The 52,159-nt window shown below is 35.0% G+C and carries 43 protein-coding genes, 1 tRNA gene and 1 pseudogene (1 of these 45 running past the window's edge); 35 read left to right on the forward strand and 10 right to left on the reverse strand.

Features of this window, described 5'->3' with window-relative positions; genetic code table 11:
• A protein-coding gene (locus BSF41_RS16825; RefSeq protein WP_095930704.1) for a GntR family transcriptional regulator crosses the window boundary here: on the forward strand, nucleotides 1–108 show its 3' end. The gene continues 891 nt to the left of window position 1, outside the view; the window shows 108 of its 999 coding nt (coding positions 892–999); the start codon falls outside the window, past its left edge; it ends in the stop codon at nucleotides 106–108.
• An 84-nt stretch (nucleotides 109–192) separates the two neighbouring features.
• Here the strand turns inward: BSF41_RS16825 and BSF41_RS16830 are convergent, their stop codons facing one another.
• Complete coding sequence (locus BSF41_RS16830; protein WP_095930664.1) at nucleotides 193–882, reverse strand: NUDIX domain-containing protein; 690 nt, start codon at nucleotides 880–882, stop codon at nucleotides 193–195.
• A gap of 573 nt (nucleotides 883–1,455) precedes the next feature.
• Here BSF41_RS16830 and BSF41_RS16835 point away from each other — a divergent pair.
• The 15 genes from BSF41_RS16835 (at nucleotide 1,456) to BSF41_RS16905 (ending at nucleotide 23,224) form a co-directional block, all read left to right on the forward strand.
• Entirely contained in the window at nucleotides 1,456–4,512 is a 3,057-nt protein-coding gene (locus tag BSF41_RS16835; RefSeq protein WP_095930665.1) for a TonB-dependent receptor, read from the forward strand.
• Between the two features lie 28 nt (nucleotides 4,513–4,540).
• Nucleotides 4,541–6,103, forward strand: coding sequence for a RagB/SusD family nutrient uptake outer membrane protein (locus BSF41_RS16840; RefSeq protein ID WP_095930666.1), 1,563 nt, complete (start codon nucleotides 4,541–4,543; stop codon nucleotides 6,101–6,103).
• 127 nt (nucleotides 6,104–6,230) lie between these two features.
• Complete coding sequence (locus BSF41_RS16845; protein WP_095930667.1) at nucleotides 6,231–7,238, forward strand: arabinan endo-1,5-alpha-L-arabinosidase; 1,008 nt, start codon at nucleotides 6,231–6,233, stop codon at nucleotides 7,236–7,238.
• A gap of 54 nt (nucleotides 7,239–7,292) precedes the next feature.
• Nucleotides 7,293–8,831, forward strand: coding sequence for an alpha-N-arabinofuranosidase (locus BSF41_RS16850; protein ID WP_095930668.1), 1,539 nt, complete (start codon nucleotides 7,293–7,295; stop codon nucleotides 8,829–8,831).
• A gap of 11 nt (nucleotides 8,832–8,842) precedes the next feature.
• Nucleotides 8,843–10,465, forward strand: a complete 1,623-nt coding sequence (locus BSF41_RS16855; RefSeq protein WP_095930669.1) for an arabinan endo-1,5-alpha-L-arabinosidase — start codon at nucleotides 8,843–8,845, stop codon at nucleotides 10,463–10,465.
• Between the two features lie 182 nt (nucleotides 10,466–10,647).
• A complete protein-coding gene (locus BSF41_RS16860; RefSeq protein WP_095930670.1) occupies nucleotides 10,648–11,592 on the forward strand; it encodes a glycoside hydrolase family 43 protein in 945 nt (314 codons plus the stop codon).
• Between the two features lie 130 nt (nucleotides 11,593–11,722).
• Nucleotides 11,723–12,703 carry an arabinan endo-1,5-alpha-L-arabinosidase gene (locus BSF41_RS16865; RefSeq protein ID WP_095930671.1) on the forward strand — a complete coding sequence of 327 codons (981 nt, stop codon included), beginning with the start codon at nucleotides 11,723–11,725 and terminating at the stop codon, nucleotides 12,701–12,703.
• 12 nt (nucleotides 12,704–12,715) lie between these two features.
• Nucleotides 12,716–14,695, forward strand: a complete 1,980-nt coding sequence (locus tag BSF41_RS16870; RefSeq protein ID WP_095930672.1) for a glycoside hydrolase family 127 protein — start codon at nucleotides 12,716–12,718, stop codon at nucleotides 14,693–14,695.
• A gap of 41 nt (nucleotides 14,696–14,736) precedes the next feature.
• Entirely contained in the window at nucleotides 14,737–15,849 is a 1,113-nt protein-coding gene (locus tag BSF41_RS16875) for a family 43 glycosylhydrolase (RefSeq protein ID WP_095930705.1), read from the forward strand.
• 315 nt (nucleotides 15,850–16,164) lie between these two features.
• Nucleotides 16,165–17,856, forward strand: coding sequence for a ribulokinase (locus tag BSF41_RS16880; protein WP_095930673.1), 1,692 nt, complete (start codon nucleotides 16,165–16,167; stop codon nucleotides 17,854–17,856).
• Nucleotides 17,840–18,541 carry an L-ribulose-5-phosphate 4-epimerase gene (locus tag BSF41_RS16885; protein ID WP_095930674.1) on the forward strand — a complete coding sequence of 234 codons (702 nt, stop codon included), beginning with the start codon at nucleotides 17,840–17,842 and terminating at the stop codon, nucleotides 18,539–18,541. Before BSF41_RS16880 ends, BSF41_RS16885 begins: the two co-directional genes overlap by 17 nt.
• A gap of 259 nt (nucleotides 18,542–18,800) precedes the next feature.
• On the forward strand, nucleotides 18,801–20,309 hold the full coding sequence (gene araA / locus BSF41_RS16890; RefSeq protein ID WP_095930675.1) for an L-arabinose isomerase: 1,509 nt from the start codon (nucleotides 18,801–18,803) through the stop codon (nucleotides 20,307–20,309).
• Between the two features lie 140 nt (nucleotides 20,310–20,449).
• Complete coding sequence (locus tag BSF41_RS16895; RefSeq protein WP_095930676.1) at nucleotides 20,450–21,634, forward strand: aldose epimerase family protein; 1,185 nt, start codon at nucleotides 20,450–20,452, stop codon at nucleotides 21,632–21,634.
• A 170-nt stretch (nucleotides 21,635–21,804) separates the two neighbouring features.
• Nucleotides 21,805–22,683, forward strand: coding sequence for an alpha/beta fold hydrolase (locus BSF41_RS16900; protein WP_095930677.1), 879 nt, complete (start codon nucleotides 21,805–21,807; stop codon nucleotides 22,681–22,683).
• 70 nt (nucleotides 22,684–22,753) lie between these two features.
• Nucleotides 22,754–23,224, forward strand: a complete 471-nt coding sequence (locus BSF41_RS16905) for an OsmC family protein (protein WP_095930678.1) — start codon at nucleotides 22,754–22,756, stop codon at nucleotides 23,222–23,224.
• 36 nt (nucleotides 23,225–23,260) lie between these two features.
• Here BSF41_RS16905 and BSF41_RS16910 read toward each other — a convergent pair.
• Nucleotides 23,261–23,340: transfer RNA gene (locus BSF41_RS16910), tRNA-Leu, on the reverse strand.
• Nucleotides 23,341–23,626: 286 nt separating this feature from the next.
• Here BSF41_RS16910 and BSF41_RS16915 point away from each other — a divergent pair.
• The 4 genes from BSF41_RS16915 (at nucleotide 23,627) to BSF41_RS16930 (ending at nucleotide 27,317) form a co-directional block, all read left to right on the forward strand.
• The gene (locus BSF41_RS16915; protein ID WP_095930679.1) at nucleotides 23,627–24,568 is read left to right on the forward strand and encodes a ribose-phosphate pyrophosphokinase; all 942 of its coding nucleotides are present in this window, start codon (nucleotides 23,627–23,629) and stop codon (nucleotides 24,566–24,568) included.
• Between the two features lie 119 nt (nucleotides 24,569–24,687).
• Nucleotides 24,688–25,299: a 50S ribosomal protein L25/general stress protein Ctc gene (locus tag BSF41_RS16920; protein ID WP_026727205.1), complete on the forward strand. Its 612-nt coding sequence runs from the start codon at nucleotides 24,688–24,690 to the stop codon at nucleotides 25,297–25,299.
• Nucleotides 25,300–25,887: 588 nt separating this feature from the next.
• Complete coding sequence (gene pth, locus BSF41_RS16925) at nucleotides 25,888–26,565, forward strand: aminoacyl-tRNA hydrolase (RefSeq protein ID WP_095930680.1); 678 nt, start codon at nucleotides 25,888–25,890, stop codon at nucleotides 26,563–26,565.
• Nucleotides 26,566–26,705: 140 nt separating this feature from the next.
• Complete coding sequence (locus tag BSF41_RS16930; RefSeq protein WP_095930681.1) at nucleotides 26,706–27,317, forward strand: superoxide dismutase; 612 nt, start codon at nucleotides 26,706–26,708, stop codon at nucleotides 27,315–27,317.
• A gap of 859 nt (nucleotides 27,318–28,176) precedes the next feature.
• Here BSF41_RS16930 and BSF41_RS16935 read toward each other — a convergent pair.
• From BSF41_RS16935 to BSF41_RS16955, 5 genes are all read right to left on the reverse strand, one after another.
• A complete protein-coding gene (locus tag BSF41_RS16935; RefSeq protein ID WP_095930682.1) occupies nucleotides 28,177–30,075 on the reverse strand; it encodes a hypothetical protein in 1,899 nt (632 codons plus the stop codon).
• Between the two features lie 86 nt (nucleotides 30,076–30,161).
• Nucleotides 30,162–31,085 carry a PfkB family carbohydrate kinase gene (locus BSF41_RS16940; RefSeq protein ID WP_095930683.1) on the reverse strand — a complete coding sequence of 308 codons (924 nt, stop codon included), beginning with the start codon at nucleotides 31,083–31,085 and terminating at the stop codon, nucleotides 30,162–30,164.
• 293 nt (nucleotides 31,086–31,378) lie between these two features.
• Nucleotides 31,379–32,287: a S9 family peptidase gene (locus BSF41_RS16945; RefSeq protein ID WP_095930684.1), complete on the reverse strand. Its 909-nt coding sequence runs from the start codon at nucleotides 32,285–32,287 to the stop codon at nucleotides 31,379–31,381.
• An 8-nt stretch (nucleotides 32,288–32,295) separates the two neighbouring features.
• The gene (locus BSF41_RS16950; protein WP_095930685.1) at nucleotides 32,296–32,700 is read right to left on the reverse strand and encodes a hypothetical protein; all 405 of its coding nucleotides are present in this window, start codon (nucleotides 32,698–32,700) and stop codon (nucleotides 32,296–32,298) included.
• Nucleotides 32,684–33,271: an RNA polymerase sigma factor gene (locus BSF41_RS16955; protein WP_095930686.1), complete on the reverse strand. Its 588-nt coding sequence runs from the start codon at nucleotides 33,269–33,271 to the stop codon at nucleotides 32,684–32,686. Before BSF41_RS16955 ends, BSF41_RS16950 begins: the two co-directional genes overlap by 17 nt.
• A gap of 318 nt (nucleotides 33,272–33,589) precedes the next feature.
• Here BSF41_RS16955 and BSF41_RS16960 point away from each other — a divergent pair, with 318 nt between their 5' ends.
• The gene (locus tag BSF41_RS16960) at nucleotides 33,590–33,937 is read left to right on the forward strand and encodes a DUF6249 domain-containing protein (RefSeq protein WP_095930687.1); all 348 of its coding nucleotides are present in this window, start codon (nucleotides 33,590–33,592) and stop codon (nucleotides 33,935–33,937) included.
• 51 nt (nucleotides 33,938–33,988) lie between these two features.
• Here BSF41_RS16960 and rnhA read toward each other — a convergent pair whose 3' ends face one another.
• Nucleotides 33,989–34,465, reverse strand: coding sequence for a ribonuclease HI (rnhA, locus tag BSF41_RS16965; RefSeq protein WP_095930688.1), 477 nt, complete (start codon nucleotides 34,463–34,465; stop codon nucleotides 33,989–33,991).
• Nucleotides 34,466–34,525: 60 nt separating this feature from the next.
• Nucleotides 34,526–35,089: a phosphoribosylglycinamide formyltransferase gene (purN, locus tag BSF41_RS16970; RefSeq protein WP_095930689.1), complete on the reverse strand. Its 564-nt coding sequence runs from the start codon at nucleotides 35,087–35,089 to the stop codon at nucleotides 34,526–34,528.
• A 175-nt stretch (nucleotides 35,090–35,264) separates the two neighbouring features.
• Here purN and BSF41_RS16975 point away from each other — a divergent pair, with 175 nt between their 5' ends.
• The 14 genes from BSF41_RS16975 (at nucleotide 35,265) to BSF41_RS17040 (ending at nucleotide 51,313) form a co-directional block, all read left to right on the forward strand.
• A complete protein-coding gene (locus tag BSF41_RS16975) occupies nucleotides 35,265–35,501 on the forward strand; it encodes an acyl carrier protein (protein ID WP_007137004.1) in 237 nt (78 codons plus the stop codon).
• A gap of 237 nt (nucleotides 35,502–35,738) precedes the next feature.
• Nucleotides 35,739–36,992 (forward strand): beta-ketoacyl-ACP synthase II, encoded by a 1,254-nt coding sequence (gene fabF, locus BSF41_RS16980; protein WP_095930690.1) that lies wholly within the window; start codon nucleotides 35,739–35,741, stop codon nucleotides 36,990–36,992.
• Nucleotides 36,993–37,002: 10 nt separating this feature from the next.
• Nucleotides 37,003–37,743: a ribonuclease III gene (rnc, locus tag BSF41_RS16985; RefSeq protein ID WP_095930691.1), complete on the forward strand. Its 741-nt coding sequence runs from the start codon at nucleotides 37,003–37,005 to the stop codon at nucleotides 37,741–37,743.
• 125 nt (nucleotides 37,744–37,868) lie between these two features.
• On the forward strand, nucleotides 37,869–38,357 hold the full coding sequence (locus tag BSF41_RS16990) for an IPExxxVDY family protein (RefSeq protein WP_095930692.1): 489 nt from the start codon (nucleotides 37,869–37,871) through the stop codon (nucleotides 38,355–38,357).
• A 5-nt stretch (nucleotides 38,358–38,362) separates the two neighbouring features.
• Nucleotides 38,363–39,796 carry a pyruvate kinase gene (gene pyk, locus BSF41_RS16995; RefSeq protein ID WP_095930693.1) on the forward strand — a complete coding sequence of 478 codons (1,434 nt, stop codon included), beginning with the start codon at nucleotides 38,363–38,365 and terminating at the stop codon, nucleotides 39,794–39,796.
• Nucleotides 39,797–40,388: 592 nt separating this feature from the next.
• Nucleotides 40,389–42,068 carry an arylsulfatase gene (locus BSF41_RS17000; RefSeq protein ID WP_095930694.1) on the forward strand — a complete coding sequence of 560 codons (1,680 nt, stop codon included), beginning with the start codon at nucleotides 40,389–40,391 and terminating at the stop codon, nucleotides 42,066–42,068.
• Nucleotides 42,069–42,129: 61 nt separating this feature from the next.
• Nucleotides 42,130–43,152 (forward strand): HAD family phosphatase, encoded by a 1,023-nt coding sequence (locus BSF41_RS17005; protein ID WP_095930695.1) that lies wholly within the window; start codon nucleotides 42,130–42,132, stop codon nucleotides 43,150–43,152.
• 39 nt (nucleotides 43,153–43,191) lie between these two features.
• Complete coding sequence (locus BSF41_RS17010) at nucleotides 43,192–44,016, forward strand: hypothetical protein (RefSeq protein WP_095930696.1); 825 nt, start codon at nucleotides 43,192–43,194, stop codon at nucleotides 44,014–44,016.
• Between the two features lie 46 nt (nucleotides 44,017–44,062).
• Entirely contained in the window at nucleotides 44,063–45,463 is a 1,401-nt protein-coding gene (locus tag BSF41_RS17015; protein WP_095930697.1) for a DUF2252 domain-containing protein, read from the forward strand.
• Between the two features lie 289 nt (nucleotides 45,464–45,752).
• Nucleotides 45,753–46,331, forward strand: a complete 579-nt coding sequence (locus BSF41_RS17020; RefSeq protein WP_095930698.1) for a DUF4136 domain-containing protein — start codon at nucleotides 45,753–45,755, stop codon at nucleotides 46,329–46,331.
• Nucleotides 46,332–46,461: 130 nt separating this feature from the next.
• On the forward strand, nucleotides 46,462–47,637 hold the full coding sequence (locus tag BSF41_RS17025; RefSeq protein WP_095930699.1) for an AraC family transcriptional regulator: 1,176 nt from the start codon (nucleotides 46,462–46,464) through the stop codon (nucleotides 47,635–47,637).
• 71 nt (nucleotides 47,638–47,708) lie between these two features.
• The gene (locus tag BSF41_RS17030) at nucleotides 47,709–48,677 is read left to right on the forward strand and encodes a transporter (RefSeq protein WP_095930700.1); all 969 of its coding nucleotides are present in this window, start codon (nucleotides 47,709–47,711) and stop codon (nucleotides 48,675–48,677) included.
• 57 nt (nucleotides 48,678–48,734) lie between these two features.
• Complete coding sequence (locus BSF41_RS17035; RefSeq protein ID WP_095930701.1) at nucleotides 48,735–49,895, forward strand: BamA/TamA family outer membrane protein; 1,161 nt, start codon at nucleotides 48,735–48,737, stop codon at nucleotides 49,893–49,895.
• 221 nt (nucleotides 49,896–50,116) lie between these two features.
• Nucleotides 50,117–51,313: an aminopeptidase C gene (locus tag BSF41_RS17040; RefSeq protein WP_095930702.1), complete on the forward strand. Its 1,197-nt coding sequence runs from the start codon at nucleotides 50,117–50,119 to the stop codon at nucleotides 51,311–51,313.
• A gap of 106 nt (nucleotides 51,314–51,419) precedes the next feature.
• Here BSF41_RS17040 and BSF41_RS17045 read toward each other — a convergent pair.
• Nucleotides 51,420–52,159: pseudogene (locus BSF41_RS17045) on the reverse strand (type I restriction endonuclease subunit M); the annotation flags it as partial.

Genomic DNA, 52,159 nt, shown 5'->3' on the forward strand with positions numbered 1-52,159 from the left:
TCAACCAATTTTGAATTGATGGGAAAAATTCTGGCCGATATGGTTTTAAAAGGAACAAAAGAGCAGATCGAAAATAGATCTGCTCTTATATTGCGTAATTCGTTATAAATTTCTCCCGCAGATTTAGCAGATGCAGGGGATTTCTTTTATAAAATCAGCCAAATCTTCTAAATCTGCGAGAATAAATACAGTTTATAAATTCAATACAAAATTATTGAGTAGTTTTTCTTCATATTTTTCTTTGTTGAAGGTATATAAATAAGAACCTTTTCGAGAAGACTGCATATCTTTTTCTTCTAGTTTATTTAGAATTTCCAGAGAGTTTATTTTACTGATGAAATTTCTTTTGTCCAATTCTTTGCTCAAAATAGCTTCGTACAGTTCTAAAAGCTGACGCATGGTGAATTTCTCCGGAAGCAATTCAAAACCAATTGGTTTTACAGAAGTTTTATATCGAAGCCTCTTAATCGCATTTTGAACCATTTCGTTATGGTCAAAAATTAAGTTTGGAGCGTCGTTAATCGGGAACCATTCAGCGTGGTAATTCTGGATCAATTCTGCATTGTGGTTTTCGATGTTAATTAACGCGAAATAAGAAACCGAGATGGTTCTTTCTACAGGGTCACGATCAATTTCACTGTAAGCATGAAGTTGCTCCATATAAATATCGTTAAGACCTGTATAGGTATTTAAGATTCTGGTTGCGGCAGCATCTAAGACTTCATCGCGTTTTAGAAAACCTCCAATTAAGGACCATTTTCCTTTTTCTGGCTCAAAATCTCTTTGAATTAAAAGGATTTTTAGACCGTCATTGTCGAATCCGAAAATGATGCAGTCTACTGCCAGTAAAACTTTATCAGCAGAGCTATAACTATTTAGCATATATTATTAATTTGGATGGGTAAATATATGAACTTCTTAAAACGTATCATAATTTATTAATGTAGATTTCACACTTACATAATTAACTACTCAAATGTATAGTTAAAAAAGCTACTTTTTACATAAAAATAACATACAAATTGTCTTTTTAAGATTTTTTTAAGAAAAAAACAGGACAGTCAAGGATAGTTTTTTATAAAAATAGGTTCTGTTTAGTCAAAAACACTCAAAAATAAACAATCTTTTACCTACAAAACAATCTTTTTTTTGAATTCAAAACATTAAAAAACAGATTATTTATACTTTTTTTTATTCCCCTCTTTTTTTGATTATAAAACGACTTTTTCAGTAAAAGTGTATTTTTTACACAATTAAAATCATTAAAACAGCAGTTTTTTTGAAAAAACCTTGAATTTTTAAATGTTAATTTGACACTTAATTTGCGATATGTGTTTTTTTCGAGCTCTTTTTTTGTGATATTAATTTGTTTACATGATTTTTTTTTAGTTAAATTTACAAATGTAAGATTAACACTTATTAACTAAACCACTAACCAATCTTAACTAAACCATTATGATTACAAAACAAAAATTACTTTTGTATTGCAATTTTCTATTGCCAAAAACAAATTGGATTTTAGCAGTATTAATGCTATTATTTTCTGTTAATCAGATGTCTGCTCAAGGCAAAACGATAACAGGGGTTGTTACATCGGCGCAAGACAATCTTCCTTTGCCGGGTGTAAACATTATAATAAAAGGAACCAAAACAGTTGCTACAACTGGATTTGATGGAGAGTATTCGATTAAAGCATCCACAAATGATGTTTTAGTTTTTTCATTTATAGGATTTCAGAACAAAGAGATAGTCGTAGGAAGCCAGTCTAAAATTGATGTGGCGTTGGGCGAAGACACTAATAAACTTAATGAGGTAGTTGTTATTGGTTACGGAACTCAAAAGAAATCAGATTTAACAGGTTCTGTAAGTGTTGTTAACTTAGAATCGGCTAAAAAAGTAGTTACGTATGATGCCGCAAAAATGCTTCAAGGACAAGTGCCAGGTGTTACTGTACAATCTTCAGGAGAACCGGGAGGCTTTGTTAATGTGAAGATTAGAGGTATAACTTCATTTAGCAACAATAATCCACTTTTTGTAATCGACGGAATTATGGTCGATTCACCTTATGATTTTGCCCCAGGAGAAATAGAATCTATGCAGGTTTTAAAAGATGCATCATCGGCTGCTATTTATGGTGTTCGCGGTGCAAATGGTGTTGTAATTATTACGACTAAAAAAGGTAAGCAAGGCAAAATGGACATTAAATTCAAGTCTATTGTAGGTCTTCAAAATGTTGCTAAAAAGTGGGATGTTACAGATCGCGTTGGTTACCAGAAAATTACTAGCGAGGCCGAAAGAAACAGAGATATTAGAGCAGGCGTTCCAGTAAGCATTGCTCCAGGAAATGACCCAAATAGTGCATCGTACATATCAAATGTTGATACAGATTGGCAGAAAGAATCTTTTCAGACTGGTGTTGTACAAAATCAAGCCTTGACATTTACAGGAGGTGCAGAAAGTATTGCTTACAGCTTTAATGTTGACTATTTTAAAAATACAAGTTACATTAAAACACCTCAGGACTATGAGAGATTGTCTACCAATTTAAATTTAAATGGTAAAAAAGGAAAATTTAAATACGGTGCAAAAATAGCTTATACACAATCTGATAAGGAAATTTTTAATGAATACAATGCAGGTCAAACGGTTGTAAGTGATATTTTAGGAGCTATTCCGACTATGCCCGTTTATGATGCAAACAGACTTGGTGGTTATGGAGGTACAGACAATCTGACTCAGAGAGCAATTTCTATGAATCCTATTGGATACAACAATCTGATTGATAATAATGGAAAAAGAAACCGTTTTATTGGAGATGTTTGGGGAGAAGTAGAAATCGTTAAAGGTCTTAAATACAAACTGGATGTAAGTTACGATAGAACTGATTGGGAAAATAGAAAATTTATTCCACCAAGTGATTTAGGATGGTATTATATTACTACAAATGACGAAGCATCTCTAGATGTTGAAACAGGAAATGAGCTAAGAACGTTTTTGAATAATTTGTTAACTTATGAAGTGACTCTTGGGAAGCATAAAATTGACGCTCTTGCAGGTTGGATTCAGGAAAAAAGAGATTATCACAGATATAATTCAAGAGGTGTAGGTTACACTCCAAACGACATTCCGATGCTTCAATATGCTGATGCTAGAAATGCATCTGAATATAAATTTACGATTACAGGAATATCATACATCAGTAGATTAAATTATTCTTATGATGATAGATATTTAGTGCAGGCTAACTTTAGACAAGATAAAACGTCTCTTTTTAGTGAAAAAAATAATTCGGCAAACTTTTACTCTTTTTCAGGAGGATGGAAACTTAGTAACGAAAAATTCTGGACATTGCCAGAATGGATAAGCAATATTAAACTTAGAGGAGGTTACGGGACATTAGGAAATAATACTATTTCGCAATATTTCTTTGCTTCAACGGTAAACAGTTTTGCAGGTTATGATTTTAATAATGAGCTCGCTCCAGGAACAACTGTAGTTGCGGCACTGGACCCTAATGTAAAATGGGAAAAATCTACAAACTCAAACGTAGGTATCGAATTAGGTTTTTTAAACAATGATTTACAGTTTACAGCAGAATACTTTGTAAAAAAATCAGATGATTTATTGTTAGGCGTTCCGCTTCCGTTTTCTACAGGGGCATTTCCAGCAAGTGTTACCACAAATGCAGGATCAATGAAAAACTCAGGGGTTGAGTTTACAGCAGCTTACAGCAATCATCATCATAAATTTAAATATGATATTTCTGCAAACTTTGGAACACTGAAAAATGAAGTTACTAAAATCGGTGTAAACGGAAATCCGATCTACGGAGCAGTTTCTAAAACTGAAGTAGGAAGATCTGTTGGAGAAATGTTTGCTTGGGAAGCAGTTGGAATTTTCCAAAATGCAGCTGAAGTTGCGGCTTCTCCAACTCAAACGGGTGCAGCTCCTGGAGACGTGAAATTTAGAGATGTAAATGGCGACGGAATAATTACAGATGCAGATAGAACTTTCCAGGGAGTAACAATTCCTAAATATGGCTTCGGATTCAATTTCAGTGCTTCTTATTCTAACTTTGATTTCTCTATGTTTTGGCAAGGAGCGGGAGGTAACAAAGTATTTAATGCAATGTACCGCAATTTGATGATCGGACAATATACAAACCATCATACAGATGAGTTAAATTATTGGACACCAACGAATACCAATACCAATATTCCGGCTCCAGTTATTGGAGATCCAAATGGAAACAGCAGAGATTCAAACAGATTTATTGAAAGCGGTGATTATGTGAAACTGCAAACAATGGAAATCGGGTATAACATCCCGATAAAAGATAAATTTATTGAAAAAGCTAAGGTTTACCTAAATGGTCAAAATCTGTTGATTATCTCTAAATATAAAGGATATGATCCTGACTTTAACAGTGACGGATTACTTTCAAGAGGATATGATGCAGGATCTTTTCCAAATCCAAGAACAATTTCTTTAGGAGTAGAAGTAAGCTTCTAACCAGGTCTAACCATTAAAACGTATTAAAATGAAATCTAAATTTTTTAGCTATATAACCGTTTTCCTTTCACTAGCCTTGGTAACCACAAGCTGTGTGGATAACGAAGATTTGACTCAACTAGATCCAAATAATGATTCAGTCGATAACTTTTGGAAAACAGATGAAGATGCATTGCAAGGTGTAAATGCTGCTTACGGAAGTTTATTAACAGATGGAACTTACATGAGAAGTACACCATTATTGTTAGATGCAAAAGCAGATGATTCTCGTACAAACAGCCCTTGGGCATCAATGTATAATGTGGGGCACTTTAATTCAAATGTTGCAGATGCAGCGATTTATGGATGGGCTTACGAAACTTATTATCAAGGTATTTACCGTGCCAATCAAGTATTGACAAATGTACCCGGAATTGAATTTGAAGACGAAGCTTTAAAAAACAGAATTATAGGACAAGCTTATTTCTTAAGAGGATTGTACTTTTTTCATGCAGTAAACATGTTTAAGAATGTGCCTCTTCCAACAGAATTAGCGGTTTATTATCCTCAAAAAACACAAGACGAAGGCTGGGCACAAGTTATTGCAGACTTTAAAGCAGCAGCAGAATTACTTCCAAATTCTTATGTTGGCCTTTCAGGATTAGATGGAGGACAAAAAGGACGTGCAACTAAAGGGGCAGCGTTAGGATATTTAGGAAAAGCCTATTTGTTTACAAAAGATTTTACAAATGCTAAAACAACGTTTAAGCAAGTAATAGATTTAGGAGTTTATTCTTTGGTCGCAAATTACCGTGATAACTTCACAACAGCAAACGAAAACAATTCAGAATCTCTTTTTGAAGTGCAATTTAGCCGTGATGCCGGAGGTGTCGATTTAGGTTGGGGAGGTGCTCCTGCTTCTGGATGGGGAAAAACATCTGCAAGAGCCATTACCTATGCACCACGTGCTTTTGGATGGACAGACGTTCAGCCAACTTGGGCATTGTTTAATGAATTTAAAGAAGAAAAAACAAAAACAGGACAAGATGATCCTCGTCTAGATGCTACTATTTTTTACAATAAACCAGGCGGAATGCAATTGTACGGAAAAGATTTTGCCACATTCTATGCTTCAAGTCCAGCCGATTTAAATGATTTATTCTGCAGAAAATACCAAAACTCTGACGGACAATTTGCAGACGAATACGATTGGCGTTCCGGAATCAATGAGCGTTTATTAAGATATGCCGATGTTCTTTTAATGTATGCTGAATGTTTAAATGAAACAGGCGATACTCAAGGAGCTTATACTTACATTCAAATGGTAAGAGACAGAGTAAATCTTCCTGATTTAGCCACTGCAAAACCAGGATTGTCTCAAGCGCAAATGAGAGAGCAGATTGGTCACGAAAGATTTTTAGAATTTCCTCTAGAAGGACACCGTTTTGACGATATCCGCCGTTGGGGATGGCTTCAAGACCCTGCTAAATTAGCTTGGTTAAAAGCAAGAGATGCAGAGTTTAATTCTTATACAGCAGGAAGAGAATATTTCCCAATTCCACAATTAGAAATGGATAACAACCCGGGAACTGTTCAAAACGACAGTTATTAAGTTTTCACTCTCGGTTTTCACTCACAGTCTCACTGTATACTGTAACTGAAAACTGAGACTATAATATTATGCCTTAGAATTTGGAATACAAGAGAAGTAATTTTTAACAGTAACTAAAATTAGAATAATGAAAACAATTACAAGTTTGATTTTATTAGCGATATTATTTGGGAGTTGTCAAAATGAAGATATTGTCCCAACACAAGAAGGAACAACAGCAGTTGTAAATGCAGAGGATTCAAAGGTTACCAATTTAACAGCAAAAACAGTCAGCGGAAATGTGCCATCACATGATCCAAGTACGATTGTAAAAAGTGGTGTTAATTATTATGTTTTTACTACAGGAGATAATATTCCAGTTACCTATTCAACAAATCTAACAAGCTGGGCTTGGGGAACATCGGTGTTTTCATCAACGCCAAGTTGGATTACAGGATATGTTCCAGGGTTCGTTAAGACCTTTTGGGCGCCAGATGTTGCTTGGTTTAATAACAGATGGAATATGTACTATTCCTGTTCTACATTTGGTTCAGCCACTTCTGCAATCGGACTGGTTACAACACCAGCCATTTCGCAAAGCGCGGGAACAACATGGACAGACAGAGGAGTTGTTGTTTCTTCTTCATCAGCATCAGATGTTAATGCAATCGATCCGTCAATTTTAGTAGATGGAAGCAATGTCTATATGGCTTACGGTTCATGGCATGCTGGTATTGGTGTAATTCAAATTAATCCTTCGACAGGAAAAACAACAGGAAGCAGAACCATTGTTGCTGGCGGAAACAGTGCATCTTGGGAGGCTCCTTGTTTAATTAAAGAAGGAAGCTATTATTACTTATTTGTAAACCGAGGAACTTGCTGTAATGGAGTTAACAGCACCTATTATATTGTAGTTGGGCGTTCTACAAGTCCGTTTGGGCCTTTTGTGGATAAAAACGGAGTATCTCTAAAAAGCGGCGGCGGAACAACCGTTCTGGCTTCACAAGGAAATTATATCGGTCCAGGGCATTTGTCAAGAATTACAGGAACGCAAAAGGGAGCGGTTCATTATTATGACGGAGCCGACAGCGGAAATCCAAAACTCGAAATTGTATACTTTACTTGGTCATCAGGATGGCCGACACTTTCTTATTAAAAAATTAAAATTCAGAGGAAAGTTTTCGGGCTTTCCTCTACAATAAAAACCACTATGAAAAAAGCACTTTTAATCACATTTCTTATTTCGTTTTGCAGTCAGCTGAATTTTGCGCAAACCACAATCACCATTAAAAATACGGCCGATGCGCCAACAATTGACAAAAATATTTACGGTCATTTTGCAGAGCATTTAGGGCGTTGTATTTACGGAGGATTTTTTGTGGGAGATACTTCGAAAATTCCAAATACAAAAGGAGTAAGAAATGATATTATTGCGGCTTTAAAAGATTTAAAAATCCCAAATTTAAGATGGCCAGGAGGCTGTTTCGCTGATACTTACCATTGGAAAGATGGAATCGGGCCACAAGAACAAAGACCAAATATTGTAAACAAATGGTGGGGCGGAGTTACTGAAGATAACAGTTTTGGAACACACGATTTCTTGAACATGTGTGAACTTCTTGGAGCAGAACCTTATTTATCTGGAAATGTAGGAAGCGGAACGGTTCAAGAATTAGCAGACTGGGTTCAGTATACGAACTTCAGCGGTAAAAGTCCGATGAGTGATTTACGTGCTAAAAATGGAAGAAAAGAACCTTGGAAAGTAAAGTATTGGGGAATTGGAAATGAAGCTTGGGGATGTGGAGGAAATATGACGGCAGAATATTATGCAGGAGAATACCGTAAATATGCGACTTTCATGTCTGACTGGGAAAATACGGGAGGAATCACAAGAATTGCTTCTGGATCAAACAGTGCAGATTACAATTGGACAGAAGTTTTAATGAAAGGAATTCCGCTAAATATGTTAGGCGGAGTTGGAGTTCATCATTATGCTGTAATTGACTGGGGTAAAAAAGGAGATGATAGAAATTTTACAGAAGAAGGCTATTTTAAAACGATGCAGTCGGCTCTAAAAATGGAAGAATTAGTTACGAAACATTCTGCTATTATGGATAAGTACGATCCTGAGAAAAAAGTAGCCATGATTGTTGACGAATGGGGAGGCTGGTACGAAGTAGAAAAAGGAACAAATCCAGGATTTTTGTATCAGCAAAATACCATGCGTGATGCGGTTTTAGCTGGAGCAACTCTTAACATTTTCAATAACCATGCAGATCGTGTTCGTATGGCAAACCTAGCACAATGTGTTAACGTTTTACAAGCTGTAATCCTTACAGACAAAGCTAAAATGATTGTAACGCCAACGTATCATGTAATAAAAATGTACAGCGTGCATCAAGATGCGAAGCTATTGCCAGTAAATTTCGAATCACCATCATACACTTTTAATGGAGAAAAACTTCCTGCGGTTTCGGTTTCAGCATCAAAAGATAAAAATGGCGCAGTTCATATTTCATTAGTGAATGTGGATGCAAAAAACAAAAACAAAATCGAAATTGATATAAAAGATTTAGGTGTGAAAAACTTCACAGGAACGGTTATAACATCGGCTAAATTACAAGATTACAATTCATTTGAAAACCCAAGTAAAATTGTTCCAGCAGCTTTTAAAGGTTTCGAAAACAAAAAAGGAAAATTGGAAATTACTATTCCTCCTTTTTCAGTTGTGGTTTTAGAAGGAAAATAAAATAGAAGCAGATGAAAAAGAAAAACTTCATTTTGAAAACCATTTCTCCCATCGGATTTTTTGTAGCCGCAATTCTAATGGCAAGCTGTTCCAAAGATGATCCAGCGGTAGAAACCCCAGATCCAGATCCTGTGGTGACACCTCCAGTGGTAACGCCAACATTTGCAGGGCCAACTTATGCAGATAATTATACTGCATTTGCAAGTTGGAACACTAGATCACAATGGAATCTGGCAAATGTACATGATCCGTCAGTCGAAAAATCGGGAGAATACTATTATATGTACCAAACCGATGCTTCGTACGGAAACGCACATGAGGGTAACGGACATTTTTTTTACAGAAGATCAAAAGATTTAATCAATTGGGAATTTATGGGATCTTCAATGGCTCAGGCTCCAGCTTGGGTAAAAGATTCTTTAAATAATAAAAGAGCCAGAATGAGTCCAGCTCTTCCTCCGATAGAAAATCCAAATTACGGATTTTGGGCACCGTGCGTTCGAAAAGTAGGTAATGTTTTCAGAATGTATTACAGCATCGTCGTAACCAATCCCATTACTGGAACAGACACCAATACTTCTTGGACAGAACGTGCTTTTATTGGTTTGGCTGAAACAACAGATTTGGCTTCTAATAATTGGGTTGATAAAGGAATGGTAGTCTGCTCAGAACCTGACGGCGTAAAAAGTTATGTTAGAAATGGAGGAAACGATTGGGATGCTTATTTTAAATTCAATGCCATTGATCCGAGTTTTATTGAAACCCCAGAAGGTGAACAATATTTAATTTACGGTTCTTGGCATTCTGGAATTGCAGCTTTAAAACTAAATCCGACAACAGGAAAACCAGATAAATTAAAAACAATCGACGATTACGGAGTTCGAATCGCGGGTCGTGGAAATGTAAATACAAATCGTTGGCAAGCACTTGAAGGACCAGAAATTATCTACAATCCAGACACGCAATATTATTATTTGTTTCTGGCTTATGACGAATTATCGGTTGCTTATAACACACGAGTTGCGCGTTCTAAAAACATTCTTGGTCCTTATGTAACCAACACTGGAATGAGTATTACAAACGGTGCAGAATGTTTTCCGTTGGTAACGCATCCCTATCAGTTTAAAAATCATACAGGTTGGGTTGGATTTGCGCACTGCGCTGTTTTTCAAAATCCAGAAACAAAACAATGGTTTTATGCTTCGCAGGCACGTTTGCCAGAAGGAGTTTCGGGAATTGCGGTTTCAAATGCAGTCATGATGGGACATGTGCATGGAATTCAATGGACAGAAGACGGCTGGCCTGTAATAGAACCAGAACGTTATGCTGGAGTTCCAACAACGACTTTTGCAGAAGGAAATCTGGTTGGAACATGGGAACAAATTACGATGAATTATCAGTACAAAACCATGCAGAAAGCGGTTACGATTTTTTTAACTGCCGACAAAAAAGTAAGTGGTGATATAACAGGCACTTGGTCTTACGATCCTGCAAAAAAAATTGCTACCATAAACGGAGTGAAATGCAACGTAATTGATGCCTGGGATTGGGAATCGGCAACCAGAAAAGTGACTTTAAGTTACACCGGAATTAATAGTGCTGGAATAGCGGTTTGGGGTAAAAAAATAAACTAGAAAATTCCAATTTTTAAAGAATAGCCACAGATTAAAGAATTAAAAAAATTAAAAAAATCTGCTCAATCTGCATAATCTGCGAGAGAAAATAAGTCACGACCCGAGCGATAGCGAATAGGCGAAGCAATTCGCAAATGTAATTCGAGAAAATTGGTACAATTCGTGGCAAAAAATAACAACAAATGAAAAACCTATTTATAAACCTTTCTGTTTTGCTTTTATCAATTGTGGGAACAGCACAATCTGTAAAATTCAACAACCCCATTATTACAGATAAATATACAGGAGATCCTGCAGCATTGGTTTACCAAGACAAAGTGTATTTGTATGCAGGTCATGATGAAGCGCCAAACGATTTTAACTTTTATAAAATGAATGAATGGCTGGTGTATTCTTCTTCTGATATGAAAAAATGGGAATCTCACCCTGTGCCATTGAAAGTAACCGATTTTAAATGGGCAAAAAGTGACGCATGGGCTTCGCAGGTAATAGAAAGAAATGGAAAATTTTATTGGTACGTAACGGTTGAACATGGAACTGTTCCAGGAAAATCGATTGGAGTTGCGGTTGCAGATAATCCGCTTGGACCTTTTAAAGATGCATTGGGAAAAGCATTAATCACCAACGATATGACCAAGTTTAGTGATATAAGCTGGGACGATATCGATCCGACTGTTTTTATTGATACTGACGGACAAGCGTATTTATTTTGGGGGAACACAGCCTGTCATTACGCCAAATTAAAAGAAAATATGACTGAAATAGACGGAGAAATTTATCACATAAAATTACCAAATTTCACTGAAGCACCATGGATTCATAAGCATAACGGCTGGTACTATTTGTCATACGCTTATGAGTTTCCTGAAAAAATTGCCTACGCCATGAGCAAATCCATTACTGGACCTTGGGAGTTTAAAGGAATTCTGAATGAATTAGCAGGAAACAGTAACACCAATCATCAATCTATAATTGATTTTAAAGGACAATCGTATTTCATTTATCATAACGGAGCATCAAAACCACATGGAGGAAGTTTTAGAAGATCTGTTTGTGTAGATAAATTATTTTATAACAAAGACGGAACAATGAAACGTGTCGTAATGACATCTGAAGGAATACAGTAAATTTTAGTGTTCAGTGTTCAGTTTTTTTAGTGTTCAGTCTTGAGGTTTTTAGTGCTCCGTTACAGTTTGATTTATATTATCTAAAGCAGTTCTCATTTAGCCAAAACTTAAACTTACTTAAATCACTTATATGGTTTACAAAAACATAAAATATACAATTTCAATTTTTTTGATGCTGACAACTTCGGTGATTATGGCGCAGGAAATTGTCGTACACGATCCTGTTGTTATTAAGCAAAAAGACACTTATTATTTGTATTGTACAGGGAACGGAATCAGTGTTTTTAGCTCGAAAGATTTAAAAAAATGGAACAAAGAACCACAAGTTTTCAAAGAAAAACCAGTTTGGGCAGATGGCGTTGCGGCCGATTTTAAAAATCATATTTGGGCGCCAGATATTTCATTTCACAACAATACCTATTATCTGTATTATTCAGTTTCGGCTTTCGCCAAAAACACATCGGCGATTGGCGTTGCGACTAATACAACTTTAGATCCAAAAGATAAAAATTACAAATGGGTTGATCACGGAATTGTCATTCAATCACAACCAAACAGAGATCTGTGGAACGCTATTGATCCGAATCTAATTTTTGATGAAAACAACACGCCTTGGCTTTCTTTCGGTTCTTTTTGGGAAGGATTGAAATTGGTAAAATTAAATCCCGATTTAAAATCGATTGCAGAACCTCAGGAATGGCATACGATTGCAAAACGCAAAAGATCTTTTGAATTAGCAGACTCAGATCCGGGAGATGGCGCGCTGGAAGCTCCTTTCATTTTTAAGAAAAACGGATACTATTATCAATTTCTTTCTTGGGATTTATGCTGTCGCGGAGAAAAAAGCACTTACAAAGTGGTTGTTGGAAGATCAAAAAATGTAGCAGGACCTTATTTGGATAAAGAAGGGAAACAACTCGATCAAGGTGGAGGAAGTTTAGTAGTTGAAGGGGATGAAAATTACTTTGGCGTAGGCCATAACAGTGCTTATACTTTTGACGGAAAAGATTATATGTTTTATCATGCTTATGAAAAAAAGTCCAATGGAACGCCAAGATTAGTGGTTAGAGAAATTAAATGGGATGCCGATTTCTGGCCTGTTTTAAAATAGAATACAAATACAATGAAGAAATATAACTTACCAATTTTAACGATTTTGATGTTATTACTTGTTTTGGCTTCTTGTAAGGAAACCAAAAATAAAGTGGTGCAAAATAAAACATCGGCCTTAAAAGCAGGTTATGAAATCGAACCGGTTAACATTCAAAATGTAAAACTGACAGATTCTTTTTGGCTTCCAATTATCAAAAGAGTGCAGGAAGTAACAATCGAATATGCGATTAAGAAATGTGATGAAGAAGGTCGTTTTGAGAACTTTTTAATCGCTGGAAAACAGAAAACTGGAAAAGTGCGAGGCGATATGCCTTTTGATGATACCGATGTTTACAAAATCATAGAAGGAGCATCCAACACTTTAATCAGTGCTCCGAATCCGAAATTGGAAAGAGTTTTAGATTCGATGATTGCCATTGTAAAAATTGGTCAGGAACCAGACGGATATATTACCACTTGGAGAACGATAAATCCCGCAAAACCACCAGCACCTTGGGTTCCTGTAATTGAAGGAAAACGTTGGGAATCTTTGCAGATTAGCCACGAATTGTATAATCCAGGACATTTAATTGAAGCGGCAATCGTGCATTATGAAGCCACAGGAAAAACCAATTTTCTTGACATTGCGATAAAAGCTGCCGATATGCTGGTGCGAACTTTTGGAGATAATCCAGGACAGGTAAAAGGAGTTCCGGGGCATCAGATTGTAGAAACGGGCTTGATAAAATTATACCAGATTACAGGAAAAGAAGATTATCTGAAATTGGCAAAATACTATTTGGACAATCGCGGAAATCCGAACAATCATAAATTATACGGAGAATATGCACAGGATCATATTCCTGTAATTCAGCAAAATGAAGCTGTGGGGCATGCGGTTCGTGCCGTTTATATGTACGCAGGAATGACCGATATTGTTGCCATGACCAAAGATAAAGCCTATGAAAATGCCGTAAATAATTTATGGGATAATATGGTCAATAAAAAAATGTACATCACAGGCGGAATCGGTTCAAGACACGACGGTGAAGCTTTTGGAGCCAATTATGAATTACCAAATCTAACGGCTTACAACGAAACCTGTGCGGCAATTGGCGATGTATATTGGAATCATAGACTGCATAATTTATACGGGAAATCACAATATTTTGATGTCATAGAAAGAACGATGTATAATGGATTAATTTCGGGTATTTCGCTTGACGGAAAACAATTTTTCTATCCAAATGCCTTAGAAGCCGATGGTGTTTACAAATCAAACAGAGGCTCTTGCACGCGTCAGGCTTGGTTTGACTGCTCTTGCTGTCCAACTAATTTAATTCGTTTTATTCCGTCAATTCCAGGATTGATTTATTCGAAAACAAAGAACGATTTGTATGTGAATTTATATGCTTCAAACGATGCTTCTTTCACCTTAGGAAAAACCGATTTACAGATTTCGCAACAGACTTCTTATCCTTGGAACGGAAAAGTTAGAATCTCGGTTAATCCTAAAAAAGAAAGCCAATTCACGATTAAACTTAGAGTTCCAGGCTGGGCAAGAAATGAAGTTTTGCCAGGAGATTTGTATACGTATAAGAAGGCTTCAACTCAAAAACCAACCATTACTGTAAACGGAGAAATAGTAGCAATTCAGCCTGAAAATGGCTATTTCAATGTGACTAGAAGCTGGAAAAAAGGAGACAAAATAGCGCTTAATTTCCCGATGGAAGTTCAAGAAGTAGAGACTAATTCTAAAGTTGAAACAAACAAAAACAAAGTGTCTTTAGAATATGGTCCGATAGTATATGCTGTTGAAGAAATCGACAATAAAAACAACTTTGATAAAATCGACATTTCTTCTTCAGATACTTTCAAAGTGAGAAAAGAAGCCAATTTATTGCAAGGTGTAAATGTCATCGAAAATTCAAAATTCAAAGCCATTCCATATTATTCTTGGTCAAATCGTGGAGTTGGGAAAATGAAAGTGTGGATTGATTTTAAAGACTGAATTCCTCACAAATAAATTAAATGCAAACAAACCAGTATAACATGCAAACAAACCTATTAAAAAATTGGGCACTTTCAGCAATTGTTTTTGTAAGTGTTTCTTCCTGTACAGATAAAAAAGCAGAAAAAGAACTGTCTAAAGAAGTGACTACTACAAAAACAACTTTAACTAATAAACCTATAGTCTTGCAAAGAGCAGATCCTTTTATTTACAAGCATACAGATGGGTACTACTATTTTACAGGATCGGTACCAACCTACGACGCTATAGAGTTAAGACGTGCAAAATCTATTGCTGAGCTTCAAAATGCTGAAACCTTTAGAGTATGGGAAAAACATAAAAGCGGACCAATGAGTCGTCATGTGTGGGCTCCTGAAATTCATTATTTAGATGGAAAATGGTACGTGTATTTTGCAGCAAGTGAAGAAGAGGATATTTGGAAATTAAGACCGTATGTTTTGCAATGTACAGGTCAGGATCCTTTACGTGACAAGTGGATTGAACTTGGGCAAATGCAGGCAGCTGATGCAGATCCGAAAAGCTTTACCGATTTTTCTCTGGACGGAACTGTATTTGAGCATAAAAATAAACGCTATTTCTGTTGGGCAGAAAAAACAGGCGGACAGTTCGCTGCTTCCAATTTGTATTTAGCCGAAATGGAATCGCCAGTAAAACTAAAAACAGTTCAATTCATGCTAACAACTCCGGATTATGATTGGGAACGCGTTGGTTTTTGGGTAAATGAAGGTCCGGCAGTTATTAAAAACAAAGGAAAAATTTACATTACTTTTTCGGCAAGTGCTACTGGTTCTTGTTACAGTATGGGAATGATGGAAGCAGATGAAAACGCTGATTTACTAGATAGAAATTCTTGGAAAAAATCCAGATATCCAGTATTAAAAACCAATGAAGCAAAGAAAATTTATGGACCAGGGCATAACTCATTCACGGTGGATGAAAACGGAGAACCATTAGTAATTTATCATGCGAGGGATTACGAAAAAGCTGTTGGTGATCCAAAAGTAGTTCCTGCAACAGATAAAAGACCGTTGAAAGAAATTATTGCAGATCCGTTATATGATCCTAATCGTCATGCGAGAATGATGAAATTAAAATTTGATGAAAGTGGTAGACCAACATTCGAATTTAACTAAAAACTCCAAATGGTAATGACGAAAATTCATTCACAGCACTAACCAAAATTAGTCCAAAAGAAAGTCAGTTTTAGATAAGTGGAAGTAAAGTTCAGTATGATTTTCCAGCTTATTCTTTGACTGTTTTGAAAATTAAGATGAAATAATCGCAAGATTATAAATGTAACATTGACATTTATTTTTTGTTTTGAGCTTAAATCTTTGTTTTGATGCATTTTTTGTAAAAATTAAAGAACAGAATTTTATTAAGTGTTTTTTATACACTTATAAATTATTTATAATTATATTTGTCAATATTTTAAAAATAAAATACGAATGAAAAATTATGTAATAGGATTGGACTACGGAACAGATTCTGTTCGCGCGGTGCTAATTGATACAGAAAATGGGCAGGAGCTGGCATCGAATGTTTCTCATTACAAAAGATGGAAAAACAAACAATATTGTGACGCTTCTATAAACCAATTTCGTCAGCATCCTTTGGATCATATCGAAGGATTAGAAATTACGATTCAAAACGTTGTAAAAGAAAGTAAAGTAGATCCTTCGTTAGTAAAAGGAATTTGTATTGATACAACTGGATCGTCTCCGGTTCCGGTTACAAAAGACGGAACGCCCTTGGCCTTGACAAAAGGTTTTGAAGAAAACCCAAATGCAATGATGGTTTTATGGAAAGACCATACTTCTATAAATGAAGCAAACGAAATCAACGAATTGGCAGTAAGCTGGGGTGGAGAAGATGTTACAAAATATGTGGGCGGAATTTATTCTTCTGAATGGTTTTGGGCAAAAATCCTTCATATTGCAAGACAAGACGAAGCGGTTAGAAATGCAGCGCACACCTGGATGGAGCATTGCGATTTAATGACGTATTTGTTAATTGAAGATAAAGATTTAAAAACCTTCAAAAGAAGCCGTTGCGCCGCAGGTCACAAAGCAATGTGGCACGCAGACTGGAACGGATTACCGCCAGTTGAATTCTTAGAAAAATTACATCCGTATTTAGCGCAGCTTCGCGGTAATTTATACGATGAAACTTATACCTCTGATTTAGTTGCCGGAAATTTAAGCAAAGAATGGGCAGATCGTTTAGGGCTTTCGACAGAAACTGTTGTGGCTGTTGGAACTTTTGATGCACATTCTGGAGCGGTTGGAGCTAAAATCGAAGAGAATACTTTAGTTCGTGTTATGGGAACTTCAACTTGTGATATCCTTGTTGGTTCTTATGATGAGGTGGGAACAAAAACGGTTCGCGGAATCTGCGGACAAGTTGACGGTTCTGTTATTCCGGGCTTTATTGGTTTAGAAGCAGGACAATCTGCTTTTGGAGATTTATTGGCTTGGTACAAAGAATTATTAATGTGGCCAACTGAACATTTATTAGGAACATCTTCTGTTTTAAATGAGGCTCAAAAAGAGCAGTTAAGAGAGGAATTCAGCGATAAATTAATTGTAGAATTAACGAAAGAAGCAGAGAAAATCCCCGTTTCAGAAAGTCTTCCAATTGCTTTGGACTGGATTAACGGACGCAGAACTCCAGATGCCAATCAGGAATTAAAAAGTGCGATTTCGAATCTTTCTTTAGGAACAAAAGCACCTCATATTTTTAAAGCTTTAGTAAACGCAATCTGTTTTGGAGCGAAGAAAATTGTAGATCGTTTTGAAGAAGAAGGTGTAAAAATCGACAGCGTAATCGGAATTGGCGGTGTTGCGCGTAAATCTCCTTTTATTATGCAGACTTTGGCGAATGTTTTAAACAAGCCAATTAAAGTTGCAGCTTCAGACCAAACACCAGCTTTAGGAGCGGCAATTTATGCAGCCGTTGCAGCTGGAATTTATCCAAATGTAATTGAAGCAAGTCAGAGAATCGGAAGTGATTTTGATGGTGAATATTTCCCTCAGACAGACCAAGTTGAAGCGTATCATAAACTGCTTTTGGGATACGAAAAATTAAGTGCTTTTGCAGATCCAAACCTTAAAATATCGCAACATGAGCTCTCAATATAAAGATTTAAAACAAGAATGTTACGAAGCCAATATGCAGTTAAATGCATTGAATTTGGTGGTGTATACTTTTGGAAATGTAAGTGCCGTGGATAGAAAAAATGGTGTTTTTGCCATTAAGCCAAGCGGTGTTCCTTACGAAGATTTAAAACCTGAAGATATCGTAATTGTCGATTTTGATAATAATGTTATTGAAGGCACAATGCGTCCGTCATCTGACACAAAAACGCATGCTTATTTGTACAAACATTGGCCAAATATTGGCGGAGTGGCTCATACGCACGCTACTTATTCTGTGGCTTGGGCACAATCGCAACAAGATATTCCAATTTTCGGAACAACGCATGCCGATCATTTAACGGCAGATATTCCGTGTGCGCCACCGATGGCAGATCATTTAATTGAAGGAAACTACGAACACAATACTGGAATTCAGATTCTAGATTGCTTCAAAGAAAAGAATCTTTCTTATGAAGAAGTAGAAATGATTCTGATTGGAAATCACGGTCCGTTTGCATGGGGGAAAAATGCGGCAAAAGCGGTTTACAACAGTAAAGTTCTAGAAGTTGTGGCAGAAATGGCTTACTTGACTTTACAAATAAATCCAAACGCACCAAGATTAAAAGATTCATTAATAAAGAAACATTACAACCGTAAACACGGAAAAGATTCGTATTACGGACAATAAAAGTTTTGTTTCAGGTTTTTTTTGTTTCAAGTTGTTGGAACGTGAAAATTGGAACGTGAAACAAACATGAACAAAACAATAAAATAACAATTTAAGTTTTTTCAGATTCTAACAACGTGAAACCTGAAACTTGAAACAAAATAAACAAAAACAATAATATAACAATAAGATTTTCGCCATTTCAAGAACTTGACTCGAGAGCTCTGCTCGAACAGGTGAAGCAAACTTGAAACAAAGAAAACTTGAAACAAAATAAAAAATGATTGATATATCTCAAAAACAAGTATGGTTTGTAGTAGGAAGCCAGGAATTATACGGTGAAGAAACACTTAGAAAAGTAGCGGAACACTCTCAGATAATTGCAAAAGGATTAGACGCTTCGTCTTCAATTCCAGTAAAAGTGGTTTACAAAGATGTGGTGAAATCTCCATCGCAGATTTTAGATGTATGTTTGGCGGCGAATTCTACTAAAAACTGTATCGGAATTATCGCTTGGATGCATACTTTCTCTCCAGCAAAAATGTGGATTGGCGGTTTAAATATCCTTAAAAAACCATTATGCCATTTACACACACAATATAATGCTGAAATTCCGTGGGGAAGCATCGACATGGATTTCATGAACTTGAACCAATCGGCTCACGGAGATCGTGAATTCGGTTTTATCATGTCTAGATTACGTAAAAAACGTAAAGTTGTTGTTGGACATTGGGAAGATCAAAGAGTGCAGAAACAATTAGGAATCTGGTCAAGAGTTGTCTTAGGATGGGACGAACTTCAAAACTTAAAAGTTGCTCGTATTGGAGACAATATGCGTGAAGTTGCCGTAACAGAAGGTGATAAAGTGGAGGCTCAAATTCGTTTCGGAATGTCTGTAAACGGTTACGATTCTTCAGATGTTACCAAACATATCGAAAAAGTAACTGACAAAGAATTAAATGATTTATTAGCCGTTTACGAGCAATCATACAACTTAACAGATTCATTAAAAGAAGGCGGTGCACAAAGAAGTTCTTTGGTTGAAGCAGCAAAAATCGAATTAGGATTAAGAGCTTTCCTTGAAGAAGGAGGATTCGGTGCTTTTACAGATACATTTGAAAACCTTGGAGCTTGGAAACAACTTCCAGGAATTGCCACACAAAGATTAATGGCCGATGGTTATGGTTTTGGTGGAGAAGGAGACTGGAAAACAGCTGCAATGGTTAGAGCTTTAAAAGTAATGTGTATTGGTTTAGAAGGCGGAACTTCCTTCATGGAAGATTATACATACCATTTCACACCACAAAAATCATATGTTTTAGGATCTCATATGTTAGAGATTTGTCCATCTATTGCTGACGGAAAACCTTCATGTGAAGTTCATCCATTAGGAATTGGAGGAAAAGAAGACCCTGCTCGTTTGGTGTTTAATTCGCCTGCAGGAGATGCAATCAATGTTTCTTTGGTTGATATGGGAACTCGTTTCCGTTTAATCGTGAACGAAGTTGAAGCTATAAAACCAATGGCAGAATTACCAAAACTTCCAGTTGCTAGAGTTTTATGGGATTGTAAACCAAATTTAGAAGTTGCAGCAACAGCTTGGATTTTAGCTGGAGGAGCGCACCACACGGTTTACAGCCAGTCAATCACAACAGAATATATGGAAGATTTTGCAGACATCGCTGGAATCGAATTATTGGTAATCGATGAAAAAACGACTGTAAGAGAGTTTAAAGATAAAATCAATGCTAACGAAGCGTATTTCCATTTGTTTCAACACGGCCTGTAAGGCGGTAAAATGTAATTTGTAAGATGTAAAATGTGAAAAAACTTAAAAAGGTAATTTTTACATTTTTAAAATGATTAAATTTCACATCTAACAATTTACATCTAACATTTAACTTTTTTACAAACCCAAAATTATCATTTATGAATGTATTAAAACGCTCTCTTTTCATATTAAGCATGCTTGGTATTGCTATAGTTTCAGTTCAGTGTAAAGGCGATAAAAAAGCTGATACAGAAAAAACGGAAGCCGATGCAAAAGCTTTAGTTACAATTGACAAATCGGAATATGGAACTACTGCTAAAGGAGAAAAAGTAGAAAGCTATAAATTGAAAAACCAAAACGGGATGGAAGTGGACATCATCACTTTTGGTGGAAGAATTACGGATTTGAAAGTGCCTAATAAAGCTGGTGTTTCTGAAAATGTAGTAATAGGATTCAGTTCTTTGGCTCAATATGAAAAAGAAAATCCATTTTTTGGAGCTTTGATCGGAAGATACGGAAACCGAATTGCCAAAGGTAAATTTTCATTAGATGGAAAAGAATATCAATTGGCTTTAAACAACGCCCCAAATGCTTTGCACGGAGGTCCACAAGGGTTTTTTAATGTAGTTTGGAAAGCAGATGAGGTTAAATCTGGTGATACAGCTTCTTTAAAATTATCTTATGTAAGTAAAGATATGGAAGAAGGTTATCCAGGAAACTTAAAGGTTTTTGTGACTTATACCTTGACAAATGATAATCAGTTGGAAGTGCTTTACGAAGCAACAACAGACAAAAAAACAGTTGTTAATTTAACTCAACATTCATACTTCAATCTATCAGGAGATTTTACCAAAACAATCTTGGATCATGAATTGACTTTAAATGCTGATAAATTAGTTCCAGTTGATGCAGATTTGATTCCGACAGGAAAATTAGAAGATGTTGCTGGTACACCTTTCGATTTCAGAACTCCAAAATTAATTGGAAAAGATATCAATGCTAAAAATGAGCAGTTAGAAAAAGGAAAAGGTTACGACCACTGTTGGGTGTTGAATAACTCTGAAAAAGGAAAAACAATTATTGCAAAAGTATATCACGCAGCAAGCGGAAGGATTATGGAAATGACAACAGACGAACCTGGAATTCAGTTCTACTCTGGAAATTTCCTTGATGGAACTTTACCAATGTCAAATGGAGGAACTTTTGCACACAGAACAGGATTGTGTTTAGAAACAGAACATTATCCAGATTCTCCAAACCAGAAAAATTTCCCAACAACGGTTTTAAACCCGGAAGAAAATTATAAAACTAAAACTACTTTTAAATTCTCGGTAAAAAAATAGTTTTAGAATCTGTTAATTAGTTTAGTAATTCTCTAAAAACCTCGGAAGTTAAATGCTTTCGAGGTTTTTTTATTTGTAAATAATAAAACGCATTAAGATTTGTAATGACTTTGTTAATTTGTTAAATTATTTCTTACGTTTGTAATATAACTATAACAAAAACCTCCCTTATGAAAAAACCACTTCAAGCATTACTGCTATTATTAACTTCTTCATTATTTGGAATTGTACATGCTCAGGTTCAGATGAATTCTAAATTTGACACGCCTTATGGTAACAATACTGCTGTCGGAAAGTTTGTCGAACTCAATGGAGCTAAAATCTATTATGAAGAATATGGAAAGGGAGAACCGTTGTTATTGATTCACGGAAATAGTGGAAGTATTGAAACAATGGGAAATCAGATTGCTTATTTTAAAAGTAAATACAGAGTTATTGCTCTTGATAGTAGAGGACAAGGCAAATCAGAGTTGAAAACAGATTCTTTAACATTTGTCCAAATGACAAAAGATACTGAAGCATTAGTTAATCACTTAAAACTGGATTCAATAAGTATTATTGGATGGAGTGACGGAGGAATTGTTGGATTACAAATGGGGATTTCAGGGAAGTCAAAAATAAAGAAAATTATAGCGATGGGTGCCAATTTACGACCTGATTCTACAGCTATTTATTCGTGGGCGGCAAAATATGTTCAGAATTTTAGGAAATTGATTATTTCAAAAATTAAAGAAAAAGACACTAGTGAGAATTGGAATCTGCTGAAACAACTTACTGGACTTTTGGCATATCAACCTAATATTGCAGCAAAAGATTTATCAAAAATAAAAGCAAAAGTGCTTGTAATAGCTGGAGATAGAGACGTAATCAGAAATGAGCATACCGTTGAAATTTTCGAAAATATACCTAAGGCACAGCTATGTATTATGCCTGGAGAAACCCATTTTGCGCCGGCTTCAAGCCCGGAAGTATTTAATGCAATAGCAAATAAGTTTTTATCAGAACCTTTTAAAAGACCAGATTCAGATTTTACTAAATGGGATAAATAAAATTGGATCAACAGAATTGTGTTATTTTAGCCATGAATTATTTAATTCGTGGCTAAAAAAAACAAAAAAAATGACTTTCAAACACATTTTCAAAGCAGAAGCAAACTGGACTTCCAAACAAAAATTAGCAGATTCTTCCAAAAGATTCTATACCAAAAGCCATCAAATTCAAGTTGAAGGAAAACCCATTTTAGATGTTTCGGCAGCAAAAGCTTTTAAAGGTGATCCAGAATTATACAATCCTGAAGATTTATTGTTAAGCAGTTTAGTTTCCTGCCACATGATGTCATATTTATATGTCTGCTCACAAAACGGAATAGAAGTTCTGGAGTATTCAGACAATGCAGAAGCGACCTTAGAAGTAAATCCAGATGGAAGCGGACGTTTTGTTGAGGCAAGATTATATCCGAAAGTAAAAATCTCAAATTCAGACCAAATAGAATTGGCTTTAGAGTTGCATCATAAAGCAAATCAATTGTGTTTTATTGCTAATTCTTGCAATTTTCCTGTTTTGCATGAGGGGAGTTGTGAAGTAATATAAAAGAAAAAACCTCTTCCGTTAAGAAGAGGTTTTTCGTACCCGGAGCCGGAGTCGAACCGGCACGGTTTCCCACAGGTGTTTGAGACCAGCGCGTCTACCAATTCCGCCATCCGGGCTTAGCAGACGAAAAAATAACCAAAAGCGATTATTTTAACGCAATAGAATGAAGTCATAAATGGCGCCATTCCTTTAACACGGTGCAAATGTAAAAAATAATTTTAAACGAACTACTAAAAATACTTAAATTTTTGCTTTCAGTGTTCAATAAATTTTATAAATTTGCAGCTCGTTAAAACGAAGCACACACAACTAACTACATCCGAGACATTTATACGCATTCCACTTTATTGAAATATAAAGTTGAATTTTTTTAAAAGTAACGGGATAAAACAACAAATTACAATGTCGCACCTAGAACCAGAAGCTAAAATTTTTGCTTGTTCACAAAGTGTTTATCTTGCAGAAAAAATTGCAAAAGATTACGGAATTCCGTTAGGAAAAGTAACGATGTCAACGTATAGTGATGGAGAATTTCAGCCGTCTTACGAAGAATCAATAAGAGGTTTACGAGTATTCATCGTATGTTCAACTTTTCCAAGTGCAGATAATCTGATGGAATTGTTGTTAATGATTGATGCGGCAAAACGTGCATCAGCAAGACATATTACAGCTGTTATGCCTTATTTTGGTTGGGCAAGACAAGATAGAAAAGACAAACCAAGAGTTCCAATTGGAGCAAAGTTAGTGGCAAACCTATTGACTGCTGCAGGAGCAACAAGAATCATGACTATGGATTTGCACGCAGACCAGATTCAAGGATTCTTTGAAAAACCAGTAGATCATTTATTTGCATCTACCATCTTTTTACCATACGTAGAAAGTTTAAAATTAGATAATCTAACAATTGCATCTCCAGATATGGGAGGTTCAAAAAGAGCATATGCTTACTCTAAGTTTTTAGAATCAGATGTAGTAATCTGTTACAAACAAAGAAAAGCAGCCAACGTTATCGACACTATGGAGCTTATTGGTGAAGTAAAAGGACGTAACGTAATCTTAGTAGATGACATGATCGATACAGGAGGAACTTTAGCGAAAGCGGCAGACCTAATGATCGAAAAGGGAGCGCTAAGTGTAAGAGCAATTTGTACGCACGCTATTTTATCTGGCGGAGCATACGAAAAAATCGAAAACTCAAAATTAACTGAGTTAATCGTAACAGATTCTATTCCGTTAAAGAAAGAGTCAAAAAAGATAAAAGTGGTAAGCTGTGCGCCTCTATTTGCTGAGGTTATGCAGATGGTTCACCACAACAATTCCATCAGTGGAAAATTCATTATGTAAAAGCAGTAAGCTGTAGGCATTAGGCCGTAAGCTTATTTACTTTGCATAAAAAGCCTGAAGTCTAGTGCTTAAAGCTTACAAAATAGAATATTTATATTAATAACTATATTTTTTTTACAATGAAATCGATTACAATTAAAGGATCAGAAAGAGAAAGCGTGGGCAAAGTGTCAACTAAAGCCTTACGTAATGCTGGAGCGGTTCCTTGCGTGTTATACGGAGGAAATCAAGCAGTACACTTCTCAGCAGACGCTGCAGCGTTCAAAAACTTGGTTTACACTCCAAATGCACACACAGTTGTGATTGAGCTTGGAAAAGGAAAATCATTCAATGCAATTTTGCAAGATATCCAAGTTCACCCAGTAACTGACAAAATTTTACACATTGACTTCTTCCAATTATTTGATGATAAAGAAATCACAATGGAAGTTCCTGTGAAAATCGTTGGTACATCTAAAGGTGTTCTTGCGGGAGGTGTTTTACGTTTAAACCAACGTAAATTAAAAGTTAAAGCTTTACCAGCAAATCTTCCTGATTTCGTTGAAGCTGACATCACTCCACTTGAAATGGGTAACAAATTATATGTTACTAAAGTTGGAAAACCAGAGTACAAAATTATGCACCCAGACAACACAGTTGTTTGTCAAGTGAGAATCTCTCGTGCTGCTATGAAAGCTGCTCAAGAGGCTGCAAAAGCTGCAAAAGCTCCTGCAAAAGGAAAGAAAAAATAATTTTTTTTCAAACTATACAAAAAGCCTCAATCTTACGATTGGGGCTTTTTTATTGAGGTTCTGAGATGCTGAGTTCCTAAGGTTCTAAGTTTTTTACTGCAAAAGTGCCTCGACTCCGCTCAGCCTGACAAATAGTATACGTATTAGGTTGAGCGGAGTCGAAGCTACTTTAAGAATTCTCTAATTGCCACATTCTCAAATTCTCTAATTATTTTTTAGAAGCAGCAACTTTCCGTTTTCATAAGATGTAACATTCCTGCCATCCGCTGTATCTTTTCCTGGCTAAAGAAGCCAGAAAAAGGATGCCGCTCCTGTCAGGGCTAGTAAGAAAATATCTTTTTCATAAGGTCCTAAGTTGCTAAGAGTCTGAGATACTAAGTTTTTTCATCGTTGTCAGACTGAGCGAAGTCGAAGTCTTTGTGTTCCTTGCAAATCTCAGTAAAAGCTATTTCTTAGCGTTCTTAGCGCAAAACCCTTGCGATCTTTGCGGTTAAATCTCGGGCAACAGTCAATTATCTAATTGTCACATTTTCAAATTATCTAATTATCCAATTGCCACATTCTCTAATTAGTCTTACTTTTGCAATCATGATAAAATGGATAACAAAACTGTTTTCATCGCCATCAAAAGAAGGGAACACACAAGATAATAGCAAACCGGAGGTTCACGAACACCAAAAAAACAATATAGAAAGCGTGAGTAAAAAATATTTAATCGTCGGATTAGGAAATATCGGAGCCGAATACGTAAACACCAGACATAATATCGGATTTAAAGTCCTAGACTTTTTAGCAAAAAAAGAAGGGCTTTCATTTGAAACCGTAAAACTAGGCGCTTTGGCTGAATACAAATTTAAAGGAAGAACCTTTTTTCTTTTAAAGCCAAACACTTACATGAACTTAAGCGGTAAAGCGGTAAAATATTGGATGGATAAAGAAAATATACCATTGGAGAATATTTTGGTCATTACAGACGATTTAAATCTGTCATTTGGTACTATTAGAATCAAACCAAAAGGAAGCGACGGTGGTCATAACGGTTTAAAAAACATTAATTTGGTTTTAAATACACAGAATTATACACGCTACAGATTTGGTATTAGTGATGAATTTAAAAAAGGGCAGCAGGTAGATTATGTTTTAGGAGAATGGACACCTGAAGAAGAAGCAAAACTTCCAGAACGTTTAGAAACTTCAGCAGAAATTATTAGAACTTTTGGAACGGCTGGTTTAGAAAATACAATGACAACATTTAATGGAAAATAAAGATTTTCAGATGTTTATATTGTAAAAATGTAAATTATCAGAGAATTTAATTCAATTATAACGAAATAGTATTTTCAATTCCAAAGTTAAATGTCTAAATTTGGGATAAATTATTTATAAACCATAAAAATCATAATACCATGGCTTTTGAATTACCACAATTACCTTATGCATACGATGCATTAGAACCACATATTGATGCACGTACAATGGAAATCCATCATACAAAGCACCACAACGCCTACACTACAAATCTTAACGCAGCTATTGCTGGAACAGATTTGGAAGGAAAAACAATCGAAAACATCTTAATCAACTTAGATAAATCTAACGCTGCGGTTCGTAACAATGGTGGAGGTTTTTACAACCACAATTTATTCTGGACTGTAATGTCTCCAAACGGAGGAGGATTGCCTACAGGTGATTTATTGGCTGCAATCGAAGCTTCTTTCGGATCATTCGAAGAATTTAAAGCAAAATTTGCTAAAGCTGGAGCTACACAATTCGGTTCTGGTTGGGCTTGGTTAACAGTTCAAAAAGGAGGGAAATTAGAAGTTGTAGGTACTCCAAATCAAGATAATCCACTAATGCCAGAAGTTGCTGGTAACGGTGGGACTCCAATCTTAGGAATGGACGTTTGGGAGCACGCTTACTACTTAAACTACCAAAACAGAAGACCAGATTATATTGAAGCTTTTTTCAGTGTAATTAACTGGACAGAAGTTGCTAGAAGATTTGCTTTAGACAAATAAGAAAATAGAATAAAGAATAAAGATAAAAGACGAGCCCAAAGGTGCTCGTCTTTTTTTATATATACATTTTCGTTCTATTCTCTTTCTTCTATTTTCTTTCCTCTATTTTCTTTCCTCTCTTCTCAAAAAAAAGAAAAATAAAAAAGGCAGATATTACTCTGCCTTTTTTGCCCCAAATCTACCATAAACTTAACCTACTAATGTTATGGTCCTGTAAAGGTATGGCAGATGTTTTTTTAAAAGAAACTTATCAGATAAAAAGCAAGTATATCCGATTAAAGGCGTATAATGCTTGTTTTTGTGAATCGCGGATGTATTTCAATAAAAAAGGCGGAATTTCTTCCACCTTTTTTGCCCCAAATCTACCATAAACTAACCTACTAATGTTATGGTTCAGTAAATGTATGGTGGACATTTTTATAAAGAAAATTTTTTAGATGAAACGCAATTATATCCGATAAAAATCATTTAAGTAATTGTTTTTCAGTGTATTACGGATTAAAATAAAAAAGGCAGATATTACTCTGCCTTTTTTGCCCCAAATTTACCATAAACTAACCTACTAATGTTATGGTGTAGTAAATGTATGGTGGATATTTTTGTGATGAAAAAAATTTAGATGAAAGGTAAGTAAATCCGATTAAGAGATATAATCGGCTGTTTATAAATTGTTTGAGTTAATTCCAATAAAAAAGGTGGAATTTCTTCCACCCTTTTTGCCCCAAATCTACCATAAACTTAACCTACTAATGTTATGGTATCTCAAAAGTATCATAGCTTTTCAATTTCACCAAAGAAATAGGATGAACGGCAAAAAAAACCGATGAAATGCACAATTTAACCTTTTGTTAGTATTTTATTAATAAGCTCGAGCATCTTTTCCTTCGTAAAAATTCATGAAGGCGCGATTTACAACTCGATTTCCACCAGGAGTTGGGTAGTCTCCTGTAAAGTACCAGTCTCCTAAATTTTTAGGACATGCTTTGTGTAAATCGTCTACGGTTTGGAAGATGATTTTAACTTCAGCATTTATTTCTGGTGAGCTTAACATTTCTGCTATTTTATCTGAAATCTCCTCGTCTGTAAACTGGTCGTAAATTGCTGTTACGTAGTTTACAACATCTTTATCAAGGAAATTTTCTTGAGCTTTACATTTTGCATATACTTCATCTACAATATGGTAAAGATTTCTTTCTTTTAATAAAGCAAGAGCAGCTCTAAAAGCAACTAGGCCTTCTAGTTTTGCCATATCAATTCCGTAACAATCTGGATAACGAATTTGTGGTGCAGATGAAACGATTACGATACGTTTTGGTTTCAAGCGATCCATCATTTTAATGATACTCATTTTCAATGTAGTACCCCGAACAATACTGTCGTCGATAATTACCAAATTATCTTCTGGTTTAATTACACCATAAGTAACATCATAAACGTGAGCCACTAAATCGTCACGGCTGCTGTCTTCGGTAATAAAAGTTCTAAGTTTAGCATCTTTAATGGCAACTTTCTCTGTGCGAATTTTTACAGCTAAAAGTTCCTGAAGGGTTTCTGTCGTTAATGTATTTCTATTATCAAGAATATAATTGTTTTTTCTCTGGTTTAAGAAATCCTGAGCAGCTTCAACTAAACCATAAAAAGAAGTTTCGGCTGTATTTGGAATATAAGAGAAAACAGTGTTATCTGTATCGCTATCAATAGCTTTAAGAACAGCTGGTAAAATTAATTTTCCTAAATCTTTACGTTCTTGATAAATTTCGGCGTCGCTTCCTCTTGAGAAATAAATTCTTTCGAACGAACAAGCTTTTTTGATTGTTGGTTCCAAGATTTGATTCATAGAAACATTTCCGTTTTTCTTAATGATTAAAGCGTGGCCCGGATCGATTTCTTGAACACTTTCAAAAGGAACGTTGAATACAGTTTGAATAACAGGTCTTTCAGAAGCTACGACCACAACTTCATCATCTTGATAAAAGTAAGCTGGACGAATTCCTGCTGGATCTCTAAAAACAAAAGCATCACCATGACCTAATAAACCAGCCATTGCATAACCTCCATCTAAGTTTTTGGCCGAACGGCCTAATATTTTAGCGATATCCAAACGTTCTGCAATTACTGGAGAAGCTTCTCTTTTAGAATATCCTTCAGCTTTACAGTCTTGGTACAATTGCATTACTTCCTTGTCTAAGAAGTGACCAATTTTTTCCATTACCGTAACAGTATCAGCCATTTCTTTTGGATGCTGTCCTAATTCAACCAGATTTTCGAAAAGCTCTTTAACATTGGTCATGTTGAAGTTTCCAGCCAAAATCAAGTTGCGGTGCATCCAGTTACTTTGACGTAAAAATGGGTGAACACTCTCGATGCTGTTTTTTCCAAAAGTTCCGTAACGAACGTGGCCTAAAAACAATTCTCCAACGTACGGAATATTTGCTTTTAGTTCTTTCATGTCGTCTCCCAGTTCTGGATGCGCTTTTAGTTCTTCACTAACGCGCTCATTGATTTGTTTGAAAACATCCTGGATAGGTTGCGAATGATTTGATCGAACTCTGCTAATATAGCGCTGTCCAGGTTCAACATCAAATTTAATGCTAGCAAAACCAGCACCGTCTTGTCCGCGGTTGTGCTGTTTTTCCATCATTAAATACATCTTCTGGATTCCGTAGAAAGCAGTTCCGTATTTTTCTTTATAATATTCAAGCGGTTTTAGTAGTCTAACTAAGGCTATACCACATTCGTGTTTTAAAGCGTCGCTCATTGTTTTTTGTTATTTGTGTGTTGTTGTTGTAAGTTGTGTGTATTAACGTAATAAAAAAAGCCCCGTTTTATCGAGGCTCTTAGGCATTATATTTCTATGTCAAACTGAGTTAACGACTTAAATTGTTGTAATCGAATCGCTACTTCGGCTTTGCTTAATGTTTCCATCCTTTCAGTTCCAAATTTTTCAACGCAGAACGAAGCTAAATTTGAACCATAAATAATTGCATTCTTCATGTTGTTAAACGAGATGTTTTCGCTTTGCGCAATAAATCCAGAGAAACCACCTGCGAAAGTATCTCCAGCTCCAGTTGGATCAAAAACATCTTCTAATGGTAAAGCTGGTGCAAAGAATACTTCTCTGTTGTGGAATAAAAGTGCTCCGTGCTCTCCTTTTTTGATCACCACATATTTTGGCCCCATGTCTTGGATTTTAGAAGCTGCTTTTACTAATGAATATTCGCCAGAAAGCTGTCTAGCTTCTTCATCATTGATTGTAATAACATCTACACGTTTAATAACGTCTAATAATTCAGGAAGAGCGCAATCCATCCAAAAGTTCATTGTATCTAAAACAACTAATTTTGGTTTTTTCTCCATTTGATCTAAAACACTGCTTTGAACTAATGGATGTAAGTTTCCTAACATGACAACATCAGCATCTTTGTAGTTTTGAGGAACCTTCGGCTGAAAATCAGCTAAAACGTTCAACTCTGTTACAAGAGTGTCTCTAGAATTTAAATCGTTGTGGTATAAACCGCTCCAGAAAAAAGTCTTTCCTCCTTTTACAATTTCGATACCAGAGATATCAATATTTTTTGAAGTTAAAAGATCTAAATGTTCTTGAGGGAAATCGTCGCCAACTACAGAAACAATGGCCGATTGCAAGTTAAAAAATGAAGCTGATAAACCAATATACGTTGCAGCACCACCTAATATTTTATCTGTTTTTCCGAAAGGAGTTTCAATCGCGTCGAAAGCAACTGTTCCAACAATCAATAGTTTATTCATTTTATGAATTTCGAATTAGGGTGCAAAGATACTTCATAAGTTACAATCTTGCAATGGTTTAGGTTCTCAAAATTTTCTTAAAAAAATGACAACGATTTCGGAGTAAAACTATTGTAAATGAATTGGTTAAAATTGATTTTTTAACGAGATTAAAATATGTTTTTTAGATTTAAATTGCAAGTTTTTTGAAAATAATTGCGAATAATTTACAGCCGATTCTTCTATCTTAATTTTTTAAATGAAGAAGATTTTCTTTTTCGATTGAAACACGAAAAATTCTTGCGCATGATTTCTTAATTTGTTTTTCTATTTTTCATCCAATTGATTGCATCGTTCATAGGTTCTTCAGAATCTGAAAAAGCTGTATTGTGACCTAAGTTTGGAAATAATTTATACTCATAAGGTTTCCCTTTAGATTTTAATACGTTAAGATATTCGATGGAAAGATCCGCAGGAACTTGAATATCCTTGCCTCCAAAAATCCAAAATCCAGGAATTGATACTTTAGCAAGTACATCTTTAGGATCTGTGTCGACAAACTCGTATTTATCAGGGTCATTGAATACATGTTTTCTTGCCTCTTCCTCTGAATGCGTATCCCAAAAAGAATTATTTCCATTTGTATAAAATTGGAATCTCAATTGTTCTTTAACTGTTATAAGAGCTCCGCTAAAGATGGTCATAAATTTAACTTTCTTATTTTTCTCTGCAGCCAATGGAATTATCCATCCCGCTTGACTGCCTCCAATTAAACCGATTGGTATTTTATTATTGGATAGAGATTTAGATAAATTATTTACAGCAGCACTCGCGTCTAAAGACAAAAGGTTTAGATTGGAGAAATCGACATTGTTAGTTCCTACTTCAGGTCCGGCATATACACCGCCTGATTCTCCGACTCCACGTTTATCATACGTTAAAACGGCAATTCCATTGTTGGCTAGAATTGTAGCAAAGTCTATCATTCTTTTTTCTTGCCCAGATCCATGAACAATAACAACGGCAGCCTCAATGTTGTTAGGTATAAAAACAGTTCCAGCGAGTGAAATTCCTTCACTAACAAATTTTATTTCCTTAGTAGTAAAGCTTGTTGAAATTGCTGATGCATAATTAGTGATAGAAAACAACAATATTAAAAGAGAATAGGTATATGTTTTTTTTGCTCTTAAAGAGTGTTTAAATATTGCCGTTTTATTTTTCATCTTTAAATCTATAGTTGATACTTCTTATCAAAATAATTTTTCAAAATCCCAACCTGAATCAAAATCATAATGGGAACAATTAAAATGGCATACAAAATGTTTTTAGAGAAATGAATTCCTGAAAAGGCTGTTGACATTCTATCAGAATATAATTTCCCAACTTCGTCAATTTTGAAATCAGTTTCTGAAACTGAGAATAGAGATACATAAATTACTAATGCCGCTACCGCCAAGCCGATCGAAATCCAGATTGGTTTAGAAATTAAAGGTTTGTATGTTTTCAATTTTTTCTCCTCTAAAATTTGAACATTTGCCATAATTTTTGAAGTGAAATCTATTGATGGTGACTGCAGTTTTTCCTCAGCCATCATTTTCTCAATAAGTTGTTCTATATTTTTATCGCTCTCTTTCATAACATTCTATTATTTCTGGTTCTAACTGCTGTCTCAAAATTACAGCTAATTTCTGTCGGCTCCTAAATAATTTTACTTTCGCATTATTGGCCGAAATGTTCATTATTTTTCCGATTTCCTCTAAATTTTGATCATCAAAATAAAATAAGGTTAAAAGGAAGTTTTCGTCGCTGGGTAATAAATTTAAACATTTTTGAATGGTTTGCTTTCGTTCTTTTTCTTCCAAGGCACTCAAAGCATTGTCCATTGTTTTGATTAAATGAGACGAAAAATCATCAATAGAAATATTTAAATCTTCTTTTTTGTTTTTCTTTAAACGATCTAGACAAGTATTGTAAGCAATTTTATAAATCCAAGTCGAAAATTTAGATTCTCCTTTAAATTTCGTCAGCGAATTATAAATCTTTATAAAAGTGTCTTGTGCAACTTCTTCTGCTTCTTCCCGGTTTTTAACCATTTTAAGAGCCAAAGTAAAGATCATATCTTTATAACGATCCACAAGAACGGCAAACGCATTGGTCTCGCCTTGCAGAATTTTATCGATATAATGTTGATCAGGTATTGTGCTCATATTATATAGGACGATAGGTTGTTTGTTTAGGTTACAAGAAAATTAAAAATAAATTCCAATTTTTCAGGAAAACTGCAAATATCAAATTCCAATTGCCACTCTTTAATATATAATTAAAGTACAGGAGTTGAACTTTGTCAAAGTTTAAAACTTTGACAAAGTTGTAGCGACGAATAAATTCAAGTCAAAATTAGTTGATTATCAGTTAGTTTTAGAGCTTGGAATTTAAAAATTGAAATTTTTCACCAAAAGTTGTAACCTGATTTTAAAAACCCTCGTCATATGGGATATATCAATCAATTAAAAACGTAAAATATCATGGACGACAAAATTTTAATTCCAATTAGCTTTTTCTTAATGATCTTCGGAATTGTTTATCTTATTTATTCAACAAGAAACAGAGAGCGTCTAGCTCTTATAGAAAAAGGAGTAGATGCCAGTATTTTTATTCAGGGAAAAGGAAATGGAGTTCCAGCTTGGAAAATCTTTGTAGTAAATCTAGCATTCTTATTAATAGGTAGCGGTGTTGGAATTTTTCTTGCGCTGTTAATTACAACTTATACCTCTTTAAACGATGGAGCGGTTTATCCTTCAATCATTTTTATCATGGCGGGAATCGGACTTTTGACTGGATTTAAAACAGCAAAAGATTTGGATAAAGAGTAAATAAAAATAAAGTTAGTACAAAAAACGCATCAAGTAATTGATGCGTTTTTTTTATTCTTTTGATCCGATGGTTTCGTAATAAACATCAACGGAAAGTTTTGGTTGCATAGATGCCATAACAGCCAATTGATCGCAACGCTCATTTTGCGGATGATTGTTGTGGCCTTTAATCCATTTAAAGTCGACTTGATGTTTGCGGTACACAATTAGAAAACGTTTCCATAGATCTGGATTTTTTTTATCCTTGTATCCTTTTTTCTCCCAGCCAAAAACCCATTTTTTTTCGACAGAATCTACAACGTATTTAGAATCGGAAACTACAAGGACTTTCATGTTTGGTTTTTTGAGTTTCTCTAAGCCTACAATTACGGCTAGAAGTTCCATTCTATTATTGGTAGTAAGACGAAAACCTTCGTAAAATTCTTTTTTATGAGGAGTACCAACCAATTCCATTACCACGCCGTAACCTCCATTACCAGGATTTCCTTTTGCTGCGCCATCTGTATATATATGTACTTCGTGATTCATTTAATTTTAGATTTCAGATTTTAGATTTCAGATTGATCTAAAATTGATTTTTGAATTGATTTATTTTTCCAATATTCTATGAATAATCTCTGGAAAATGTTTTTGTTCCAGTTCATGAATCTTTTCTGCAACTGTTTCAGGTGTGTCTTCATCAGTTAAGGCAACATTTGCTTGAAAGATAATGGCACCTTCATCATAGTTTTCATTAACGTAATGAATCGAGATTCCTGTTTCTTTCTCCTTATTATTTACAATTGCTCTATGAATGTGCATTCCGTACATTCCTTTACCTCCGTAATTAGGTAAAAGTGCAGGATGTATATTAATTATTTTGTTTGGATATTGTTCGATTATGTTTTCTGGGAACTTTAGTAAGAAGCCAGCCAAGATTATTAAATCTGGGTCGATTTCTTGTACTTTTTGTAGTACGTTTCTTTCTAAAAGTTCGTTTTTTGAGAAGATTTCGACTGGAATTTGATGATTTTTTGCTCTTTCAATCACTTTTGCCGAAGCATTATTTGTAAATACCGAAACGACCCTTGCAATTTCGGTGTTCGAAAAATATTTTATAATGTTCTCTGCATTAGTTCCTGATCCTGAGGCGAAAACGATAATTTTTTTCATAGAGTTGTGTATTTTGAGACTGCAAAAAACGGAATAAAAAACGAAAATAAATAGCTTTAAAAGACCTTTCTTGAAATTAATTTTATAAATTAGTGTCACATTTATAAACTAAATAGTTGTTTTAAAATAAAGTTTTTTATTTTTGCCAACAAATTAAATTCTAAAATTAAAGATTATGTCAGACATTGCATCAAGAGTAAAAGCGATTATCGTAGACAAATTAGGTGTTGACGAAAACGAAGTTGTAACAGAAGCAAGCTTCACTAATGATTTAGGAGCTGACTCATTAGACACTGTTGAGCTTATTATGGAATTCGAAAAAGAATTTGATATTCAAATTCCAGACGATCAAGCAGAAAACATTGCTACTGTTGGTCAAGCTATTTCTTATATCGAAGAAGCAAAAAAATAATAATACCACACCCGATTTCTAAAAATCCCAATTTTTGAAATTCCAAGTTCCAATTGGAATTTGATTTTTGAAATTTGAAATTTTTAAGAGTCGGGTGTTATTATTTTTTAAATTTTTAAATTTCGATTGATTTTCAATCAAACAAGATATATTTATATAAATACCCATGGCTCTTAAGTAGCAATACGATTAAGAAAGCAATGGGTTTTATTTGTTTAAGACACAAAATACATATTTATGGCATTAAGGCGAGTTGTTGTAACAGGATTAGGTGCACTTACTCCTATTGGGAATAATATCCAGGAATATTGGAATGCACTTGTGAATGGAGTTAGCGGAGCCGCTCCGATCACATATTATGATACCGAGAAACACAAAACGAAATTTGCCTGCGAAGTAAAAAACTTCAATATTGAAGATTACATGGATCGCAAGGAATCTCGTAGATTAGATAAGTTTGCACAATATGCAATTGCTGCCAGTGACGAAGCTATTAAAGATGCTGGAATCACAAATGATAACGTAAACAAACAAAGAGTTGGTGTTATCTGGGGAGCAGGAATTGGAGGTTTAGAAACTTTTCAGGATGAAGTATTGTATTATGCAAAAGGCGATGGAACTCCAAAGTTCAATCCTTTCTTTATACCTAAAATGATTGCCGATATTGCTCCTGCGCATATTTCTATGCGTAACGGGTATATGGGACCAAATTATACAACGGTTTCTGCTTGTGCATCTTCTGCAAATGCATTAATCGATGCTTTCAACTACATTCGTTTAGGAATGTGCGACGTTATTGTTTCTGGTGGTTCTGAAGCCGCAGTTACAATTGCTGGTATGGGAGGATTTAGCTCAATGCACGCTTTATCTACAAGAAACGAAAGCCCAGAAACGGCTTCAAGACCTTTTGACGCAACTAGAGATGGTTTCGTTTTAGGAGAAGGAGCAGGAGCTTTAGTTCTTGAAGATTATGAGCATGCTAAAGCAAGAGGTGCAAAAATCTACTGCGAAATTGGCGGTGGAGGTATGTCATCTGATGCTTACCACTTAACCGCACCACATCCAGAAGGAATTGGAGTTATAGCAGTAATGGAAAACACATTGAGAGATGCTGGTATGACACCTGATCAAGTTGATCATATCAATACTCATGGAACTTCTACTCCATTAGGAGACGTTGCTGAGTTAAAAGCAATTAGTAAAGTTTTTGGTGATCATGCTAAAAACATCAACATCAACTCTACAAAATCTATGACAGGACACTTACTTGGTGCTGCCGGAGCTATTGAAGCAATTGCTTCTATCTTGGCAATGCAAAACGGTATTGTTCCTCCAACGATTAACCATACAGTTGTTGACGAAAACATTGACCCATCTTTAAACCTTACTCTAAACAAACCTCAAAAAAGAGAAGTAAATGTTGCTATGAGTAATACATTTGGTTTTGGTGGACACAATGCTTGCGTATTGTTTAAAAAACTAGCTGATTAATTTTCTGTATATGAATATTATCAAAAAAATATTTTCTAAATCCCGTTCTCTAGAAGACGGGATTTTTTTTGACACTATTCAGAAAATTCTTGGTTTTCCGCCTACAAATGTTGATTTTTATCGAAGAGCTTTCACGCATCGCTCTTCTAATAAATTAGATCAAAATGGGCACCCTATAAATTACGAACGCTTAGAATTTTTAGGAGATGCGATGTTAAGTGCCGTTATTGCTGCACATTTATTTAATAAAGCTCCAAATGGCGATGAAGGTTATTTAACCAAAATGCGTTCGAAAATCGTGAGCCGAGAACATTTGAACGAATTAGGAAAAGATTTAAATTTAGTACAGTTTGTAGAAAGTAAAGTGCCTATTCAACACTTTGGAGAAAACATTCATGGTAATATTTTTGAGTCTTTAATTGGAGCAATTTACTTAGATAAAGGCTATTCTTTTTGCGAGAAATTCATCCAGAAAAGAGTAGTCACTCCTTATGTCGATATTGCTCGACTAGAAGGAAAAGTTATAAGTTATAAAAGCCTTGTTATCGAATGGTGTCAGAAGGAAAAAAGAGTTTTTCATTATGACATTTTTGAAGACAATGGTATAGACGGCCAGCGTTTATTTGGTGTCAAATTGAGTATTGATGATAAAGTTGTCGCAAGAGCGCGCGCAACATCAAAAAAGAAAGCAGAAGAAAAAGCATCGCAAAGAGCTTATTTTGCATTTCAAGAGAAAATTGACAAGAAATAGCTGCAAAAATGTTGTAACTATCACAAGGCTACAACGTTTTCGTTTATAATTTAACAAAACAAGCATGTCATAACTGTTGATGCTCCGTTTAGAAATAGTATATTTACAACTTGATTTTTCAAGACATGGCTATTCATAAATTGGATTTAGACGAATTTGACGAAATTGATTATTATTTAATGGCAATTCATACTTCATTAGAAGATTATAGATTAGCCTATTTTATCAATAAAATCCTTCCGATCAACTTAAGTAAGAGCAAAAACGAGATCCATGCTCAAACTAAGGAAGGTGAAGCAAATTTTTCCAGATTCTATTATTATGATGAAGAAAAAGCTGTTTCCTGGAATTTAATTCAGAATAAAAATGAAATCATTTCTGTGAGTACAAATGATTTTCAGAATTTGTTTTCTAATGAAACAAGTGAGGTTTCTACAACAATTCATTTACTTCCTGAATTTAAAAAAGTCGATTTTTTCCTGAAAATTGATAATAGCGAAGAGGCGCTTAATTTTTCAGAAATTCAACAAAAATTAAACACAATAGAAAGTATTGCGGCTATTTATGCCGTTGATACAGACAAAATAAAATCAAAAAACAATCTAATTTTTTAAAAAAAATGCTAACAAACAAGAAAACCAAAATTGTTGCTACACTTGGCCCCGCTTGTAGTACAAGAGAGATCATTAAAGATATGATCGATGCAGGTGTTAATGTGTTTAGAATCAATTTTTCGCATGCAGATTACGAAGGAGTAAAAGAAAAAATCGACATTATTAGAGGATTAAACGAAGAGTTTGGTTACACAACTGCAATCTTAGGAGACTTGCAAGGACCAAAACTTAGAGTTGGTGTAATGGAAGAAGGAACTGTGGTAAATGATGGTGATGAAATCACTTTTACAACTGCAGAAGATATTATCGGAAATGCAAAAAAAGCATTTATGAAATATCAAAATTTCCCAAATGATGTAAATGTTGGAGAGCGTATTTTGCTTGACGATGGTAAACTTATTTTTGAAATTGTTTCAACGGATAAAAAAACAGAGGTTGTTGCTAAAGTTATTCAAGGTGGAGAATTAAAATCTAAAAAAGGAGTTAATCTTCCAAACACAAAAATTTCTTTACCAGCTTTAACAGAAAAAGATATTGCAGATGCTATTTTTGCAATCGAACAAAAAGTAGACTGGATCGCACTTTCATTCGTGAAAACTCCACGCGATTTACAAGATTTGCAAGAGTTAATTGCAAAACATTCAGAAGTTAAAATTCCAATTATTGCTAAAATTGAAATGCCAGAAGCTCTTGAGAACATGGACAAAATTGTAGCATATTGTGATGGTTTAATGGTTGCTCGTGGAGATCTTGGTGTTGAGCTTCCTGCTCACGAAGTTCCATTGGTACAAAAAGATTTGATCAGAAGAGCTAAAACAGCTAGAATTCCTGTTATCGTTGCTACACAAATGATGGAAACAATGATTACAAGCTTAACTCCAACAAGAGCAGAGGTAAACGACGTTGCTAACTCAGTAATGGATGGCGCAGATGCTGTAATGTTGTCTGGAGAAACTGCTACAGGAAACTATCCAGTACAAGTAATTCAAAGAATGGCGCAAATTTGCGAGGCTGTAGAAAACTCTCCGCTTATTCAAGTGCCTCAAAATACACCACAAATTAAAACTAAACGTTTTGTTACTAAAACAGTTTGCCACCAAGCAGCGTTATTAGCTAACGAAATTGAAGCCAAAGCGATTTGTACGCTAACTAATAGTGGTTATACAGCGTTCCAAATTTCAGCTTGGAGACCATCAACGGCTCACATTTTAGTATTTACTTCAAACAGAAGAATCTTAACACAATTGAATTTATTATGGGGAGTTAAATCTTTCTACTATGATAATGAAGAAAGTACAGATGATACTGTAACAGATGTAAATCAAATTGCAATCGAAAAAGGTTATGCACAAAAAGGAGATTATTTAATCAACCTTGCTGCAATGCCAATTAAAGATAAAGGAATGGTTAATACGATGAGAGTTTCTGAAATCGAATAATTTATTCTTTAATAATTTAAAAAAAGCCGCTTCTGTAAGCGGTTTTTTTTGTTTTAGCCTGTTTTTGCAAAACTTCATTTGCTTTTCCCCAGTTGTTATTTTGTCTTTTTAGGAATGTTTTGCAACTCACAATTTGTTAAAATTTTACCTAAAAAAGAAGAATTTTTTGTTTCATTTGACCATTTTTTAAAAAACACCTACTCAAAATACGAACTTAAATCGTTATTTACCTCTTTTTTGTCCTTATTTAAATTAAACACAACTTCTTAATTTTCTGATGTTTTAATGTGTTTCATTTTTTAAAATGAAACATTTTGGTGCAAATTCTCCAATTTTCTTGTTTCATTTTATAATATGAAACAAGTTCATGCCGAATAAATTCAATAGTTCGCTCTTTTACTAGTTAAATTTGAGATACTTAAGAAAAAGTTAAAATTATTTTGTTTCAGATTTTAAAATAAAAATGAATTTGAAACATTCAAAAAAATGCAACCCAGATTAGAAATGCCTTTTCATAGTTTATCATTTTTCTTATTTATTTTTTTGCTTTTCAAACTCATATAAACAAGATCATTAACGAATTTTTATTATCATGAAACAAATCAAATTTAAGTACGGATTTGCAGATACCTTGAGAGTATTTGCATTGCTGTTTTTTACGGGAGTTTCTGTTACAGCACAGAGCAAAAAACCAAATATCCTAGTGCTTTGGGGAGATGATATTGGAACTACTAATATAAGTGCTTATAGTGATGGACTTATGGGATATACTACCCCAAATATTGATCGCTTAGCCAATGAAGGTTTACGTTTTTTACATTATTATGGAGAACAGAGTTGTACAGCTGGGCGTGCAGCATTCTTAACAGGACAGCACGGTTTAAGAACTGGGCTTACAAAAGTAGGTTTTCCAGGAGCACCAATGGGAATGAGCCAGTTAGATCCTTCAGTAGGAGGAATCATGAAAAGTTTAGGATATGTGACTGGTCAATTCGGTAAAAACCACGTAGGAGACCGAAATGAGAGTTTGCCAACCGTTAATGGTTTTGATGAATTCTTTGGAAACCTGTATCACTTAAATGCAGAGGAAGAGCCAGAATTGCCAGATTATCCAAAAGATCCAGAATATTTGAAAAAATTTGGACCACGTGGAGTCTTAAAATGTACTGCAACAAATGCTGATGACGCTACTACCGATCCTCGTTTTGGAAGAGTTGGAAAACAAAAAATTGAAGATACTGGAGCCCTTACCAAAAAAAGAATGGAAACTATAGATGATGAAACCTCTGCTGCAGCAATTGATTTTATCAAGAGACAAAGCGCTTCGGGAAAGCCATTTTTCTGTTGGTTTAACGCAACTCGTATGCACCTTCGTACACACGTAAGAGCAGAACATAGAGGTAGATATACTCACGGAGATAGTGAATATATCGACGGTATGATTGAGCATGATGAAACTATTGGAAGTATCTTAAAAGCACTAGACGAGTTAGGAATTGCTGATAATACTATTGTAGTGTATTCTACAGATAATGGACCTCACATGAATACTTGGCCTGATGGTGCGATGACACCTTTCCGTTCAGAAAAAAATACGAACTGGGAGGGAGCTTTCCGTGTACCATGTATTGTACGCTGGCCAGGGCATATTAAGCCAGGAGCTGTAACTACAGAATTGATGAGTCATAATGACTGGATTCCTACATTCGCTTCAATTGCGGGAGAACCAGATATCGTTAACAAACTTTTAAAAGGTTACTCTGCAAACGGAAAAACATACAAGGTGCATCTAGATGGTTTTGATCAAAGTAAATTTTTGGAAGGGAAGACAGAAAAAAGTTTCAGAGAAAAATTCTTTTATACAGATGATGATGGACTTTTAGTTGGTTTAAGAGAAGGGGATTATAAGTATGTTTTTGCAGAACAGCGACTAGAAGGTACAATGGGAGTTTGGGCAGAACCGTTTACAAAACTACGTTTACAAAAGATTTTCAATTTGTATCAAGATCCTTTTGAGAGAGCAGATATAACTTCTAATTCATTTTGGGAATGGCAGTTAAATCACGTACAGTTAATGTACGGTGCAATTCAAGATGTGGTTGCATTTGCAGAGACATTTAAAGAATATCCTCCAAGATCAATTCCACCAAGTTTCTCTGCTTATACTATTATGGAAGAAGCAATGAAAGACATCAAAGCACAAAAATATGTAGAGAAAAATGTTTTACCTAAGTTAAAAGAAGAAGAGGCAGCTTCAAAAAAGAAAAAATAAATAATCTAAAAAAAGATTCAGATTGAAAAGTCTGAATCTTTTTTACTAACATAAAAACATCATGAAAAAAAATATATCAATTTGGTCTTTGGTGGTTTTGTCTTTGTTTTTCTTTTCCTGTAAAAAATCAGATACTTTAACTGCTCCAACAGAAAATAAACAAACAGAAACTACCGCAAATAGCGGAGATCCATTACCAAGCTGGAATGATGGAGCTTTAAAAAAAGACATTATCGCTTACGTTGAAAAAGTAACCAAAGAAGGAAGTCCGGATTTTATTCCGGTAGAAAGTAGGATTGCAACCTTTGATAATGACGGAACTCTATGGGCAGAAAAACCATACGTACAAGAACTTTTTGCTTTTTATAAAGTAAAAAAAATGGTAGAAGCTAATCCTGCTTTAGCTCAAAAACAGCCATTTAAAGCCGTGGTTGAAAAAGACAAAACGTTTTTTGAAAAAGGAGGCGATAAAGCACTTATAGAATTGGTTGCGGCAACTCATACTGGAATGACAGAAGATGAATTTGAAGCATCAGTTAATGATTTTTTTAAAACAGCGCAATATCCTGGTAAAAATGTTCCAGTAAAACAAATCAGATATCAGCCTCAATTGGAACTTTTGAATTATTTGCGTGCAAATGGTTTCAAAACTTTCATTGTTACTGGCGGAACGGTTGAAGTTGTTAGAGCAATATCTCAGGATTTTTACGGGATTCCAAAAGATCAGGTTGTGGGAACGTCTTTCAAATATAAATTTGATGATGCCAAAAATGCAGTTTTAAGAGAACCAGGATTAGATCATTTTAATGACAAAGAAGGAAAACCTGTTGGCATACAGCTACACATTGGTCAAAGACCTGTTTTTGCTTGCGGAAATGAAGGTGGAGCTGGCGACCTTGCCATGTTGAGATATTCTTCTGGAAGTAAATATCCATCTTTTCAGTTAATTGTAAACCATAATGACTCCATTAGAGAATACAATTATCAGGAAAAAGATAATCTTTCATTAAATACGGCAACAAAATATAAATATCATGTAATAAGCATGAAAGACGATTGGAAACAGGTTTTCGCTGATAAATAATTTGATTTTGAAAGTGATAGAACTTTTAAAAATATATTCATGAAACAAAATAAGCATTTTATCGACCTTAAATTATTTTTCAGTACTCTGTTTTTTGCAATTTCACTAGGATCTTTTGCACAAGAAGAGCCAAAGCCGGGAAATAGTGCACAGGAACTCGCCGATAAAATGGCCAACCCTGTAGCAAGTTTAATTAGTGTCCCGTTGCAAAATAACCTTACTTACGGTATTGGTGCTTATAATGGATCAAAATATCAGATCAATATACAGCCGGTTGTTCCTTTTAAGTTGAGTGAAAATTTAAATTTAATTACGCGTTATATTCTTCCAGTTGTAGATCAGCAGGATGTTACGGGAGAAAACACACATGAGTTTGGTTTGAGTGATGCAACAGTCACAGCATTTTTTGCTCCTAAAACAAAGGGAATTATCTTGGGAGTTGGTCCTGCTTTTTTGGTGCCAACTGCTACAGAGAAACTTTTAGGAACAGAAAAGTTTGGAATTGGACCCAGCGTTTTGGTCATGCATCAAGGAAAAGGACTTTCGATTGGTTTTCTAGCCAATCAAATTTGGTCTGTTGCAGGAAATGCCGACAGAGCAGATTTTAATCAGTTTTACACGCAATTATTTCTAACACATAGTTATAAAAGCGGTGCAAGTTTAGGAATCACTTCAGAAATAACCCAAAACTGGGAAGGAAAAACGACTCTTATTACCGTTAGCCCAAACGTTGGCGCCATTACAAAATTAGGAGGTCAGACCATGCAATTTGCTGTTATGCCTTTAATTCCGGTTGTTGGGCATTCAAGCATAAGACCAGACTGGGGATTAAGAGCGGTCGTAGCCTTTATATTTCCACAATAATAAAAGAAGTTTAAAACGGTTTTTTTAATTTTATTTATCGGAAATTATGGAAGAAGATTCAAAACATACAGCCGAAACCGTATTTAATCCGATAGCATCAAAGGCTGAACGCTATGAAAAAGGAGCTTCAATTAGAAAGAAAATCCCTTTAGCGAAGCATGGAGAATGGAATTCTTTTAAAAACCGAAAAGATCCAGTAGATATTTTAATTCAGACCAGTGTGGGAAGGGTTGAAAGTCTTTTGCCTATTCGGTACAGAAGAATGATGGAATCTCCTTTTTCATTTTACAGAGGTGCCGCTGCTATCATGGCTGCCGACTTGGCTCACACTCTGGTATCGGGTATAAATTTACAGCTTTGCGGTGATTGCCATTTGATGAATTTTGGCGGATTTGCAACTCCAGAACGGAAACTGGTTTTTGATATTAATGATTTTGATGAAACTTATCCAGGACCCTGGGAATGGGATGTAAAAAGACTTGCGGCCAGTTTTGTTATCGCAGGAAGATGGCGAAAATTTTCCAATAAAAATTGTAAAGAATTTGCTTGGAATGTTGCAGACAGTTATAAACGGCACATGTTGGATTATAGTAAACTCTCAGCGCTTCAAATTTGGTATGCCGATATTGATCTGGCAGAACTGATTGAATTAGGCCGAGACAAAGACTTTAAAGAATTTGACCAAAAGAGAATAAAAAAAGCATCAGAATATACTGCCCATGAAAAGGAGTTTGCCAAAATGACCTATTTTGATGGAGCCAGAGCACGTATAAAAGATGATCCGCCTTTGATATTTCATCCAACCGGAGATCTTGAAAAACAAGTTGCCAAAGAAGGAGAAATTATCCATAATAGATATTTAGAATCCCTTTCAGAAGAAAAACAAGTTTTGCTAAGCAGATATAAGCTTCATGATATAGTCATAAAAGTTGTTGGGGTTGGCAGTGTTGGAACATTGTGCGGGATTAGTTTGCTGATGTCAGCAACTGGAGAACCTATTTTTTTACAGTTTAAAGAAGCCCGGAAAAGCGTATTGGAAGGAAATGTAAAAACAAAAGGAAAATACAGTCATCAGGGCGAACGAATTGTACTGGGACAAAAACTAATGCAATCGGCATCTGATATGTTTCTGGGCTGGACAGACGACAGCAAAAACAAGTTCTTCTACATACGCCAGCTTAGAGATGCTAAAGTAAAACCGGTGCTAGAAGTGATGAAACCTAAAAATATGGCAGAGTACGCCAAAGCCTGCGGATGGGCACTTGCAAGGGCTCACGCACGTTCGGGAGATCCTTCGCTGATTTCAGGTTATATTGGAGATACAAACGAATTTGCTAATGCCATTTCGGAGTTCTCAGTTTTATACGCCGATCAAAACGAATCGGATTATAATAAAATGCTGGAAGCAATAAAACATGGCAAACTGCCTATAGCTGCAGAAATTTAATAAGCATCATACAGATAATGATGTAGCTGTGCAAGGTAAATAGAACTTTAAACAATCTTAAAATTTTGAACAAAATAGGTTAAAAAATGATAAAGTAAGATTTTATTTATTTAATACTGTTAATTAAATAAAATGATTTATCTTTGAGAGTGATCTAAGTAATTGTTTAGTAGGTCTTTGTGTCATGCTGACAATTATTAATACATTTTTGTCCTCCGTTCAAGATTTTTACGATTTTAATACATTCGAGTTAAACTGATTTAATTATTAATTTAATAAATACCACAACATGAATATTAAAAGAACAAGTCTTCGTATACTCCCAGTCTTATTTTTGGGTTTGTTTTACAGCTGCTCTCCAACTGTAAAAGTTACAACTGATTATGATCATTCTGCTAACTTCAGCGAATACAAAACTTTTGCGGTTTATGACTTAAAAGCGCAGCAAGGTCAAGTAAATCAGTTAAATGTTGATCGTGTTGCAAAAGCAATCCGAAATGAAATGCTTGCAAAAGGATTTACAGAATCCAGCAATCCTGATTTAAAAGTTAATGCCGTTTCTATTCTAAAAAATAAAACTCAAGTAACAGCCGATAGTAATTTTTATGGCTATGGCGGAATGTATCGTCCGTATGGATATTGGGGTGGCGGTGCTATGATGGGTGGCGGTACCACAACATTTAACTCATACGATTATGTTGATGGATCATTAATTATAGATATCGTATCTTCAAAAACAGACAAGCTGGTTTGGCAAGGAATCGGAAATGCCGAAATTGACAGTAAACCAGACAATCCAGAACAATTCATCAACGATGCAATCAAAAAAATATTAACTGGTTTTCCTCCGGGAGCAGTTAAAAAATAACTACAGCCCAATATTGTACTTGCCAAAGTCTGGCAAGTACAATGTTTTATACTTCTGCATACGCCCCCCCATCGTATTCTATTTTTAAGATTTTAAGAAAAATAATTGTTACTAATTTAAGCTTAAAAAAATGATCGATATTTTACTTTCCCTTTTCTTTTTTATAGCCACAATTGCTGGCCTGGCCACTGCAATTATGGTTTTATTTTCCAAAAAAAACTATTCAAAGAGTTTCTTTTTGGGAATGTTCTTATTGAGTCTTGCGTTGGTAAGTATCTACAATTTTTATTTGTCGGCCAATTTATTTAAAAATTTCCCAGATCTATTTACCATCACAAAAGCGTTTATATTTTTAACCGCTCCTTGCTCATTTTTGTACGTTAGAAACATTTTATCATTAAATAAAAGTTTCAGAAAATACGACTGGCTGCATTTTGTGCCATTTGCTATTTATTTCTTTTTAACGCTCGTTGTTTATGTCGGAAGTTACACTAATATAAAAGTGGTCCACTATATTGCGGGATTAATTAAAAATCCATTTTCTGTTTTAACACTGACGATTTGGCTTTTCTATGTCTTTTTTCAAACCATGTTGATTTTAAACTATGATCTGAAAAAATTTACAGGAAACCAATTTCATCATAATAAAGTACTTAACTGGATTAGAGTATACAATCTCATGATTTTGTTTTTATTTTCGGCACTTTTTGTACATCATTTTTTATTGCAAAAAGTAGAGGCAACAGATCTTTCGTGTTACATTCTCATTTCTTCTGTATTGTTTTTTACGGTTGGCTGGCTTTATTTCAAACCTCAAATCTTTCATGACGAAGAAGAGTCATTCGATTTTGTTGTCGACAATACATTAATGGTAAAAACAAAAGAAACAAAGAATACGCTTCCCATTGCAAACGAACTGACTCTTGAAAAAAGAGAAGAATACCTTTTAAAATTAGATTATGAGTTAAACTCTAAAAATCTATTCTTAAAAAAAGATTTTGTAATAAGAGATTTGGCTGAAGAAACAGGAATATCGGTACATCATTTATCCAATTTGATAAATTCAGAATTTGGTCTTCATTTTCAGGATTATGTCAATCTCAAAAGGATTGAATATTTTAAAGATAAAATAAACGATCCCGAGTGGAAAGACTTATCCTTAGAAGGTATGGCTTGGGGCTCTGGTTTTAAATCCCGAACAACGTGTTTTAGAGCTTTTATAAAACATACAGGAAAATCTCCTTCAGAATATTTTAAAACCATACGAATAAATCCGGATCATAAAGGAGCATATTATTTTAAATAAAATTATCCCCTTCCAAAATAGCGTTGTTGACAGCGGTTGTAAAGTCTTAATTTATTTTAAAACATTTCAGCATGAAGGCAAAAAAAATTTTTTCAATACAAACATTCCGATCAATATATGCAGCAATGCTTTTATTGATTTCTTTTTGTGGGAATGCTCAATTAAAAGGCGGACATATTTTGGGTGCAATGGGGCTCCAATCTGGAACTCAGGCTCCAGATAAAACATTGAGCGTCTACATTCCAGGCTATATTTATAGCGCATCTTCTTTAAGAAATGCTGACGGAGATAAAATGGGCAATCCAGATCTTACCATGTTTATAACAGGTGCTGGAGCCAATTATGTAACCGATTTTAAAATTCTAGGAGCCAATTACGGTGCTACAATTCTGTTGGCTGGAGCGTCTAATACTATTCAAGGAAGTTATGTAGATTCTAAAAGCAGTTTTGCATTTACAGATATGTACATACAGCCCGTTCAGTTAGGCTGGCACAACAAAAGAGCCGATTTTGTATTCAGTTACCAATTGTATATGCCAACAGGAAAATATGAACTTGGAGCTAGCGATAATAGCGGTTTAGGAATGTTTATGAATGAGTTTTCGGCAGGGACAACTTTATTCTTTAATGATAAAAAGACAATTCATTTTTCAGCTTTAGCCTCTTATGAAATCAACGGAAAAAAGAAAGACACCGATATAAAAACGGGAGACATTTTAAGTATTGAAGGAGGTTTGGGAAAAACGTTTTATTGTATGAATGCCGAAAAAACCGCACCCAAAGGCATATTCAATGCAGGTCTGATTTATTATTTGCAATATAAAGTTTCAGACGATAAAATTCCAGTAGGAAGCATTCTGGTTGTTGAACCCGACAAAGATCGAGTTGGCGGACTAGGCGCTGAGGTAAATTACTTGCATCTTGGCTGTATGACCTCGGCAGGTTTTAGATGGATTGGCGAAGTAAATGCGGTAAATAGATTTCAGGGAAATACTTTCTTTATTACGCTGGCACACGTATTCAGTTTTAAGAAAAAATAATTGCTGGAGATTTTTCTTGACGAAGTGAAAATTTAAATCTAAAACGATAAACACTGTATGGAAAACAAAAAAACAACAAAAAAAAGCGTTCTGTTTTTGCTTTGTATGATAATATCGTTTAATGTTTTAAATGCACAAAAACACCATGCAGTTTTAAAAGATTCGCTAGACGGAGCTTTTGATTTAAGCGACTTTCTTATTTATGCCAACGGATTTATAGTCGTGCCAACCATAATTACAGAGCCTGCTGTTGGAGGATTTGGGGCTGCTGTTGCACCAATTTTTCTAAAAAAACGCGCTCCTGTTATTGAAGCAGACGGAAAAAAACGATTTATAAATCCAGATATTACAGGAGGAGTCGGAATGTATACGGCTAACAAAAGCTGGATGGCTGGCGCTTTCCGTTCTGCAACCTTGGTAAAACCTAAAATTCTGTACCGGGCTTTTGCGGCTTATGGCGATATGAATTTATCCTTTTATGCCAATAACTTGCCCAATCAGAAAGATGAGGAATTTAAATTGAACTTTAAATCGACTATTTTTTATACACAATGGCTCAAACAGTTTAACAATGCCAAATGGAGTGTAGGACCTCAGTATTTGTTTTTAAACTCAAAAATAAACCTGCCCGACTTTAATCTTCCGCCGCCATTTGTAGACCCAAAAGACATAAAAAGTACGATAAGTCAGCTTGGAGCCGCGCTCCAGTTTGACGGACGTGACAATATATTTACGCCAGATAAAGGAATACGGCTTCAGTCCGATTTTTTCTGGTCAGATAAAGCGCTAGGAAGCGATTATCAGGCGTGGCGCATCAATTTATCGGCAATTGGATATTATCCGTTGGCGAAAACCTTAATTGGCGGACTCAGGATTGAAGGAGAGCAGGCGTTGGGGAGTCCGCCTTTTTATTTAAAACCAGGAATTAATATGCGCGGAATTCCAGCCGCGAGATACATGGGAAACACCAGTATTGTGAGCGAGTTAGAATTTAGATGGGATCTCTACAGACGATGGAGCTTAATGGGTTACGGAGGTCTCGCCAGCGCCTTTAACGATTGGGATCAGGCTTTTGCCAAACCCGTTATTTACAGTTACGGAACCGGTTTTAGATATCTCATTGCCAGAAAGTTTAAACTCCGAATGGGAGTAGACGTTGCCAGAGGGCCAGAAGAGTGGGCCTACTATATTGTTTTTGGAAGCAACTGGATGCGATAGATTTTGAAGCAAAAAACTTGTAAGAAGTTAATTTATAAATTAATAACCACAAAAAGTCTCAATGATACGTTATGGAGGCTTTTTGTATTAAATGCCTTAATAATTAATGCCGTTAAGAAAACATTAACAACTAAACATTACACAAATTGTATAATATTTAATTGTTTTGTAACAAATTGGAAACATTGGAGACTAATTTTGTTAAATCTTAAACATAAATTATGAATACATTTTCATTCAAATCAGTGTTTGCTGCTTCAATCTTTTTGGCTGGAACTGCAGGCTGTTTTGCGCAAGACATTTTAGTAAATTCACTTAAACTAAATGCAAGCGACAAAAGTAAAGAGAACTTCAAATTTACAGAAGTAATTAACCTAGGTACAACATCGGTAAAATCTCAAGGATCATCTGGAACTTGCTGGAGTTACTCAACAAACTCATTCTTAGAGTCAGAAATGATTCGTTTAGGAAAACAGCCAGTTGAGCTTTCTCAAATTTATTCTGCAAGAAACGTGTATGTAGAAAAAGGAGTAAACTATGTTCGCATGCACGGAGCAATTACGCTTGGTGACGGAGGTGCTCTTCACGATGTAATTAATATGTATAAAAAATACGGAACTGTACCAAGAGAAGTTTATACAGGATTAAACTACGGAACAGACAAAAACAAATTTGCAGAAATGGGAGCTCTTATGGAAAGTGTTCTTGCAGCAGTGGTGAAAAACCCGAACGGAGAATTGACTCCAAACTGGCAAAAAGCGTACGCAGCTGTTATTGATTCTTACTTAGGAAAAGTGCCAGAAAACTTTACTTACAAAGGAAAAAACTATACACCACAAACTTTTGCTAAAGAAGTAGTAGGAATTAACCCAGATGAGTATGTAGAAATGTCATCTTTTACAAACGCTCCGTACTACCAAAAAACAACTATGATGGTGCCAGACAACTGGTCATTGGATCAAGTTTACAACGTAAAAGTGAACGATATGACAGACGTTATCGACAACGCTCTTAAAAAAGGATACACTGTAGCTTGGGCAACAGATGTTAGCGAGAAAAGCTTTAGCTGGAAAAACGGTGTAGCGTATGTAGCGTCTAAAAAATTCGACGACATGACGGCTGAAGAAAAAGCAGACATGTTTAACGGACCAAAAGCAGAACCAGAAATTACTCCAGAAATGCGTCAAGCGGCGTTTGATAACTACACTACAACAGACGACCACGGAATGCACATTATTGGTCTTGCAAAAGATCAAACTGGAAAAGAATACTATATCGTAAAAAATTCTTGGGGAGAAACAAACGACTACAAAGGTTTCTTGTTTGTAACTAAGAACTTCGTAAAATATAAAACTACTGCATTACTAGTAAACAAAGGAGGAATTCCTGCTGAAATTGCTAAGAAATTAGGGGTTTAATTAACCTGAGAGTTTTACAGAAAATAGAAAAGCGCTACAATTAGAATTGTGGCGCTTTTTTATATTGATATAAGTTATATTTATTCTATTATTTTATTAGATTTTTTTAGTACCTCATTCTCTTTTTTAATAATTTTTGTCTGATTGAAATAAGTTTTTCAATGTCTTCTTGGCTTAAATTAAGAATTGAATTTAATATTTTATAATCATTTTGCGCAAGTATTTGTTCAATGTTATTTTTATTTTCAAAATTGTTTGTAAAGTTTTGAAATTGAAAATCACTAATTTCTACATACGGAATAGCTAATTTTTTAAATTCATTAGGGGTCAATTCTAATACACCACCACCATAATACCTCCCTTCAATTTCAGATAGTATTAATGTTAATGTGTTATAAAATGAAAAGATGAAGCTGTTTATATTATATCCATTTTTCATTTCAATTTTATAAGCAGAATCAGTTACGAAAGCATCGGAATTGTTTTTTAATAATTTTGGGTATAAATGACTTCTTTTAAAAAAGAAAGCATCTGGTTTTTCAGAAACATTGGGAATAACGTACCAATTATTCCTGATTTTGCATTTATAGCGATTATGGATGTCTTTTTCTTCTCCTATAGATAAGTATTCTTTTAAATTTTTTGAAATTTTATCTTTATCATTGAGGTGAAGTAATTTGGTTGGAAGGTTATTTTCTTCAAGCTTTTTTAAATCAGAATTGCTAAACACAACACTTCCATTAACATACAATCCTTTTTGAATTATTGGTTTTGTGTGATGAAAAAGATTATAATTTTTTTCAGTTTCTTTATCAATAATAAAAAAATTGTTTGCTGCAGTAACTA

The organism is Flavobacterium sp. ACN2 (assembly GCF_002303885.1).
Classification (GTDB): Bacteria; Bacteroidota; Bacteroidia; order Flavobacteriales; family Flavobacteriaceae; genus Flavobacterium.

What these genes read in the sequence shown, in the direction of transcription:
- BSF41_RS16830 (WP_095930664.1), bottom strand. Translation starts at nt 882, where the DNA reads ATGCTAAATAGTTATAGCTCTGCTGATAAAGTTTTACTGGCAGTAGAC.
- BSF41_RS16835 (WP_095930665.1), top strand. Translation starts at nt 1,456, where the DNA reads ATGATTACAAAACAAAAATTACTTTTGTATTGCAATTTTCTATTGCCA.
- BSF41_RS16840 (WP_095930666.1), top strand. Translation starts at nt 4,541, where the DNA reads ATGAAATCTAAATTTTTTAGCTATATAACCGTTTTCCTTTCACTAGCC.
- BSF41_RS16845 (WP_095930667.1), top strand. Translation starts at nt 6,231, where the DNA reads ATGAAAACAATTACAAGTTTGATTTTATTAGCGATATTATTTGGGAGT.
- BSF41_RS16850 (WP_095930668.1), top strand. Translation starts at nt 7,293, where the DNA reads ATGAAAAAAGCACTTTTAATCACATTTCTTATTTCGTTTTGCAGTCAG.
- BSF41_RS16855 (WP_095930669.1), top strand. Translation starts at nt 8,843, where the DNA reads ATGAAAAAGAAAAACTTCATTTTGAAAACCATTTCTCCCATCGGATTT.
- BSF41_RS16860 (WP_095930670.1), top strand. Translation starts at nt 10,648, where the DNA reads ATGAAAAACCTATTTATAAACCTTTCTGTTTTGCTTTTATCAATTGTG.
- BSF41_RS16865 (WP_095930671.1), top strand. Translation starts at nt 11,723, where the DNA reads ATGGTTTACAAAAACATAAAATATACAATTTCAATTTTTTTGATGCTG.
- BSF41_RS16870 (WP_095930672.1), top strand. Translation starts at nt 12,716, where the DNA reads ATGAAGAAATATAACTTACCAATTTTAACGATTTTGATGTTATTACTT.
- BSF41_RS16875 (WP_095930705.1), top strand. Translation starts at nt 14,737, where the DNA reads ATGCAAACAAACCTATTAAAAAATTGGGCACTTTCAGCAATTGTTTTT.
- BSF41_RS16880 (WP_095930673.1), top strand. Translation starts at nt 16,165, where the DNA reads ATGAAAAATTATGTAATAGGATTGGACTACGGAACAGATTCTGTTCGC.
- BSF41_RS16885 (WP_095930674.1), top strand. Translation starts at nt 17,840, where the DNA reads ATGAGCTCTCAATATAAAGATTTAAAACAAGAATGTTACGAAGCCAAT.
- araA (WP_095930675.1), top strand. Translation starts at nt 18,801, where the DNA reads ATGATTGATATATCTCAAAAACAAGTATGGTTTGTAGTAGGAAGCCAG.
- BSF41_RS16895 (WP_095930676.1), top strand. Translation starts at nt 20,450, where the DNA reads ATGAATGTATTAAAACGCTCTCTTTTCATATTAAGCATGCTTGGTATT.
- BSF41_RS16900 (WP_095930677.1), top strand. Translation starts at nt 21,805, where the DNA reads ATGAAAAAACCACTTCAAGCATTACTGCTATTATTAACTTCTTCATTA.
- BSF41_RS16905 (WP_095930678.1), top strand. Translation starts at nt 22,754, where the DNA reads ATGACTTTCAAACACATTTTCAAAGCAGAAGCAAACTGGACTTCCAAA.
- BSF41_RS16915 (WP_095930679.1), top strand. Translation starts at nt 23,627, where the DNA reads ATGTCGCACCTAGAACCAGAAGCTAAAATTTTTGCTTGTTCACAAAGT.
- BSF41_RS16920 (WP_026727205.1), top strand. Translation starts at nt 24,688, where the DNA reads ATGAAATCGATTACAATTAAAGGATCAGAAAGAGAAAGCGTGGGCAAA.
- pth (WP_095930680.1), top strand. Translation starts at nt 25,888, where the DNA reads ATGATAAAATGGATAACAAAACTGTTTTCATCGCCATCAAAAGAAGGG.
- BSF41_RS16930 (WP_095930681.1), top strand. Translation starts at nt 26,706, where the DNA reads ATGGCTTTTGAATTACCACAATTACCTTATGCATACGATGCATTAGAA.
- BSF41_RS16935 (WP_095930682.1), bottom strand. Translation starts at nt 30,075, where the DNA reads ATGAGCGACGCTTTAAAACACGAATGTGGTATAGCCTTAGTTAGACTA.
- BSF41_RS16940 (WP_095930683.1), bottom strand. Translation starts at nt 31,085, where the DNA reads ATGAATAAACTATTGATTGTTGGAACAGTTGCTTTCGACGCGATTGAA.
- BSF41_RS16945 (WP_095930684.1), bottom strand. Translation starts at nt 32,287, where the DNA reads ATGAAAAATAAAACGGCAATATTTAAACACTCTTTAAGAGCAAAAAAA.
- BSF41_RS16950 (WP_095930685.1), bottom strand. Translation starts at nt 32,700, where the DNA reads ATGAAAGAGAGCGATAAAAATATAGAACAACTTATTGAGAAAATGATG.
- BSF41_RS16955 (WP_095930686.1), bottom strand. Translation starts at nt 33,271, where the DNA reads ATGAGCACAATACCTGATCAACATTATATCGATAAAATTCTGCAAGGC.
- BSF41_RS16960 (WP_095930687.1), top strand. Translation starts at nt 33,590, where the DNA reads ATGGACGACAAAATTTTAATTCCAATTAGCTTTTTCTTAATGATCTTC.
- rnhA (WP_095930688.1), bottom strand. Translation starts at nt 34,465, where the DNA reads ATGAATCACGAAGTACATATATATACAGATGGCGCAGCAAAAGGAAAT.
- purN (WP_095930689.1), bottom strand. Translation starts at nt 35,089, where the DNA reads ATGAAAAAAATTATCGTTTTCGCCTCAGGATCAGGAACTAATGCAGAG.
- BSF41_RS16975 (WP_007137004.1), top strand. Translation starts at nt 35,265, where the DNA reads ATGTCAGACATTGCATCAAGAGTAAAAGCGATTATCGTAGACAAATTA.
- fabF (WP_095930690.1), top strand. Translation starts at nt 35,739, where the DNA reads ATGGCATTAAGGCGAGTTGTTGTAACAGGATTAGGTGCACTTACTCCT.
- rnc (WP_095930691.1), top strand. Translation starts at nt 37,003, where the DNA reads ATGAATATTATCAAAAAAATATTTTCTAAATCCCGTTCTCTAGAAGAC.
- BSF41_RS16990 (WP_095930692.1), top strand. Translation starts at nt 37,869, where the DNA reads ATGGCTATTCATAAATTGGATTTAGACGAATTTGACGAAATTGATTAT.
- pyk (WP_095930693.1), top strand. Translation starts at nt 38,363, where the DNA reads ATGCTAACAAACAAGAAAACCAAAATTGTTGCTACACTTGGCCCCGCT.
- BSF41_RS17000 (WP_095930694.1), top strand. Translation starts at nt 40,389, where the DNA reads ATGAAACAAATCAAATTTAAGTACGGATTTGCAGATACCTTGAGAGTA.
- BSF41_RS17005 (WP_095930695.1), top strand. Translation starts at nt 42,130, where the DNA reads ATGAAAAAAAATATATCAATTTGGTCTTTGGTGGTTTTGTCTTTGTTT.
- BSF41_RS17010 (WP_095930696.1), top strand. Translation starts at nt 43,192, where the DNA reads ATGAAACAAAATAAGCATTTTATCGACCTTAAATTATTTTTCAGTACT.
- BSF41_RS17015 (WP_095930697.1), top strand. Translation starts at nt 44,063, where the DNA reads ATGGAAGAAGATTCAAAACATACAGCCGAAACCGTATTTAATCCGATA.
- BSF41_RS17020 (WP_095930698.1), top strand. Translation starts at nt 45,753, where the DNA reads ATGAATATTAAAAGAACAAGTCTTCGTATACTCCCAGTCTTATTTTTG.
- BSF41_RS17025 (WP_095930699.1), top strand. Translation starts at nt 46,462, where the DNA reads ATGATCGATATTTTACTTTCCCTTTTCTTTTTTATAGCCACAATTGCT.
- BSF41_RS17030 (WP_095930700.1), top strand. Translation starts at nt 47,709, where the DNA reads ATGAAGGCAAAAAAAATTTTTTCAATACAAACATTCCGATCAATATAT.
- BSF41_RS17035 (WP_095930701.1), top strand. Translation starts at nt 48,735, where the DNA reads ATGGAAAACAAAAAAACAACAAAAAAAAGCGTTCTGTTTTTGCTTTGT.
- BSF41_RS17040 (WP_095930702.1), top strand. Translation starts at nt 50,117, where the DNA reads ATGAATACATTTTCATTCAAATCAGTGTTTGCTGCTTCAATCTTTTTG.